The organism is Porphyromonas loveana, from assembly GCF_003096695.1.
Classification (GTDB): domain Bacteria; phylum Bacteroidota; class Bacteroidia; order Bacteroidales; family Porphyromonadaceae; genus Porphyromonas; species Porphyromonas loveana.
The window spans coordinates 1-57671 of sequence record NZ_QEKY01000011.1; the positions used below are offsets into that span (position 1 = coordinate 1).

41 protein-coding genes and 1 CRISPR repeat array (1 of these 42 running past the window's edge) are annotated in these 57671 nt (G+C 51.3%); of the genes, 18 read left to right on the forward strand and 23 right to left on the reverse strand.

Going from position 1 to position 57671, the window contains the following annotated elements:
- From C7382_RS07010 to C7382_RS07020, 3 genes are all read right to left on the reverse strand, one after another.
- Positions 1–2495, reverse strand: a 2495-nt coding sequence (locus C7382_RS07010; protein ID WP_243405675.1) for a C25 family cysteine peptidase, incomplete at its 3' end; no start/stop codon positions are given.
- Positions 2496–2743: 248 nt separating this feature from the next.
- Positions 2744–4003, reverse strand: a complete 1260-nt coding sequence (locus tag C7382_RS07015) for a type IX secretion system plug protein (protein ID WP_116679585.1) — start codon at positions 4001–4003, stop codon at positions 2744–2746.
- A 90-nt stretch (positions 4004–4093) separates the two neighbouring features.
- Entirely contained in the window at positions 4094–8596 is a 4503-nt protein-coding gene (locus C7382_RS07020; protein WP_116679586.1) for a translocation/assembly module TamB domain-containing protein, read from the reverse strand.
- A 530-nt stretch (positions 8597–9126) separates the two neighbouring features.
- Between C7382_RS07020 and C7382_RS07025 the strand changes: the two genes are divergently transcribed.
- From C7382_RS07025 to priA, 3 genes are read left to right on the forward strand one after another with little or no spacing between them, the layout of a single operon-like run.
- Positions 9127–9918: a sulfide/dihydroorotate dehydrogenase-like FAD/NAD-binding protein gene (locus C7382_RS07025; protein ID WP_116679587.1), complete on the forward strand. Its 792-nt coding sequence runs from the start codon at positions 9127–9129 to the stop codon at positions 9916–9918.
- A 25-nt stretch (positions 9919–9943) separates the two neighbouring features.
- Positions 9944–11416, forward strand: coding sequence for an NADPH-dependent glutamate synthase (gene gltA, locus C7382_RS07030; RefSeq protein ID WP_116679588.1), 1473 nt, complete (start codon positions 9944–9946; stop codon positions 11414–11416).
- 28 nt (positions 11417–11444) lie between these two features.
- A complete protein-coding gene (gene priA, locus C7382_RS07035; protein WP_116679589.1) occupies positions 11445–13964 on the forward strand; it encodes a replication restart helicase PriA in 2520 nt (839 codons plus the stop codon).
- Between the two features lie 25 nt (positions 13965–13989).
- On the opposite strand, the gene C7382_RS07040 is transcribed toward priA, so the two are convergent.
- From C7382_RS07040 to C7382_RS07075, 8 genes are all read right to left on the reverse strand, one after another.
- On the reverse strand, positions 13990–14385 hold the full coding sequence (locus C7382_RS07040; RefSeq protein WP_116679590.1) for an START-like domain-containing protein: 396 nt from the start codon (positions 14383–14385) through the stop codon (positions 13990–13992).
- A 67-nt stretch (positions 14386–14452) separates the two neighbouring features.
- Positions 14453–15085 carry a DUF4294 domain-containing protein gene (locus tag C7382_RS07045; protein WP_116679591.1) on the reverse strand — a complete coding sequence of 211 codons (633 nt, stop codon included), beginning with the start codon at positions 15083–15085 and terminating at the stop codon, positions 14453–14455.
- Between the two features lie 145 nt (positions 15086–15230).
- Complete coding sequence (locus C7382_RS07050) at positions 15231–16532, reverse strand: acetyl-CoA hydrolase/transferase family protein (protein WP_116679592.1); 1302 nt, start codon at positions 16530–16532, stop codon at positions 15231–15233.
- Between the two features lie 247 nt (positions 16533–16779).
- Positions 16780–16929: a DUF4295 domain-containing protein gene (locus tag C7382_RS07055; RefSeq protein WP_116679593.1), complete on the reverse strand. Its 150-nt coding sequence runs from the start codon at positions 16927–16929 to the stop codon at positions 16780–16782.
- A 17-nt stretch (positions 16930–16946) separates the two neighbouring features.
- Entirely contained in the window at positions 16947–17135 is a 189-nt protein-coding gene (rpmG, locus tag C7382_RS07060) for a 50S ribosomal protein L33 (RefSeq protein WP_116679594.1), read from the reverse strand.
- Positions 17136–17154: 19 nt separating this feature from the next.
- Entirely contained in the window at positions 17155–17394 is a 240-nt protein-coding gene (rpmB, locus tag C7382_RS07065) for a 50S ribosomal protein L28 (protein WP_116679595.1), read from the reverse strand.
- A 222-nt stretch (positions 17395–17616) separates the two neighbouring features.
- Complete coding sequence (locus tag C7382_RS07070; RefSeq protein ID WP_116679596.1) at positions 17617–19884, reverse strand: inorganic phosphate transporter; 2268 nt, start codon at positions 19882–19884, stop codon at positions 17617–17619.
- A gap of 203 nt (positions 19885–20087) precedes the next feature.
- Positions 20088–20711 carry an HU family DNA-binding protein gene (locus C7382_RS07075; RefSeq protein ID WP_116679597.1) on the reverse strand — a complete coding sequence of 208 codons (624 nt, stop codon included), beginning with the start codon at positions 20709–20711 and terminating at the stop codon, positions 20088–20090.
- 442 nt (positions 20712–21153) lie between these two features.
- On the opposite strand from C7382_RS07075, the gene C7382_RS07085 reads away from it, so the two are divergent.
- Genes C7382_RS07085 through C7382_RS07095 form a run of 3 tightly spaced genes read left to right on the forward strand, consistent with a single transcriptional unit; the run spans position 21154 to position 24934 of the window.
- On the forward strand, positions 21154–21735 hold the full coding sequence (locus tag C7382_RS07085; RefSeq protein ID WP_116679599.1) for an L-threonylcarbamoyladenylate synthase: 582 nt from the start codon (positions 21154–21156) through the stop codon (positions 21733–21735).
- Positions 21732–23138: a sugar transferase gene (locus C7382_RS07090; protein ID WP_116679600.1), complete on the forward strand. Its 1407-nt coding sequence runs from the start codon at positions 21732–21734 to the stop codon at positions 23136–23138. Before C7382_RS07085 ends, C7382_RS07090 begins: the two co-directional genes overlap by 4 nt.
- Positions 23135–24934 carry a chloride channel protein gene (locus tag C7382_RS07095; protein ID WP_116679601.1) on the forward strand — a complete coding sequence of 600 codons (1800 nt, stop codon included), beginning with the start codon at positions 23135–23137 and terminating at the stop codon, positions 24932–24934. The genes C7382_RS07090 and C7382_RS07095 overlap by 4 nt, the downstream gene beginning before the upstream one ends.
- On the opposite strand, the gene C7382_RS07100 is transcribed toward C7382_RS07095, so the two are convergent.
- A complete protein-coding gene (locus tag C7382_RS07100; RefSeq protein WP_116679602.1) occupies positions 24895–25887 on the reverse strand; it encodes a mechanosensitive ion channel family protein in 993 nt (330 codons plus the stop codon). The genes C7382_RS07095 and C7382_RS07100 overlap by 40 nt on opposite strands.
- 130 nt (positions 25888–26017) lie before the next feature.
- Between C7382_RS07100 and C7382_RS07105 the strand changes: the two genes are divergently transcribed.
- Complete coding sequence (locus C7382_RS07105; RefSeq protein ID WP_116679603.1) at positions 26018–26902, forward strand: tetratricopeptide repeat protein; 885 nt, start codon at positions 26018–26020, stop codon at positions 26900–26902.
- Positions 26903–26986: 84 nt separating this feature from the next.
- Here the strand turns inward: C7382_RS07105 and C7382_RS10005 are convergent, their stop codons facing one another.
- The gene (locus C7382_RS10005; RefSeq protein ID WP_133241541.1) at positions 26987–27367 is read right to left on the reverse strand and encodes a hypothetical protein; all 381 of its coding nucleotides are present in this window, start codon (positions 27365–27367) and stop codon (positions 26987–26989) included.
- A gap of 50 nt (positions 27368–27417) precedes the next feature.
- Between C7382_RS10005 and C7382_RS07110 the strand changes: the two genes are divergently transcribed.
- Both C7382_RS07110 and C7382_RS07115 read left to right on the forward strand, forming a co-directional pair.
- On the forward strand, positions 27418–28467 hold the full coding sequence (locus C7382_RS07110) for a DUF6261 family protein (RefSeq protein WP_116679604.1): 1050 nt from the start codon (positions 27418–27420) through the stop codon (positions 28465–28467).
- 287 nt (positions 28468–28754) lie between these two features.
- Positions 28755–29600: a hypothetical protein gene (locus tag C7382_RS07115; protein ID WP_243405676.1), complete on the forward strand. Its 846-nt coding sequence runs from the start codon at positions 28755–28757 to the stop codon at positions 29598–29600.
- 280 nt (positions 29601–29880) lie between these two features.
- Here the strand turns inward: C7382_RS07115 and C7382_RS07120 are convergent, their stop codons facing one another.
- On the reverse strand, positions 29881–31884 hold the full coding sequence (locus tag C7382_RS07120; RefSeq protein ID WP_116679605.1) for a hypothetical protein: 2004 nt from the start codon (positions 31882–31884) through the stop codon (positions 29881–29883).
- Positions 31885–32385: 501 nt separating this feature from the next.
- On the opposite strand from C7382_RS07120, the gene C7382_RS07130 reads away from it, so the two are divergent.
- Positions 32386–34350: a leucine-rich repeat domain-containing protein gene (locus C7382_RS07130; RefSeq protein ID WP_165815136.1), complete on the forward strand. Its 1965-nt coding sequence runs from the start codon at positions 32386–32388 to the stop codon at positions 34348–34350.
- A gap of 107 nt (positions 34351–34457) precedes the next feature.
- On the opposite strand, the gene hisS is transcribed toward C7382_RS07130, so the two are convergent.
- The 3 genes from hisS to C7382_RS07145 are packed head-to-tail and all read right to left on the reverse strand — an operon-like array spanning position 34458 to position 37211.
- On the reverse strand, positions 34458–35825 hold the full coding sequence (hisS, locus tag C7382_RS07135) for a histidine--tRNA ligase (RefSeq protein ID WP_116679608.1): 1368 nt from the start codon (positions 35823–35825) through the stop codon (positions 34458–34460).
- A 56-nt stretch (positions 35826–35881) separates the two neighbouring features.
- Positions 35882–36370: a dihydrofolate reductase gene (locus C7382_RS07140; protein WP_116679609.1), complete on the reverse strand. Its 489-nt coding sequence runs from the start codon at positions 36368–36370 to the stop codon at positions 35882–35884.
- A gap of 46 nt (positions 36371–36416) precedes the next feature.
- Positions 36417–37211 (reverse strand): thymidylate synthase, encoded by a 795-nt coding sequence (locus tag C7382_RS07145; protein WP_116679610.1) that lies wholly within the window; start codon positions 37209–37211, stop codon positions 36417–36419.
- 521 nt (positions 37212–37732) lie between these two features.
- On the opposite strand from C7382_RS07145, the gene recJ reads away from it, so the two are divergent.
- The 8 genes from recJ to C7382_RS07185 all read left to right on the forward strand — a co-directional run bounded on the left by recJ (position 37733) and on the right by C7382_RS07185 (position 48161).
- Positions 37733–39469, forward strand: coding sequence for a single-stranded-DNA-specific exonuclease RecJ (recJ, locus tag C7382_RS07150; RefSeq protein WP_116679611.1), 1737 nt, complete (start codon positions 37733–37735; stop codon positions 39467–39469).
- 13 nt (positions 39470–39482) lie between these two features.
- Positions 39483–40538 carry a PspC domain-containing protein gene (locus C7382_RS07155; RefSeq protein ID WP_116679612.1) on the forward strand — a complete coding sequence of 352 codons (1056 nt, stop codon included), beginning with the start codon at positions 39483–39485 and terminating at the stop codon, positions 40536–40538.
- Positions 40539–40661: 123 nt separating this feature from the next.
- Entirely contained in the window at positions 40662–42359 is a 1698-nt protein-coding gene (locus C7382_RS07160) for a hypothetical protein (protein WP_116679613.1), read from the forward strand.
- 32 nt (positions 42360–42391) lie between these two features.
- Positions 42392–43576, forward strand: coding sequence for a nicotinate phosphoribosyltransferase (gene pncB / locus C7382_RS07165; RefSeq protein ID WP_116679614.1), 1185 nt, complete (start codon positions 42392–42394; stop codon positions 43574–43576).
- Entirely contained in the window at positions 43576–44163 is a 588-nt protein-coding gene (gene nadD, locus C7382_RS07170; protein WP_116679615.1) for a nicotinate (nicotinamide) nucleotide adenylyltransferase, read from the forward strand. Before pncB ends, nadD begins: the two co-directional genes overlap by 1 nt.
- Positions 44164–44185: 22 nt before the next feature.
- The gene (locus C7382_RS07175) at positions 44186–44566 is read left to right on the forward strand and encodes a putative signal transducing protein (protein ID WP_116679616.1); all 381 of its coding nucleotides are present in this window, start codon (positions 44186–44188) and stop codon (positions 44564–44566) included.
- 18 nt (positions 44567–44584) lie between these two features.
- Positions 44585–46123, forward strand: coding sequence for a glycoside hydrolase family 10 protein (locus C7382_RS07180; RefSeq protein ID WP_116679617.1), 1539 nt, complete (start codon positions 44585–44587; stop codon positions 46121–46123).
- A gap of 7 nt (positions 46124–46130) precedes the next feature.
- Positions 46131–48161 carry an AAA family ATPase gene (locus C7382_RS07185; protein ID WP_116679618.1) on the forward strand — a complete coding sequence of 677 codons (2031 nt, stop codon included), beginning with the start codon at positions 46131–46133 and terminating at the stop codon, positions 48159–48161.
- Positions 48162–48261: 100 nt separating this feature from the next.
- Positions 48262–51116: direct repeats of the CRISPR family, unit length 30 nt; unit sequence GTTTTAATTCCTATATGGTGCAATTGGAAG.
- 244 nt (positions 51117–51360) lie between these two features.
- On the opposite strand, the gene cas2 is transcribed toward C7382_RS07185, so the two are convergent.
- The 6 genes from cas2 to cas3 all read right to left on the reverse strand — a co-directional run.
- Positions 51361–51624, reverse strand: a complete 264-nt coding sequence (cas2, locus tag C7382_RS07190) for a CRISPR-associated endonuclease Cas2 (protein WP_116679619.1) — start codon at positions 51622–51624, stop codon at positions 51361–51363.
- Positions 51624–52640: a type I-B CRISPR-associated endonuclease Cas1b gene (gene cas1b / locus C7382_RS07195; protein ID WP_116679620.1), complete on the reverse strand. Its 1017-nt coding sequence runs from the start codon at positions 52638–52640 to the stop codon at positions 51624–51626. The genes cas2 and cas1b overlap by 1 nt, the downstream gene beginning before the upstream one ends.
- Positions 52637–53146, reverse strand: coding sequence for a CRISPR-associated protein Cas4 (gene cas4, locus C7382_RS07200; RefSeq protein WP_165815138.1), 510 nt, complete (start codon positions 53144–53146; stop codon positions 52637–52639). Before cas4 ends, cas1b begins: the two co-directional genes overlap by 4 nt.
- A gap of 104 nt (positions 53147–53250) precedes the next feature.
- Positions 53251–54360 (reverse strand): CRISPR-associated protein Cas7, encoded by a 1110-nt coding sequence (locus tag C7382_RS07205; RefSeq protein ID WP_116679621.1) that lies wholly within the window; start codon positions 54358–54360, stop codon positions 53251–53253.
- A gap of 11 nt (positions 54361–54371) precedes the next feature.
- On the reverse strand, positions 54372–55661 hold the full coding sequence (locus C7382_RS07210; RefSeq protein ID WP_116679622.1) for a hypothetical protein: 1290 nt from the start codon (positions 55659–55661) through the stop codon (positions 54372–54374).
- A gap of 12 nt (positions 55662–55673) precedes the next feature.
- A protein-coding gene (cas3, locus tag C7382_RS07215) for a CRISPR-associated helicase Cas3' (protein WP_116679623.1) crosses the window boundary here: on the reverse strand, positions 55674–57671 show its 3' portion. The gene runs 126 nt beyond the window's last position; the window shows 1998 of its 2124 coding nt (coding positions 127–2124); its start codon lies beyond the right edge, outside the window; the stop codon is at positions 55674–55676.

The following is a 57671-nucleotide window of genomic DNA, read 5'->3' on the forward strand; positions in this document are numbered from 1 at the left end:
CCGGTGGGAAGTTCCAGCGTATAGTTCGCTCCGCCCATGTCTACATTATTGAATGTCTCAGCGAAGGCAGTCGTCGGATCAGGATCAGGATCAGGATCAGGGCCCGGACCTGAACCGTTGGGGGCGGTCCATTTCAGAACTACGTCGTCGCCGTTCTTTTCTGCTTTCAGATTCGTTACAGGGGCGAATTCGCCTCCGTTAGGAATGGTAGCATTTACGCAAACCTTATCGGAAACTGCTGAAGCTGAGTAAACAACTTCGGCACAGTACTCATAGCTGCCGGCTGCTACATTGGAATCTGTATAGGTACTACCGGTCACTCCCGTTGCGATAGAGGCTCCGTTACGATAAATCGTTACTGTTGCCTTCGTGGGATTGGTCCAGCTCAGCTTTACGTTGTTGCCTTCTACTGTCGCGTTCAGGTTAGAAACCGGTTGGTTAGGATTCGGCTCGCCTGCAGGAACTTGTTTGATGATGGGGAAGTAGTTAGAACGAGTGATTACTACGTCATAGTTGCCGTCAGTAGTAATCTGTTTAGTCATCTTTACATTGGCAACGCCATTGGCACCAGCTAATCCTACTCCATAAAGAACTCCATCCTTAGAGATAGCTACATAAGAACCGGCTGTCGTAGTTATATTATACGATGCTTGGCTCATTGCCAAAGAGGCGGGAAGAGTAGCCGTGTTGTCCTTGGGCATAGCGCGATTAGGCATAACAGAGCCGTCACCAAATACGTGGTAAGCCTCCCAATAGTATTGGGATCCTATAGCCGTTTGATTATTGTTCACTACGGCTTGTGAAACTGCAAGGTTACCTGCCCACAAGATGGAGTTGACAGTATTATAAGAATCTTCCAAGAAAGTAGCATCATAAGCTCCCATTGTGGTGCTTTCGAAAGTTGGTTGAACACCTACTTTCGCTCCGGCTCCGACTCCCCAGTAGTAGTCTTCATACCAATAAGTAACAGGAGAAGATCCTATATAAGCATAAGCGCCTTTCTCCTTTACGCGTGTGATCACTTCTCCAAAACAAGGTTGTCCATAATTAAATTTTCCGGTAAGACAGCAGTTACCGATCGCCAGGAAGTACTTGTCCTTATTGGTCAAGTTCTTTAATTGGGTAGTTGTTAATAAAGGATCTACCCATGAAGTTTCAGAACCATGAGCAGTATAGTTGACAAAACTTACACCGGTATTCAGGTGAGAATAGCAGTTGGTGTAAGGGGCCTTCAGGTAGTTGTGTACATTTTTATAGCCGTGAGCTTCGTTGAAGTAATACTGCATAGCATACTTAATGGTTGGCTGCCCAACTTTAGGATTCCAATTATAGTCAGCTCCGGCGATCAAGAGTACGTTTTCGAGATAGCTCTTGTCAGTCATCGAATACTTCTCTACCATGATTGCCTTATCGATGATGGCTGTCAGCTCATCGGCCGTAGAGGCAGACATGCGGAAAGAGAACATTTCGGGGTAGTAGTCGTTAGTGAATTCGCAATAATACAAGTCTGTCACCGCTTTTGTCTTCTTGCCTGTCTCACCACTGATTACGTCAGTATCACCGACCAACGCCAAGAAAACAGGAGCAGCATTGGCAGCAACACCTTCATCGTATTTCTGTTTGATGAAAGCCTTGATAGAATTGTTGGTCGTACCTACAGCTGGATCATCTGTGTAGAATACATCTACATAGAAACCTTTCTGAGCTTTCCATGTGAGCCAGGGCTTCAGAGCCTCTTTGAACTTAGCACCGGCAACAACGAGCATTCTTACAGGAGTGTTGTACAACTCTGGGTGATCTGCGTAAACATCTCTATTCATCAGCTGTGAATAGACAGATTGGAAGTAAGGGCTATAAGTAGCATCATACAGACGCTGAGTAGCTACCTCATCACCATCTTGGAAAGAGACTTCAATTTCGATATTGTTCTTTACTTTCAATACGTTGGCAGCAGCATCGTATTCTACCGGATTGATGTTGAGAGCAGCAACGCGAACACCACGCATCGTTCCCAGCACTTCTACCTGTGCGAGTTCTCTCTGCTCGAAGCCTTTGCGAGCATATGCTGCAGCATCATAAACGAAGGGAACCTTTTCAGGGTCTTCGCTCTTGCTCATTGAAGGCTGATTCGGAACTAACTTCTCAGAACCATATTGATCCAGAGAATAAATTTGTTCTGTGAAGCTTTTCACACGAACAATAGGAGTTGCACCGACTGGTACGGCAATCAGTCTTCTCACTGCAGGTACAGCGGGAGTACCGTAGCGTCCCGAGGGATAGCCTCCGGGGATTGATACAGAGGTGAAGGTTCCACCTTTGGTCTCCACCTTCGTGAGCTCGACCTCATCGAACGAAAAACTTGCATCGAACTGCTTAAAGCTGCTGTTCGTGCATGTTGTTCTAGTAGTCGGAGCATCAAGCGTAATCTTGGCACTTTGGGCAAAAAGACCAAATCCACTGAAGGATGCCGCGATCAACAATAATAATTTCTTCATACTAAGAAAACATTTATGGATGGGCTTAAAAAGCCACATCCGGGTTAAAAACAAAAAAAATTGCACTTTCTGTCAGGCCAAAAAGGAGAAGCATTAGCCCATAATATACGAAGAACCTACATCTACTACATTCACCTCACGCCTTGCATTACTACAGCTTTCCTTTTTTCTGGGGGCGCAATTTATACAAATTATTTTGATCCAAGCAATTTTTTCGGCCTATTCATCTCCAAAAGTTGGCTAACTTATCATTTTAACTCCAAAACACCGATTAAACGCTCATAGATGTCGGCAGGAGCATAGGTATATAAAAAGACGGTATAGAGATTGGGTGTTTCATAGTGATTGCCCTCTGTCCATGCGGTATAGGAGAGCATATCCCCATCTCCAGAACAGAGAAAATACAAATAATTGATGTAACCTTGTTTGAGCATAAGGCTGCGTGTGTAGATTTGCTCTGCTCTATCATAATGCAATTCGCGCTCGCTCATAGGCATGAAATCAAACGCTTGTCCCGCAAGATAGACTCTCCCAGGCAATTCTTCACTCTCGAGAGAGAAAATAACTTCGTAGTATTCGCCTTCGGTCGCACTCTCTGATGTGTCTGTGGAGCGAATGATACGTCGACCGAAGTTGTTCTGTTCATACTGATACGGGAGCTGCGCCCGATTCTTGTCTGCGTACAATTCCATCACATACCGCCCTCCGCGTGTATAAGAGCGGTACACCCCCATACCATTATAGCTATCGCTCAACATCTCCGCCTTGCGATATATGTTGGTCGCCGGAAAGAGTACTCCGGAATGTTGGTCGTAAGTAATAACACTTCCGGCTATGCCGGACGGCTTCGACAGCGACTGCATACAGGCCTCTCGTCCGTTTTGTCCGATGACCACCGTCAGCTCTTCCGACGGATAGAGGACACGAAGACCTTTCAAATCCACCGCCACATTGACCTGTTGGTAGCGTCCATGCACATCCGCATAGGTAACGGATGTAGATTCACCCGTGATCGACACCAATGGTTCGACCACTCGGAAAGCAACTGTCAGCAGCGTCTTCTCCGGCTCATATACATTATATATATGGAGCAGGTAGTTGCCCGAAATTTTGGGCGTGCAATCTGCATTGGGGAGAGAGAGCTCGTAGTGTACATAATTGACCAGAGTTGCACGACTCACTCTCGGCAGATCCATCTCATTTTCGAGGAATCCCGACACCGCCTCGGCCGGAGAAATTGGACTAAGCTGCCAGTTATGATCACAGTGACGCACCTTATATCCTAAAGTCATGCTCTCATCACCCATCATATCGAAACTGACTTGTACCCCTTCCCCACTATTGAGATAATAATATGGATACAATCTCAATTCGTTCGTACCCGTAGGAGTGACCATGAGCGACTGCACCCGCGAGTCATGAGCCTGCGTCTGCGCTACAGATTGCGTCGTGCTCATCAGAGAAAAGAGCACGCACAAGAAAGAGAATAGAGAGAATAGCTGTTTCATAATCTGTACAGTGTGAAGCCAACGGCTGTCACAAAGGTATTACTTTCTCAATTGGGTTTTCAACACGGTGCCTATGCTCTTTCTACACTACTATCGTTCCGCCGGAATCGGTCGAGGCTCTTTGAACAGCAATGGGGAAGATAGCGTATCAATAGGCACTCGCTTGTCTTCACGCTCCTTACGCTTTGGCAGGAGCCTATCGAAGTCATGCTTGAAGATAACTCCCAAGCCCTGCGTCGTAAGCGACTGACGCAAATATTGGTATAGGTTGTTGTAGTGATTATAGGCTTTGAGACGTATCGACCCCGACGAGTTGATTTTGTATTCTGCATCGAACTCTCCCACGTAAGTATTCTGCAGATTAGGATTGTCCCGATAACCCACATTGCCGTTGATGAGGAGTCGGTTGTTCAGCAAGCGGCTACTCAGGAGAAGCTCGATGTCTGTGTCTTGGAACGAGGTGTTAGTCGTCTTGATGCTCGTCCCTATCTGCACCTTGTCGCTCAGTGTGCCGAGGATATTGCTCAACTGTTGCGAAAGTGTCGTGGCAGCTACCGCCGTCCAGTTGTCCGTACCGCTACCTGTATTATATATGTGTTCGGGAGTATAGAACTTGCCCAGCACGAGCAGATACACCATTTGCTTCGTCATGGAATCATCACTGTGGATGAGGCTTTGCACCCTGCGCTCAAGTTCGCTATCGGAATTAGGTAGTTTGATGTCGAAACCGATAGTCGGGTGCAGCATTGCACCGTTGATCTGCAACTGACAATTCACCGGAATCGTTGTCCGTCGGATGTCGCTCACCAAAGACTCGTCCAAATCGTTGAGATTGGCCGTAAGGTTATACTCTGCCGTTATGTTGAGCATGGCATTCATCGGGTCTCCTGCAAAGTCCACCCTGCTGCCTTCTTTCAGATTGAATCGTTTCTGTACGATCTGGCGGAGGTTAAAGTCATAGGTACCGGACAGCAGTTCCAGCCCTCCATATACGTTAATCACATCCCCGAGCGTATGATAGTCCAGACGCAAATCACCCTGCGCATTGCCACGCAAGCCGTCCCCCGTCTGGCTATCGAGAATCAATCCCACAGCCGCATCGGGCGTCACATTCATATTCATGACGAGGTGGAAATCCGTTTCGCGCTCATCATCGACGATCACCATCGGTCGCAGTGGCATTTCGCCGAGATGCTCCGTTGCATCCGCCTCTCGCTTATTTCCGTCCACAAAGTGCAGGAAGCGATACTCCTCGGCTGTTGTCGGCTGCGAGAAGTTGAGGACAATGGAGGTTTGCCGCTCCGAAGTCAGACTCACATCGCACCGCATACCTCCGGGCACGTCACGCAGATAGGCAGCACCTGAGACATAGGCACGGCCGTATATATTCGGATTGTCACGTTCTGTCAGGTTGTAAGCCAATATCTTCTTGGCATCGCTCACACGCATATCCACCTTCACTTCTTCGAAAGCACGGTGCGTCACGCGTGCATTGAGACGAGCTGTATTCCCTTCAGGGTCGCTCGCCAACATATTCTCGAAGCGCATTTCCGTAGGGGTGAACGTAGCTTTCTGCCCATCGAATATATATTCCGTATTGAGGGCGCTCACTCCGAAGGTCACCTGCTCGGTTACCGCCTCGCCCTCGATCGTCAAATCGCTGAAGTCTCCGAAGAGACGCATCTGCCCCGAGGCACGTCCTTCGAGTTTGTTACAGAACTCAGACAAGAACGGTCCTATGAAAGCCACATTGGCATGGTGGGCATCGAAACTTAGGTCCAGCCCCGCATGCGGATTGAAGGGGCGGATGTAGCCTTTCCCCGTCGTATAGGTGCCGTCCGGATTGTGCACACGCGCATCCAGCATGATCCGCAGATTATCCTTATCCCACGAGCCGAAAGCTGACACCGGCCCCACATTGACGCCATTGACAAGGAAACGTTCACCCGTGATCCGAGCCTGCATAAACTGCCGATTGCTGATATCGCTCAGCACAGCCTTGCCGGTCATTTCCACATCGATGAGGTCGAAGTCCACACCCGCCAAATTGAGGATGTAGCGCAGTCCGATGTGATCCACGTCCACGTGTAGCGAGTCCTGTGGCGAGGCACTGAGTACGCCCTCGGCCTCCACCCCTTTGCCCGGACTTTTGATCGAGAGGTTGTGTACCACCACCCGCTTGGGTGCCACCATAGCCTCGGCCGAAGCGATCTGCCACTCTACCCCACCGATGCGCGCCGTAGAACTGTCGAGACGAAAGATGGTACTGAGTTGCGCATCGGCATCCCGACTAAAGCCCGTAAGTAGCGAAACAAATCCATTGTGTTGCCCTTCCCTGTCCTGTCCCATGTCCAGACGTGTGCGAATGGTATCGCCGGCAGCCGTGGCGGAGAGGTTGAGACCGCTGATCATCGCCCCGTCGTCCTGATAGAGATCCGTCCTGCACGAGAGCACGGCCTCGCGTGCAGAGGTATTCAAGCGCAGCTCCACATCCCGCAATTCTTTGTTCAGAGCGATGAGCTTATCCGTAAGGAGCAGAAAATCCAGATGGTGACTCGATCCTGCATAGTCGGCTTCGATCCTGACAGCTTCGGCCTCAGCCAATGGCAATGCAAAGAAGGAACATATCTCTTGGGGGAGCGAAGCATTGAGGCGGAGCCTCAAGTTTGTATCCTCGTCCGCATGGAAGTCGGCATGGCGCCGTTGCAAGAGCGCAGGGAAGTAGTCCGAAGCGAAGCGCACAAACGTAGCAGGCAGAGCCGAAGGACGGAAGTCGCCCTGCAGCTCACCACGGAGGTAGGGAGATTGTATCCTGATGGTGCGGCCTTGCTCCTGCTGTGCAGCCTCTACAGTCAGGTCGTGCAGGAGCAACGCCTTGTCTGCGGTCTGCCAACGGAGGGAGTCCACGGATATCGTACCCGAGAGATTGTCGAGCCGGCTGCCCACCAACTGTCCCGAGGACACCAGCGAGGTCTCTGCCTCGGGCAGTCCATAGCCGGGCAAAAGACGATCGGGACGCACATCACGGGCTGTCAGTTGCCATCCAATGACGGAAGAGGCAGAGGCAAAGGGCAACCCCTCACCCTCGGAATGCAGGAGTATGGATCCGTTGGGGTCGTTCATCGTCACGTCGCCGAACCACCTGCCTCGGAGCGCTTCGCCTTGTATGGTCAGATCCTCGTATGTATAGCCGCGATAGGTCAGTTGGGACACTCGTCCGTCCACATTCCCCGAAAAGAGCGTGCCCCCCTCGCGTCTGGCGGAGAGGCGCAGGTCGAATGCTGCATGCTCCGGCCAATCCTTGCTGACGGCGATGGGCTTCAAGTCCAAGCCGTTCGTCGTGGCCTGCCCGTCCACGTGGGAGAAACGCCATGCCGAGTCGAGTCCCATCTCTCCTTGCACGGTGATGGCTCCGGCATCGGTCTCGATACGAGTCTTCACGTGTAGGTCGCTCAGTCGGCCGGTGACGGCAGCCATCACGTCCACGGCTCCCAGATAGCTCAACTCATCGGGGCGCTTCCCCGGAAAGAGATCCCCTGCCAAGGCATAGATACCCTCGCCAAGTTTGAGAGCGTCCAGACGGAAGCGCACCTGCATGTCCTCCCTCTGATCTATATCGGCCAAGCCCAAACCAAAATCCAATGAGAGTTCCTCACCGTATCGTATGCTCATCTCAGGCATGAAAGCCTCTCGCGCCGCGACTAAAACCTCCGGAGCAGAGAGTTCTAAGTCCTCTTCCAACGTGGCAAGTATGGGCAGCAAGCCGCTCAAATCGGAGGGACGCATCTTCCCTTCCAACGCAGTGAGTATGAGGGTAGGCAGCGATGTGCCTGCAGGCGAGAATACACAGCGAGCCGAAGTCAGGTCCAGACGACTATGAGGGAGCTGCAGGCGGAGCTGCTCCACGGAGAGTGTGTCGCCCTGCAAGCGGACATCACCCCGCAACTCTCGAACGACAAGCCCCGTATGCTTCTCCACAAACGCCATGTGACGCAGTTGTGCCTGCAAGCCGGTACTATCGACTTCAAAGAGGCGTACGGTCGTATTCAGGCCTTGCAACTCGATGGGCTGAGACTGTGCGGGAAGGAGTCCCACAGCCGACAGTCGGCAGTTGCGCAGCAGGATGGTATTGATATTCAATCGAAGGCTCTCGGATTTATCCTCGGGATCCTTCTTCTTGAGAGCATCCAGAGCAAACTGTATGTTCAGGGCCGTATCGGGACGGGAGCGATAGACATGGAGTTCGCCGCTGAAAAGGCGGGCAGAGGATATGCTCACGCAACCTTTGAAGAGGGGCATCAGTTCCACTCCGCCGGTCAGTCGCTTGGCTGCCACCATGCGCATGTCTGCTCGGTCGTATATGACTACGTCGTTCAGCTCGATCTGTTGCAGCCAATCTATGCCGATGCGGCCTATGCTCACACGCGTATCCAGCGCCTGCGACAGTTCGGTCTGGACACGACGGGCGACGGCACGCTCCACAGAGGGGATTTTCAGCAGCAGATTGGGGAGTACCACCAGCACGAAAGCGACAACAAGCAGAGCCACGACCACGCGCTTGGAGTGGCGCACGGCCTTCCGATACCGGCGCATAAACCGGATAAGCTCGGCGGATAGTCTTCTCTTTTGGCTCACGTGACAAGGGTGATGGCGAGCAAAGATACTTACATTCCTTCGCTTAACTGCTGATGATCAGCCTCATCAACCGACAAAAGCTGTCCGCAGCCTCTACTTTGTGGTACGGGAAAGACGGAGAGAAGCTCAATACTTATTGACATCGCAAGGGGCAAAAGCTGCTCTCGCGACGCTCTTCATCGGATCAGTTACGCGCGATAAACCGTCGGAAACACGCGCCAAAATTCGTGAAAATTGGCGCGAAAAAATTTTCGTTTTGGCGCATAATTCTTTTTGAAATGGCGCGTAAACCAAAAAATTTATGCGCCATGTTTTTCTGGCACGTAGGACAGCTTTTTTCTCACGCCAGACCTCTTCGGCGGGGAAATCTCGGCTTGTTGTCGCTTTTTAGGCATAGAAGCATCCCTTTTTTCCTACTGCCCCTCTACATTATTCTTACCTTTGCGACCGAACTCTTGATTTGCTGCGAGCAAATGTCACTATTACCTATGAATAAAATCATATCTAAAGAGTACTTTTCGGCCCATGTAATCAAGCTGGAAGTAGAGGCTCCACGTATCGCCCGATCACGAAGAGCCGGACATTTCGTCATTATCCGCGTAGGCGAGAAAGGCGAGCGCATCCCGCTCACCATTGCTCAGGCCGACTCAGAGCGCGGTACCATCACCTTAGTAGTGCAGACTGTGGGCAAATCGTCCAAGAAGCTGGCCGAGCTTGAAGAAGGCGACTACATCACCGACGTCGTGGGGCCATTGGGTCAGAGTACCCATATAGAACGCGTGGGCACAGTGGTCTGTGCCGGGGGCGGCGTAGGCGTGGCTCCTCTGTTACCGATCGTGGAGGCTTTTCACAAAGCCGGCAACAGGGTGATCGTGGTCTTGGCCGCACGCACCAAGGATCTGGTGATCCTGGAGGAGCAGATGCGCGCCCATAGCGATGAGGTCATCATCATGACGGACGACGGATCATACGGCACCAAGGGATTGGTAACGGACGGAGTGGAGAGCGTGATCAAACGCGAAGAGGTGAACCTATGCGTCACCATCGGCCCCGCCGTGATGATGAAGTTCGTATCCCTGCTGACCAAGCAATACAACGTCCCCACCATAGCCTCGCTCAACACCATCATGGTGGACGGCACGGGTATGTGTGGTGCCTGCCGCATCACGGTGGGAGGACAGACGAAGTTTGTCTGTGTGGATGGCCCCGAATTCGATGCCCATCAGGTGGACTTCGACGAGATGATCATGCGCCTCGGTGCCTACCGCGAAATGGAATAACCCCCTCTCGATACCATTACTCGACATGACTACAGAAGAACTGATCGGTCTGCGCCGCTCCCAACCGTGGAGAGAAGAGTTGCGCAGCACACTCAAGAATAAAGAGCGTATGATGCGCCCGCGGGCTGTCATGCCCGAACTCGATCCCGTGTACCGAAGCACGACGATCAACGAGGAAGTGAATCAGGGACTATCCCTCGAAGCGGCTCGTGCCGAAGCTACCCGATGCCTCGACTGCCCGCAGCCGACCTGCATGGGGGGCTGCCCCGTGGGCATCCACATCCCCACCTTCATTAAGCAGATCGAGGTGGGAGAGATCCTCGATGCTGCCACCACTCTGCGCGAGACCAGCTCGCTGCCTGCCGTATGCGGTCGCGTGTGTCCGCAGGAGAAGCAGTGCGAGAGTCGTTGTATCTATACGAAGATGAACAAGCCGGCTGTGGCCATCGGCTTCTTGGAACGCTTTGCCGCCGACTACGAGCGTGAGCAGGGTGCACTCAAGGTGCCCGAAATGCTGCCGCATAACGGTGTGAAGGTGGCTGTGATCGGTAGCGGACCTGCAGGACTTTCCTTCGCGGGCGACATGGCAAAGCTGGGCTACGACGTGACGGTCTTCGAGGCGCTGCACGAAATCGGCGGTGTGCTCAAGTACGGGATACCGGAGTTTCGTCTGCCGAATAGAATCGTGGACTCGGAGATCAACCTCCTCGAAGAGATGGGCGTGAAGTTCGAGACCAACACGATCGTTGGGCGCACGATCACCTATGACGACCTCCATGCCGCAGGATATCGCGGCCTTTTCGTGGGTAGCGGTGCGGGGTTGCCCAACTTTATGAACATACCGGGCGAAAACCTCGTGGGCATAATGTCCTCCAACGAGTATCTGACCCGCGTGAATCTGATGCATGCCAGCCAGAGCGACAGCGACACCCCCGTCTTCAAAGGCAAGCACGTGGCGGTCGTTGGCGGTGGCAATACGGCCATGGACTCGGTGCGCACGGCCAAGCGTCTCGGTGCCGAACGGGCGATGATCGTCTATCGCCGCAGCGAAGAAGAGATGCCCGCCCGACTCGAAGAGGTGAAGCATGCCAAGGAGGAAGGCGTGGAATTCCTGACACTACACAACCCCATCGAATACATGGGTAACGATCGTGGCAGGGTAACTGCCATGCGTCTGCAAAAAATGGAGCTGGGCGAACCGGATGCCGGCGGGCGTCGCCGACCGGTGGCTATCACAGGTGCCATAGAGGAGATACCGGTGGACGAGGTGATCGTGAGCATCGGCGTGTCGCCCAATCCACTCATCCCGCGCACCATTGCGGGGCTGGAAGTAACGAGCAAGGGCACCATCGTCGTGAACGAGGTGAACCAGACGGCTCTGCCCGATGTCTTTGCCGGTGGCGATATCGTCCGTGGCGGCGCCACGGTGATCCTGGCGATGGGCGACGGACGCAAGGCGGCAGCGGCCATGCACGAGTACTTGAGTCCTACCTCCTAAGGGAAGACTACTCGACGAAAAGGAGACTATGCGCTATGCCGAGGTCCTCATACCATTAGCCCTCGAAGGCAGCTTCCACTATCGACTGCCCGAGGAGATGGCCGACAAGGCCGTCGTGGGGATGCGCTGTGTGGTGCCATTCGGAGCCAAGCGATACTATACGGGGATCATCATCGGTCTGACGGACACTCGGCCTCATCTACAAGTTTCTTTCAAGGAGGTCATGCTCCTACCTGACGATAAGCCGTCAGTCACTGCATCACAACTGAGTCTGTGGCAGTGGCTGTCGGCTTATTATATATGTATGCCGGGAGAAGTGCTGCGAACCGCCGTTCCTTCGGCCTTGCTTCCGGAGAGCCGGACAGTCATTCACTACGATACGGATTTCGTAGCCGACAGCAAACTCAGCACAGAGGAGCAGGAACTGTTAGACATCTTAGAAGCAGGGAAAGGGAAGACCTATACGCTGGATGCCCTCCAGCGGGCTATTGGCAAACGAGCCATCAAGGCTTTTACCTCGCTGGTAGAGCGCGGAGCCATACGATTGGAGGAGGAGGTGAAGAGCCGATACAAGCCGAAGACGGAAGTATTCGTCCGCTTGGATGCCACTTATCAGTCAGAAGAAACCTTCGGGACGCTCCTCGACAGCCTCCGTCGAGCACCGAAACAATCGGCTCTGCTACTACATTGGGCAGAACTTGTATCCGAACGGGATCTGCCCTACTCCTCACCCATGCCACTGCGACTGCTCATAAATGCAGACGATCATGACCGAACAACGTTCGCTGCCCTCCGAAAAAAGGAGATCTTCCGGACGGAAGCGATCTCCCTTTCGGAGCTGCACGCCGGCACAATCGGGCAAGAATTTCGACTGTGGGGTGCGGAAGAGAACGAAGAGAGCGACCGAAGGGAAGAAGATGAGGGACAAGCGACCGAAAAAGTCTCCTCACCATTGCCCGAAGCGCCAATCTCACTCTTATACACGCACGACTTCCGTCGCAAGGAGGAACAGCTCTTGGCATGGACGGAAGAGGTTATACGCGAGGGTGGAGAAGTCCTATTCCTTTCTCCGGAAGCCAACAAGCGCGGAGGCTGTAACAGCCTGACTTCGCGCATGGCAGCACGGCTGGGCAGTCGTCTACTCACCTACCATGCCTTCGAGACTGATGCCAAACGGGTCGAGGTATGGAACCGACTGGCGCTATCGGATGAACCATGTGCAGTGCTGGGTATGCGATCGGCTCTCTTCCTACCGTTCCATAATCTGCACCTCATCATTGTGGACGAAGAGCAAGAATACCTCTACAAACAGCAAGATCCCGCACCACGTTTTCACGCTCGACAAGTGGCCGTCCGTATGGGGAAGCTTCACAACTGTCCTGTAGTATTGGCATCGGTCACGCCTTCCGGCGAGATACTCCAACAGGTGCGAGACGGCAACTGCCAATTAATCACTTGGCCGGATGATGAGGTGCGCCCTGTGTTCGATTTGGAAATAATCGACATGGGGAAGATGCGCAAGCAAAGACAAGTGGGATTCGACGAACTGCTCACTTTTCCACTGACGGCTGCCATCGAAGATACTATCCGCAGAAAGAAAATGGCGGTGGTACTCCAAAACAGAAGAGGCTTTGCCCCCTATATCATTTGCAACGCTTGTGGCGAAAAGTTGCGCTGCATCCACTGCGACGTGAGCCTCACCTACCACAAGCGAACGGGGATGCTCGTCTGTCATTATTGCGGCTACAGCCGTCCCTATCCGAGCATATGCCCGTCCTGCAAACAGCAGTCGCAAGCAGGAGCACGAAGCACATTGCAGCCGAATGGGTTCGGAGCGGAACGAATGGAAGAGGAGCTGAAAGCACACTTCCCACACGCTTCTATTCTCCGGATGGACAGTGATATGGCGATGAGCCGAACGAAGATGGAAGAGGCTTTGGGTAGATTGGGAAATAACGAGGTGGATATTCTCGTGGGCACGCAGCTCATCAAAGGTCAACCCTACAACGACAACGTGGGCATGGTGGCAGTAACGCAATTGGATAGTATCCTGGGATTTCCCGATTTCAGGGCATACGAACGTGCTTTCCAGCTGCTATATCAGCTCATGCTCAGGAGTAGAGCGCCCAAACTCTACGTACAAACCAACAATCCGGACAACCCCTTCTTGGAGATCTTACGGCGAGGAGACTATCGGGCTTTCGTCAGAAAACAATTGGAGGAGCGACAAATGTTTTTCTTCCCGCCGTACTGTCGCATGATAAGGATTGAGTTTCGCGCATCAGAAGAGCAGCTCGCTGAGCGCATAGCACACGACTTCGCGTCGTCTCTCAAGCCCCACCTGCCGCAAGAAAGTCTGTCACAAGTTTTGATTCCGGCCGTAAGCCGCATTCGCAATGCGTTCATTCGCGCACTTTTGCTTCGCCTGCCGCTTTCATTTTCAGTGTCGGCTATCAGAAATCTTCTCAGCTCTGTACGCACAGCACTACCCGCCCGCACACCAGAGTACAAACGTGTGCGCGTCGTCTTCGACGTAGATCCGCTTTAACGATCAGACGTTACCAAAGAGGTCTTCACTCAGGCACCCCCAACGAAAGGCGCAGCCGACCGATCAGATTGTTCCAGAAATGCTCTGTGTCCTCCGCCTCATCCGGCGTAATGTAGTCGATGATTTCCAAGGATTTCCCACCGGTCAGCTCCGAATGATGAATGACAAATTCGAAACAAGCGTGCTGATCGCGATCACGGTGCCACTGAAAACGAATCAATTCACCCTCTCGTTGTTCAAGAATTGAGGCCTTTTCACCATTATGCTTGTCCCACTGAAAATAAAAATCACCGTTGTCGTCCAATTTTACGTCGTGGGCAAACCATTCTGACAAGCCATCGGGTGTGCTCAAATGGCGCCACAAGCTACGCGTCGATACCCGATCGAAGACATACTCCAGTTGTAACTTATTCTTTTCCATAAACGAGCTGTTTCTAATAAACACAGGCCAATATAGTATTTTTCACCGAAACAACAAGGGGGTTCTGTTAAATTCTTTTCTCCTCGACAAGCAAAACTATACGTTCTGTCAGGGCATCTTCGGCGTTTTTCTCAGGATTGTATCGCGTCCTGAGGCTTGCCCCATAAAGATTCGCGAAGAGATTCCACCATCCGGCTTTCCATCTGCCAAAAAAAGCTTTGAGCAGTTGGTAACTGCTCTGGGCACATTGTCGATCGATTAGTTTGATGACTAATTTTCCCTGGCGGAGTGTCAGTTTTTTCATTTCCGGCATATACTGCCCTTTAAGCTCCTTCTCCATTCGTTTCAAGTGGAGCTGTCGGCTCTTATCATCGGGGAGCGTCTCCATATATTCATAGGTCTCGATGAGCGTGGCAGCAATCATCTTGGCATAAGGCAAGGCGCGCTTTACATCACGAATCAGTCGCCACAGCTCCTGACGCTCCGCCGGAGTCAATTGCCGCGACTTGTATTTTTTCTTGCTCACCCACACCTGCGGCAGATCAATGTCGTAGAGCGTATCTCCCTTCTCGACCGTAACGACAGAATAACGCATCATCGAGTCCGGCAAAGCCAAACGAGGCTCCTGCGCATACAGTCCTCCAAAGAGCGAAAGATGTGCCACGAACAGAAAAAGCAAGACTAATATTCTCCTAAACATATTCCAAACATATAAAAAACATTCAGAGCCCTAATGTGTTCAGTCACACCGATTAAACGTTGCAGTGACACAAAGACTGATAAAAAGCATCGGAGCTACACGCAAAAAGCGTACAGCTCCGATAAAGATTTCTGACCGAAAAGTCTTATTGTTTGTCGAATCGGCGACGAACTTCCGCTTCCAAAGCCGGACGGAAATCGGGATGCGCGATGGCAGTTAGGGCCTCAGCACGCTTACGAAGCGTCGCACCACGGAGACGAGCCACTCCGTACTCTGTCACCACATAGTCTACCTCGTTTCGCCCCGTGGTCACACAAGTACCTTCTTTCAAGAGAGGAACGATACGGCTTTCGGTCCCTTTCTTGGCCGTACTGGGGATAGCCATGATGGAAATACCACCCTTGGAACGTTTGGCACCACGGAAGAAATCCACTTGACCGCCACTACCGCTGAACTGTTCGTAGCCGATGGACTCGGAAGCGGCCTGCCCCATGAGATCCATCTCCAGACAAGAATTGATGGAAACCATATTATCATTCTTACCGATTATGTCTGCACTATTGGTATAGTCCACGGGATAACATTCGATCATCGGATTGTTATTGACGAAGTCGTATAGTTCCTTGGATCCAAAGATAAGCGATGTAACAACCTTACCCGGGTGAAGCGTCTTTTTAGACCCGTTAATAACGCCCTTGCGGATCATACGCATCACACCATCTGTGAACATCTCCGTATGAATACCCAAGTCCTTATGACCTTCCAAGGCTCGCAATACAGCATCGGGGATACCGCCGATACCAAGCTGCAAGGTGTCACCGTCTTTGATAAGAGAGGCACAGTTCTGTCCGATCTTGAGCTCAACATCACTGATCGCAGGAGGGAGAACCTCAGCGATAGGCTCATCCACTTCTATAATATGGTGCAGTTTGGATACGTGAATCAAGTTCTCACCTCCGATAAAAGGCATCTGCTTGTTTACTTCAGCAACTACCACCGGAGCACATTCGGCTGCAGCCTTCGTATAGTCACAGGCCACACCGAAAGAGCAATAGCCCTCTGCGTTGGGAGCAGACACCTGTACTACGGCAACATCCAGCGGGAAAAATCCTTGACGGAAGAGTTCGGGCACTTCATGGAAGTGACAGGGGATGAAATCGACACGGCGGTCACAATACGCGGGACGGGAGTTCCCTTCAAGAAAGTTGAGCGTAGGATGTACATGCGGTCTCATTTCGGGGAGGAGATGCGGCGCATCGCCGAAATAAAGCATGTGAAAAACTGTGATATCCTCCAGTTTCTCGCGCTGACGATGCATCGCTTGAGAAAAACGGGCAGGAGCTCCGGCAGCATGTCCGAATACTACTTTAGTTCCGAGCTTCAGAGTCTTCAAGACAGCCTCGTCTGCCGAGCAAACACGCTGTTGGTAAAGTTCTTGCCATTCCATAATGATCTGAGAAATATGATTTGAGAGTTAGATGAAAGATGCGTGCGGCCATACGCACAGCGGGGACAAAAATAACATTTTTCGGCAGTTACCGTGCAGAAAACAATCTTGATTACCCCTTAAATTGCAAAGCAGCACGAGGTCGCAACAGAAAGGGTAAGAAAAAATGACAAAGCCCCATCATCTAAACTGAAGGGGCTTTGTCAGAATGCCTATGCACTCTCCGTTATGTCGAAGAGAGGAGATCTTACTTGAAGAAATCTTGTACAGCTTCGTTAGGTACCATTTCTTCTTGAAAAACGTAGGCACCTGTCTTAGGAGACTTGACCATCTTAATTACCTTAGAATAGGTACGGCCATCACCTTTTTTAAATGTTGCAACCGATTTTTTTGCCATTGTCTATATCTCCTATATTACTTGATTTCCTTATGAACGGTCATACGTCTCAAGATCGGATTGTACTTCTTCAGCTCCATACGTTGAGTCGTATTCTTTCTGTTCTTCGTAGTGATGTAGCGAGAAATACCCGGCATACCACTTTCTTTGTGCTCAGTGCACTCAAGGATGACCTGCACCCTGTTACCTTTTGCTTTCTTTGCCATGACAGAATATCTCCCTTAATTATGCGTTTAAGAAACCCTTTTCAGCCGCACGCTTGATGGCAGCATCAAGGCCGATCTTGTTGATGAGGCGCAGCCCGGCAGCCGAAATCCTCAAGACAACCCAGCAGTCCTGCTCTACCCAATAGAACTTCTTTCTGAAAAGATTGACATCAAACGTACGCTTCGTTCTTCTCTTGGAGTGAGAAACGTTGTTGCCAACCATTGCCTTTTTGCCGGTAATCTGACAAATCTTTGACATTGCTATTTCGTTATTTAGTTATTATCTTTCTTGTTTCTTAGGGCAGCCTGTAGCATCATTAAGCGCCATAATTGGGTTGCAAAGTAAGGCATATTTTTTCTCACACACAAGCTTTTACCCATTTTTTCGCGCCGATCTCCTTTTTTGCCTATTGATTAATCGTTTTTTCGCCTCCTGTTTGAGGCGTCAGTTTTTGCTCAGAAGCATTAGTCCGAGTAACTATTAGCCGTAGATTTCTTCGTCCGGACCGATCTGCACGGCAGGGTCGAACAGTTTTTCTGTGGCGTGAATGAGGTCATCCAGTATGTTCACCAATTGTTGCGACTCTTGGAGAAGATTGAGATACACGAGCGAAATCTTCAGACTGCTCGTGCCGGCTTGAATGCGAGCCAACTGTGTCTTGCGGAGCTGCTTGAGTTCTTTCTTAATATCCTTGCCACGATAAGTCATCGGCTCCGGTGCTTTTTCCGATTCATTTGCAACGATCAGCTTGGCCTCGTTGATGTACAGAATCAATTTCTCACGGGCAGCGAGGAATTCGGCCACACACTCTTTGGGTAGCGGATTGAAGTTGTTATCCACATGCTCCTTGCAAGGTTCGGCGATTCGCTTGAGACAGAATACGATCTGCTCGCAGCTATTGCTGCCGAGGTGGAACCATGTATTTTTCACGGCCGACCGCGCTTCGTCCACACGACGGATGCCGAGTGTTTCCTTACGGCGGTTCACCTTGAGCATCTGTCGGGCTGCATTCTGGTCAATGATTGAGCGACGGAGTTTTTTGATATCCTCGTTGATGAATCCCTCCGTCATCTGCATATAATTCTCTTCTGCGAAGTCAAGCAGATCCAATTCTTTTGTACGGATGTGTCTCGTGAGCAGATGCCACACTTCTTCCTTATCGTGCGACGACATCATCTCGATGAAGATGGCATCCTTCTTCTCGCTCTTTTTCTTTTTATTATAATGGATATTACTACGGATCAGCAGGAATACAGCCAGAGCCACCATACCGGCCATGGCAACAATCCCGCCGAAGTAATTTACCATCGCTACCACGAATCCGAGGATGAAGGCTGCTCCGGCGGTGATAAACCACCCACCGATAACGCTGAAGACCCCAGTAATTCTGAAAACGGCACTCTCGCGGCTCCATGCCCTGTCGGCCAACGAGCTACCCATAGCTACCATGAAAGCCACATATGTGGTAGAGAGGGGCAACTTCAGAGAGGTGCCGAGCGCAATAAGCAATCCGGCCAATACCACGTTGACGGAAGCCCGTACGAGGTCGAAGGCTGCTCCATTTGCCAAGATGAGTTCGTCCTTATTGAAACGGCTGTCCACCCAGCGGCTCACCGACCGAGGCACTACACCTGAAATGACATTGGCCGTAGTCGTACTGAAGCGCACGATGCTGCGGGCAATAGCAGACGATCCAAATAGCTCCTCACCCTCTTCCTGACGAGAAAGGTCCACAGAGGTTTTGATCACATTGTGCGCCTTCTTGGAGGTGACAAGTGCATAGACCATGACAGCACCGGCGGCCACGAGGAAGATGGTCGGGGTCGTTGCAGGCTCATTGAGCGCTCCCATCAGATATGTGTCGTAGGCCCCGTTGCCGTTCGCCATATAGTCTTGATAAGAGGCCAGGCCGGCCAGCGGCACGCCGATAAAGTTCACCAAGTCATTGCCGGCGAATGCCAGTGCCAAGGCAAAAGTGCCGAGCAGAATCACAACTTTGAAGACATTGACCCGCATCCAGTGCAACAACTGCATGAGCACAGTGAAACCCGCCAAACAGCAGAGCACGATCTTAGAGGCATTGGCATGCACCCAGTCCTTGGTCTCTCCTGTCATGAAAGCTGCGTCCTTTACTCCCTTGATGAGCATGAAATAGATAATAGAGGTCACGGCCAGGCCTCCGAAGATGCCGGCAAACCACTTGAGATTCTTCTTATAGTTAAAGGTGAAAAGCAGACGACTCAGATACTGCACCAAAGAGCCAAAGAAGAAAGCAATGGCCACTGACAGGAAGATAGCGAGTATTACCTGCAGCGCTTTTTCCGTATTAAGAAGGTCCTGGAACCCCAGCGTGCTGCTGACCTTGGACATAGCCATAAAAAAGGAGGCTCCCAGCAGCTCAAAGACGAGCGATACTGTGGTAGAGGTGGGCATTCCGAGGGAGTTGAACATATCCAAAAGGACGACGTCCGTGATCATCACCGAGAAGAAAATGATCATCAACTCATTGAAGGAATAGTATTCGGGCCGGAAAATGCCATGACGGGCAATCTCCATCATCCCGTTACTCATGGCCGCTCCACAGAACACGCCCAATGCCGCCACAGCGATGATCACTTTGAAAGGAGCCGACTTGGCTCCGATGGCAGAGTTAAGGAAATTCACTGCATCATTGCTTACACCTACAATGAGATCGAAAATAGCAAGGAGAAAAAGGAATACGATAATAACGGTAAAGATGATCGTCATAAACTTCGCTTATTAGTTGTTCTTTTACGAGGAAAGCACAAGCCATCACATGCTCTCGATGCGGCAGATCTGCCTATCAGACCCATCAGAAGCCGAGAGATCGGGACACATCTGCCTTTCGATGGCAAAAATAAAAGAATTTCAGAACATACAGCCGCACGCCAAAGCGTACGCACAGCATCTTCGGGGGCAACTCCGCCGCACTACTCGGCAGACCTCTTCTTCACATATACCTTATGTGATCCGCTGCCCGATGAAGCGATGCACCCTTCGTTACAGAACTCGCGCAATTCGGCTGCTGCCGCCGTGTGTCCGAGTCCCGTCAGGTGCTGATAGTCCGGTACCCTGAGCACTCCGTTCTTTTCCAGATGTGCAAGAGCCAACTCCAGCCTGTCGCTGCGCAGGGCTACCCGCAATCGAACGCGACGCACATGGGTACGCTCCAGAATGGCACGGTTATTGGTTGTCTCCACGAGCGTACGATCCGCACGGAAGTTTACGCCCCCGACTTTTACGCTGGCCGCATTGCGTCGTGAGGCACCATCCACTTCCTCCGGCTCCACTCCTTTGCGAAGGGCGAGTGCCGGGCTGAAGGTGCCTATTTCCTCGATTTTGACGTTGCAGCCGGACGCCATACCATGAGCGAGGGCACCCGCCAGAGCGCACACCACGCCCTTGACATCGCCGACCGAAAAGGTCGATTGGGCAGAAATTAATTCGGCTATGTCGTCCAACGTCATCGTTCTCCGGACGACCATCTTGGGATAAGTCTTTCGTTTGCCCGTCCCCTGTAGGTCAGGCATTTCTTGCATTGTGTATTGAATCATAATGTATGAATAAATGAAGGGTTACACCGAAATAATATCCGATGTGCCCGACAAAAGTACAAAATCCCCACAGGAAAAATCCGTACACAAGCATCGCCTCTTCATACGAAGCCTTTGTACGGAGAAACACAAGCCTTGTACGGTCAGACAGAGCTTGCGGACAAAGAATTTATGCACAGGATAGAAACTATTCCTGCCTTGCTGAAAGAGAATTTTCGGGCCGATTGTAAGTTTGTTTTACGGATTCTGTTCTCCTCTTTTCTGCCGTTATTGACAAGTTATGCAGCGGATAAAGCGTTAGTAAGGCAGTTATTCATATTTTTGCCTCAAGTAAATAGATGAAAAGACCAGTCCAAAAGCCCGTCAACATGGTAATCACCCATACACTTATCCACTCCGAAAGGGTTTCGTCTTCATCCCTCTCATCAAAAGGAGGTCTCCGATGAAGAATCTTGACGACACGTTCAGAAGCGAAGCCAAGAAGGCAGCAGAGATCATGCGCAAGGGAGGCATCATCCTCTACCCCACCGATACGATCTGGGGCATCGGGTGCGATGCCACCAACGAGGAAGCCGTGCAGCGCATCTTCCGGCTCAAAGAAAGAGCCGACAGCAAGAGCATGCTCGTGCTCACCGACTCGGAAGCCAAGCTGCAAGGGCTCATGGACGAAGTGCCGGAGATGGCGTGGGATCTCATCGAACTGACCAATAAGCCTCTCACCATCATCTACCCTGCAGCTAAAGGAGTGGCGCCCTCGCTCATCGCTGAGGACGGGACGCTCGGCATACGGGTGACGCGAGAGCCATTCTCCACCGAACTCTGCAGACTGATGCGTGTGCCGGTGGTCTCCACCTCAGCCAACAAAAGCGGTCAGCCGGCCGCACAAACCTATGCCCAGATAGCCCCCGAGATCATCGAGGGAGTGGACTACGTAGTAGAATGTCGTCGCCAAGAAAAGGGGGGACAGCCTTCGGCCATCATTCGTCTCGGCACCAAAGGAGAAGTGGAGGTGCTCCGACAATGACAAGAGAACAGCTGCACCGTCTGCGCTATCTGGCGGTAGATGTCTGTAGCATCACGGCCTCGTACTTCAGCTACAACACGCTGCGCTTCCTCACCGAGAAGCAGGGGCGACTGTACTCTACCCTGTCGGGTTATCTCTTCGACACGAAGAGCTTGTGGGTGGGGCTCCTCTATCTACTGTTTTGGCTGTCGCTCTTCGCGCTTTCGGGTTACTACAACAAACCCGTTTCTAAGAGTCGCATATCCGAACTCATCACCACGACGACCTCCGTTCTCGTCGGGGTGGTCATCGTCTTCCTGCTGCTCGTGGTGGACGACATCGTGCACGACACCGCACTCTACCTTCGCCTCTTCATGCTGATGGTGGCAGTGGTGTGGCCACTGACCTATCTGCCGCGCCTATGGGTGACTAACTACGGCATCCGCGAGAGACAAAAAACCAAAAACTACCACAGTGTCTTGCTGATCGGCAGCGGGACCGTCGCTGAGGAAACAGCCACATGGCTGCACTCGATAAGCAGCACGACGACCAACCGAATTGACTTCGTGCCTCCGATGGATAAGAACGAGACCGAGAGTTCGCTCGTCCGATTCAGCGCACTGATCGACCGAGCCGTCCGCGAGCATACGCCCCACCAGATTATCCTGGCCGTGGACAGTCCCGATGCAAGCTTCATCAGTCTGCTCTTGTACAAGCTCTACCCCTACCACCTCCCTGTAAGTGTGCCGATGCGCAGCATGCTCTTCGCAGGAGCCAAGGTAAACGTGAGGGGGATGAGTGGAGAGCCTATGGTGGATATGACTGCCACGCACATGAGCGAATCGGGCAAGAGTATCAAGTGGTTTTGCGACCGCTTGTTCGCACTCATCCTGCTCATCCTCTTCATGCCGGTCTATGCCGTCCTCGCCATTCTGGTCAAGCGTTCGTCGAAAGGTCCCATCTTCTTCGGGCAAGAACGCATCGGGCTACACGGCCGTCCGTTCACGATCTATAAGTTCCGCACCATGCATCTCGATGCAGAGAAGGACGGTCCCAGTCTCAGCTTCGATGGGGATGCGCGCGTCACCTCTGTAGGACATTTCCTGCGCAAGTACCGTCTCGACGAGCTGCCACAGTTCTGGAATGTACTGCGTGGCGACATGAGCTTCGTGGGCCCGCGCCCCGAGCGTGCGTACTACATCCGCCAGCTCGTAGAGAAGGCGCCTTACTACTATCTCTTGCACAACGTGCGCCCGGGCATCACGTCCTGGGGCATGGTGCGTTATGGCTACGCTTCCAATCTCGATGAGATGCTGGAGCGACTCCAATACGACTTCCTATACTACGAGAACATGAGTCTGCGACTCGATCTCGAAGTACTTCTCTATACATGCCGTACCATCGTAAAAGGATTGGGTAAATGAAAAAGAACGAGACAGCGAACCACTACGGCTGGTTCATGCAGTTCCTGCTCTGGCGGGAGCGACACATAAGCGAAAGGCTCTTCCTCATCATCCTGAGTCTTTTCATCGGTATTACGGCAGCTCTTGCGGCAGTAATACTCAAGAATACGATCCATACGATCCAGCACTTCGCCTTTGAGCGAATCCGCGAAACGAGCTACCTCTATCTGATTTTCCCCGTCGTGGGCATTTTCTCCACATGGCTTTTCGTGCGCTATGTCGTACGCGACGACATCAGTCACGGGGTAACGAAGATCCTACACGCCATCTCCCAACGCAAAAGCCGCATCAAGCCACACAATACGTGGAGCTCTCTTGCGGCCAGTTCCATTACGATCGGTTTCGGGGGGTCGGTCGGGGCCGAATCGCCCATCGTGCTCACGGGCGCTGCCATTGGCTCAAATCTCGGCCGACTCTTCCGCGTGGAGCAGAAAACACTGATGCTACTCATCGGTTGTGGTGCGGCAGGAGCCGTCTCGGGCATCTTCAAAGCGCCCATCACGGGGCTTGTATTCGTCATCGAAGTGCTCCTGCTGGACTTGACCATGTCGTCCGTGCTGCCGCTGCTCATCAGCTCGGTGAGTGCAGCAGCCGTGTCCTACATCATCACGGGGCAGGGAGCCATGTTCAGCTTTACGCTCACCGATCCGTTCTCGATGGATCGTATTCCTTTCGTGGTCTTGTTGGGAATATTCTGCGGGCTGGTCTCTTTCTACTTCTCGAAAGTCATGTTCGTATTCGAAAGCCGGCTCAAAGGCTTCTCCCGCTATCGCCAACGTTTCCTCATCTCGGCCTTCATCCTCTGCGGACTCATCTTCCTTTTTCCGCCTTTGTACGGGGAGGGATACGACACCATCAACGCTTTGCTCAGCGGCCAGTACGGAGCGCTGATGGAAGGCAGCCTGTTCGAACCGTATGCCGACTCCTATTGGGTACTGTTTGTCTTCCTCGGCCTGATCATCGTGACCAAGGTATTCGCTTCCGTTGCCACCAATTCGGGCGGAGGATGCGGCGGTCTCTTTGCGCCCAGTCTCTTTATGGGCGCACTCAGCGGCTTCGTCTTTGCCTATGCGCTGAACTTCTTCCCTTTCATCGACGTCTATCTGCCACAGAAGAACTTCGCCCTCATGGGCATGGCGGGGGTCATGGCGGCTGTCATGCATGCTCCGCTGACGGGGATTTTTCTCATAGCCGAGCTGACGGGCGGGTACAATCTCTTCCTGCCGCTCATGCTCGTGAGCACCACGTCCTACGCCACCATCCGCATCTTCATGCCTCACAGCATCTACTCGCTGCGCTTGGCACAGAAAGGAGAGCTGCTGACGCACCAGAAAGACAAGGCCGTCCTCACGCTGATGACGCTCGAGTCCGTGATCGAAAAGGACTTCGAACCGGTTACGCCTAATATGTCTTTGGGAGATGTCGTGCGCGTATTTGGGATAAGCCATCGCAATGTTTTCCCCGTGCTCGACGAGAAGAATGTACTGATGGGACTGGTCATGCTCGACAACATACGCAACATCATGTTCCGTCCCGAACTATACGAACGATTCCGCGTGAGCAGATTCATGATATCTGCACCCGCCAAGATCGTGAATACGATGTCGATGGAGATGATCATGCGGGTGTTCGACGACACCAAAGCATGGAACCTGCCCGTCGTGGACGAGCAGGGATGTTATCTCGGATTCGTATCCAAATCCAAGATTTTCAACGCCTATCGGGAAGTATTGGTCGATACGCTCTCGAGCGATTGACCTGCGGCTTTTGACGCTCTGTCCACAGACGCGATGGAGCCATGCAGCGTGAGCTGTGGGAAGGGGAACGAGATACCCGCTTGGTTGAAGCCTTGGAGAATCCGTTCGTTCAAGTCCCAATAGACATTCCACATCACATCCGTATTGCTCCACGCCCGCACCATCACTTTTACGGAGCTATCCGCAAGTTCTTTGAGGACTACGATGGGAGCGGGCTCCTTGTGGATACGCGGCTCTTCTTCAATCAGACGCATCACCAATTCTCGCACTCGATCAAAGTCCTCAGAGTATTCTATCCCGATTATCCACTCGTTGCGGCGCATGGACTGACGGCTGTAGTTGGTAATCAGATTGCTGCTGAGGAGTCCATTGGGGATGAATACATATTTATTATCTATCGTCACCACCGTTGTGTGGAACATCATCACGGCATCCACCGTCCCTTCGGCTCCGTTGCCCGCGGCGATGTAGTCGCCCACTTTGAACGGACGCGTGAGCAAAATGATCAGTCCGCCGGCCAGATTCTGGAGCTGTCCGCTCAAGCCCATGCCGACAGCCAAGCCCACCGAGGCCAACAGTGCTGCCAACGACACCGGTTGGAAGCCCAAAGTCGTGACAATGGTCAAGAGCAATAGGACCAAACCCGCGATATGTGCCAGCGAACGCAGGAAAGTTCGTGCCGCCGGTTCCACAGAGCGACGCTCCATCAGCCTGTCCATCCACTTGATCAGCAGATTGAGCAAGAGCTTGCCGAGATAGAAGACCACGATGGCCAAGACCACCTTGATCCCGAAGCTCAGAGCCTTGCCGCCCCACTCCGTGAGCAGCGTGCTCCATTGCGAGGGCTTGATGTCCTTGAGTTGCTGCAATGTCTCGGGCGAAACAACCTCGACTATCTTGTTCACTTTATTCGTGTCGGCAGGGAGAACCTGCAAAAAGAAATCCCATTTCATATCCTTATTCTTCTACGCTATACTATACGTTGGCACTATTCCGTTTATACCCACAGCGACAAGAACCGACGGCGCCTCATCGCGCCGTTCTTCCCGCCCCGTGTGTGACTCCTGACAAAAATATGCAATTATGACGGATCTCTTCCTGCGCCGGCTCCGCTCCGCCCTCCTGCTCCTGCTCTCGGCCGCCGCTCTGCCTGCCCTCCATGCCCAATCGACCACCACCCCGACGGACAGCCTACCCGCCGACTATACCCGCCTGATCGACAACTCGTTCGATGCGCTCGGCCGCGGTGACTTCCCGACTGCCGAGTCGGCACTGCGCCAAGCCATCAAAGCCTATCCCGACCTGCCCTCCAGCTATGCCCTGATGAACAATCTCGGTGCCATCCAGCAACGACAAGGCAAGCTGGAAGAAGCCCTGCTCACCTACAGCGCAGCCCTCCAAAAGCTGCCTCAGGACAAACTCCTGCGCACCAATCGCGCCATGCTCCTGACCGAAATGGGCAGGACCGACGAAGCCCTCTTCGACTACAACGAACTCATCCTCGCCGAGCCGACCAACGAAGTCTATCACTACGGCAGAGCCATGCTCTATCTGGCCAAAGGATTATACGGCGATGCCGAACTGGATCTGGAAGAAATCCTGCGCATCAACGACTCCTCTCTCAAGGCCCGACTCGGCATAGCCCTCCTCTCCACCATGCGCGGCGACTACGACAAAGCCGAGCGGCTGTACAACTACGTCATCGACAAGCTCCCCAAGAATGCCGACGCCTACGAAGGGCGCGCACGCCTCTTCCTCCGCAAAGGAATGAAAGGCTACGCCCTCCGCGACATCAACAAAGCCTTCGAATATGCCACCTCGCCCGCAGCATCGGCCTATGCCCTACGAGGCGAGATCAATGCCGCCATCGGAGACAAGAAAGCCGCGGCCGAAGATTACTCCGCAGCCGAGAGCCGCGGCTTCAACAAAACGAGCATCGAACAACTCCGTGCAGCCCTCCGTAAATAGCTAAAGAATTGCAATACTGAAAAACGCATTTTTTTTCACCGATAAATTTCAGGAATACACAGATAGCTTAATGTCCCATTGTTTTTAGATTGTCGTAGGATCTGTATCTTCGTGCTCGGCTGTGGCGACAGCCCATGCAGAGATATAAAAAAAATGATCGTAGGCCGTTTCTTGCTTCCTGCACAATGCAGGAGACCGGCATAGGCATACGATACCTTCCTGCACGATGCAGGAGACCGGCGTAGGCGTACGATACCTTCCTGCACGATGCAGGAGACCGGCGTAGGCGTACGATGCTTTCCTGCACGATGCAGGAGACCGGCGTAGGCGTACGATGCTTTCCTGCACGATGCAGGAGACCGGCGTAGGCGTACGATGCCTTCCTGCACGATGCAGGAGACCAGCGTAGGCGTACGATGCTTTCCTGCACGATGCAGGAGACCAGCGTAGGCATACGGTGCTCATTATAACACACTAATTATCAACATATTATAAACAATTAAAGTAAAAAGAGAATGATCTTAGAAGTTTTCCCGATTTCCCGGCTCCAAAATTTGGAGCACTACCGTTTTGCCAAGAATGTGCTGACGCTCTGTCGCACGGCAAACATCGCTAAACTGAATCCCAAACTACCCGAGCTGGAAAAGGCTATCGAAATGGAGGATTTGGCTCTGAATCCGCCCGTCGCGAACGAGCTGACGCCTCAGGTCGTAGCCCTCGACGAGGAACGCGACAGAGCCTATCAGGCGCTGATGTCGCGCGTGCGGTCGTATGCCTTCGACGAAGACAACGAGCTGCGCAACGCGGGAGCCAGAATCGAAGACGTGGCCGCTCGCTACGGCAACGTGATCCGAATGAACTATGACAAGGAGACGGCAGCGATAGAGAATTTCCTCACCGATCTCAAGAGTGAGAACATTCGCCCCCTCGTGACGAAACTCGGCGTGACGGCACTCGTTGACAGACTGGAAAAGAACAATAAGGCCTTCGCCGACTTCTTCATCCGCCGTCTGAGCACAGACCAACGCGGCAAGTACGACGTCAAGGCGCTGCGTGCCGAGACCGATCGTGCCTTGGCAGCCGTAGTGCGCCGCATGGACTCCATCGACGACATGGAGCCGAGTCGGGAGATCGCAACGCTCATCGAGCTGTACAATCGTCTCGTGGCCAATCGCCGTACACTCTTGGCTCGTCGCGCCTCTTACGGAGAGGCAGCCGTCGAGAAGCGTCGTGCCGAAATCGCCGAGATGCTCCGCCCCCTGCTCGCCCTGCTCGAGGAAGCCGAGAAGAAGACACCCGTCTTTGCCGGTCGCACCCTCGGCACGGGCAAGAGCCGCCACTATCTCATCACATTCGTAGCCGAGAACGGCGACGAGGAGGATCGCTGGTACCGCATCGACGGGGAGCAACTCGTCTATGTGCCCGATGACGAACTCCCCAAGCCGAAGAAAAAGAAGAAGCCCGCGACGAACGCAGCCGCGCCCACTCAGCCCGCAACGCCCACACCGCCGCAGGGTGGTGATCACGACGGTGGCGGACAAGGATCGATCGGCGGCGGGCTCTAATCCCCCCACGTGCCCCCTATCGTCTGCTACTCGAACAGAGCAAGCAGCCGAATCTAAAAGACAAAACCAAGTAGCTCCGGCTACTTGGTTTTTCCTTTATTATTGTCCCAATCTGTGCAGACTTACTCTTACTATCATTTTTCTTATCTGTAGAAATCAATTGATTTGCATTGATTTACGACAAAAAAACATATACATTTGCCATGATTAACATTACTAACCCGAAAAGATTCAAAGAAAAAATGAAGAAGAAGATCGTGAAAGGGAGAAAATAAAACGATGCCTATATGAAAAAGAATATTTACAGCCGAAGTTTACTGTTGCTGAGCTTTTTTATCTTTAATGGATGTCTCCTTTTGGGGCAAAAAGTCAGCGACAAGCAAGAGGATTCAGTTACCCCTTATCCGCTCGGCACCACTTGGTATTATCATTCGAGCGAAAAGACCGGTATGGACTCTCCCATGCACTATGGATATATCCGCCATCGTGTCGAAAAGGATGTCCAAATAGGAGAATACAAAGCACAAGAAGTGCAGACGATTCATGTCGATCGATTAGGTGTCGAGACAGCCTTAGAACCCTATTATCTCTATCGAAAAGGTGGCAAGGCTTATGTGGTAGAGGCTGATACCTTGCGTCTGCTTTATGACCTGACGGCAGAAGTCGGCGACACAATCCCGCTTCCCACCCATCCGGATATAAATTATCCCAATTTTTCTCATATCGTTGTAAAAGTGATTGAGAAAAGCACGATCAATATTGATGGCCGCGACTTAATTCGACAAGTCTATCTCCTCTCTAATTATTTCGAGGAAGGCCCGTGGCCTGATTTTGGTAAGCAGATCGAAGTAATCGAAGATTTAGGTGTTTTAGAACTCGATGCACTTTATCAAGTCCCCGGCCCGTATGGAATTATAATCGATCATATCAATCCACGGCCTGTCCTCCGCTGCTTCCTTAGCGATGACTTTGAGTATAAAGCCCAGTTTTGGACGGGACGCCCTTGCGATGCTTTTCAGACCATCACGGATTTGGCGACTGTGACCATAACGCAACGCATTTCAGCCTCTATTCGGGTTTCATCCGCTTCCATCAAGCGCATGCCGACCTTACGTATCAAATCCTCAATGTAAACGGGCTTCAGATACTGAAAGGGTCTCTGAAAGGAGGAGATGACAGAATCAACATCTCTGCCCTGCAACAAGGCTTATACATCTTGCAGTGGCAAGAGTCGCAGACAGGTCTAAGACACAGTGCAATCTTTTATAATCAATTATGATCCCCCCACCCCCCTATCGTCTGCTACTCGAACAGAGCAAGCAGCCGAATCTAAAAGACAAAACCAAGTAGCTCCGGCTACTTGGTTTTGTCTTTATAAATGCTCAGAGCGAATCGAACTCGCCCGTCGGCCGGCTAACGATAGCGTACGGTTACGAATAGTTGAGTGCGAGCCTGTCCACGGATCAATTCGCCGTCCGTCCCGATCGTTTCCGCATCGCGACGCAGCAGATGATGCAGGCGGCTCTCCACTTCGATGTGTACTATGGGTGCCAAGCGCACGAACACCCCCAAGCGCACACCCCGACCGTAGAAGTAGGCCGAGGCGTAGGCATAGCGCGGATTGTACACCGCTTCGTACAGTCTGTCGGCGAAAGCATCGGTGTCGAATGCCGCCGCATCCACACTCCACACACGCAGCAGTTTCGCCCCGCGATAGTCGGCACGCAACGCCAGGCTCTTACCACCCGTAGCCACCTGCCATGCATCCGCGGAGCTGTCATAAGATTGGTTGCGAGCGATCTGTGCCGAAGCCGTCAGCCCCCATCCGTTGTCGAAGGCATAGCGTCCTCTCAGTCTGAGCGCCATGCAGCGCCGGTAGTCTCTGTCGGCCAGTCCGCGCAGGCGGCACGACCACGAGAACGGAGCCGTCGCTTTCTCTCCCTCGACAGTCCAAGACACGGCCTCGGTGTTTTCTCTTCTGTTATATCGCGGCACGAAGCTGCCATAGTAGTCGGCAAAGGCGCGGAGCATCCATCTGCCCCGCAGCGTCCATTGCGCTTTGCCCATCAGTCCCCACTCATTGCCCGGACGGCTGTAATGGGCATAGGCCCCTGTGTAATGCGACCAATAATCCTCTTGCAAATAGCGCCCGACGAGCATATAATTCCCAGCCAACCGGTGCGAATAGCGCACCCCCTGGATCAGCCCCACGGCACCGTTTGAGGCACGGGCAAGTTCGCCGAAAGCCTCCGCCTCTCCGCCTCCGAACAGATAGGAATAGTCTGCCGAGAGATGGGAAATGCGTTCCAGATCGGTGAGCGAAGCGATCCCCTTCGTTCCCGTGGCACGCAGCAGGCGGCGACCGCCCCAATGTACGTGCAGGATGTTCAGCCCGAGGCGCAGGCGTTCGCCCCGATAGCCGGCGGAAGCGCCCGAAGTCGTGGTCACGGCAGCATGTCGGCGGGCCAGCTCGGCATCGGTACGGTGCAGCCCCGTCTGGTAGAACGACCGAATGGCGCCATCATCCGTAACCGTGGCATCCACGCCTTTGCGCGAGAAAAAAGCCGTCAGCGACCATCGCCCCTCGTTCAACGAGGCAGCAGCTCCGCGCAAGAAGTTGTCTTCGGCATAGGTGAAAGCGCGTCGCAGCTTGGCGCCACCCCGTGGATCGGCATAGGCCATGCCCATGAAAGCCGACTGATTGATCAGCAGGCCGTAGCCCATTCCCACGCGATAATCCCCCAGAGCCACAGCACGCAGAGCACCCCGCCCCTCGACGAAGAGATGCGCCGAGTAGCTGTCGAAGCCTTTATTAAAGGAATTGAATGCGGGTTCCCCCCGATCCTTGGCAGCCGTGAGGCCGAGCGAGAAACGATGCGCCGTGGCATAGCTCCATCGCAAGCCGCCACCCCATGGCGCACCACGATAGGGATGGCGTGCATCGGGGCGATAACCGTCCTGCCGTTGCAGTACGGCGTCCGCCACGGCCGAAACCTCGTGACGAGCTTGGGACAAAGCAGAGCGCAGAGAGGCCGCGAGTGGCACCGGCTTCTGCCGCACCGTCACCATCGGCCACAGGAGCGAACAGACGTAAGGGTCCCATCCGTTGATTTCCTTGAGTACCCAAATGCTCTCGAATCCATCGGGATGAGCATGACGATAGAGAAAGAAATGGTGTATTTGGTACTCGTTGAGGAAGGGAAACTCTTCCAAGTCCGCCGCCGTGAGGCTGTTCAGATCCAGAGGATCGGCGCTCAGAGCCGTCCACCGCTCTCGGAGTTCGGCTCCTTCCTCCTCGCTCATGCCGTTCGACTCCACCTGAGCTCCGATATACTCTTCCCATGCAGGCACGACGCTCTGTCCTCTCACAGGCAGAAAGAGGAGGAGAAGGACGAAAAACAAAATTGCCGTTTTCATACAAAGGATCGTTCGGTTTGCATCACCCCAAAACAGCCGCGAAAATACAGAGAATTGCCCTTGGAGACAAGCTCTGGCAAGCTTTCACTCTCAATAGGCTGTTCTATCAAATTCAAAAAGTCGGCCGAGAAATCTTTTTTTCTCGGCCAAGAAAAATCGACCGGACAAGCAAGAAAAGTTTGTACAAAGGCTTTGTATATTCATACGAAGATTTTGTACAAACAGACAAAGCCTTTGTATATATAGACGAAAGCTCCGAACAAAGAATTTATAAGCAACGAGAAAACTTTTTTTGCTGATCCGCTCAACTTTTCTTCCCTGAAAACCGAAGAATATTCCCACATCTATGCCGCCCAAGAGCAGAGAGATAAAATAAAAGGTCCTATATTTGGCGGCGGAATGGCTCTCGATAGAGCTTTCTGCGCACAGTTGTATTATCCCGAAGAGTCTTGCCAGTACAGAAATAAAGACACCCTTCGGAACAAAAAAACACGAAAAACAATGAAACAAATTCTATTGACGCTGAGAGTCGTCCTCCTCTTTGTGGCGACTCTCATGGCAGGTAGCCACATGCTTGCAGGACAGACCTACCCGACAAATAGCTATGTCCTCTCCGAAGACAAGACCACTCTGCTGGAATGGAAAGGGACCGAGAGTGAAATCGACCTCGAAAGCGATGCCGCATTTGCGGATTTGAAAACTATCGGAACGCGAGCTTTTGCCTTTTCTGACGACCTGAAAAAATTGCGCTTATCAGCCGGAGTAATCCGAATTGAAAAGGAAGCATTCCTCTTGTGCACGGCATTGGAAGAAATCCTCCTGAACGAAGGGTTGCAATCGGTGGGAGAGCGAGCCTTCGCCGAATGTGATACGTTGACGTCCATACATCTCCCGAGGGGCACGAATTCCATCGAAAAAATGGCTTTCTCCTTATGCGATAATCTGGAGGCTATAACCGTGGCCGAAGACAACCAACATTACAAAAGTCACGAAGGCGTACTATACGACATAGCCGGCACCAGTCTGATAGCTTGTGGCGCCGGCAAAAAGGGTGCATACACGATACCTGACGGAGTGAAAACGATCGAAGGAGGAGCCTTCGCCTACTGCAAAAAACTCACTTCGATCACGTTGTGCGACGGAATAGAGACCATTGGAAGTCGAGTTTTTTTGGGGTGTAGCGCACTGACCTCCGTGACACTACCACATACGGTTGTAACCTTAGGAGGCCAAGCCTTCGAGCTGTGCGAGGCTCTGCAAGAGGTTCGCTTAAGCAATGCACTCACCTCCATCGGTCCTGCTTGTTTCAAAGATTGTGGCAAGCTAACGTCGATCGTGATTCCCCCTGCAGTGAAAACGATTGACGACGAAGCCTTTATGAACTGCAAAAGCCTAACCCAAATAGACATCCCCGCATCGGTAACGGACATTCGGGCTTTTGTATTCTACGAATGCAGCAATATTAAAGCCTTCAATGTAGCACCGGACAATCCTGTCTACAGCAGCCATGACGGCATCTTATACGACAAGGAAAAAACGATAGTTCTACAATGCGGTATGGCGTGGACAGGCGACTATGAAGCTCCGGAAGGCGTGGAGACCATCGGGGGCGCTGCTTTCAATGGCTGTAGCCGAATCACAAGCGTCAAACTGCCCAACACAGTAACGCTAATCGACGGCAGTGCTTTTAGGGAATGTACCAATATGGTCTCTCTCTCTTTGGGAGAGAATGTGGAACGAATAAGTGGGTCTGCTTTTTCTCGGTGCAGGGCTCTGAAGAAAGTCGTTGTACCCGATGCCACCATCACTCTGGGCACGGACGCATTCGCTGAATGCAGCAGTCTGGAGACCGCACATCTGGGGAAAAACCTCCAGTGGATCAACAACTGCGCTTTTATGGGATGTACTAGCTTGAAAAGCATAGAGCTGCCACACTCTGTCCGTTCGTTAGAGGCACGGACTTTCATGGATTGTTCCAGCTTGGAGTCGGTGAGTATCGGACGAGGAATAACGACAATGGGCATCCAAACCTTCAACGGATGCTCCTCTCTCATGAGCATAACAGCCCATCGTGAAACGCCTCCGACTCTAATGAACGAGTCGCTCGACGGCGTACCACAAGAGGTGACGCTATACGTCCCCGAGGGAAGCATCCCCCTCTATGCGCAAGCCGACGAATGGAACCGAATCACTAACATTCTGGCTATCAACTATACGAGCACTCAGGAGACAACTGAGGTAAAGATACGTCTCTACCCCAATCCTGCGACAGACTACTTGTGGATGGAAATACCATCAACGATGATCGGTATTCATGCCGGACTAATCGATGTAAACGGACGACTGATTCGAGACCTTCTGCTCACAAACGAAAGAATGAGCATCGACCTGAAAGCTCTGCCTGCAGGTCTCTATTTCCTGCGACTGGGAGCTACGACTGAGAAGATCATCGTGGAGAGAAAGTAACTCGGCGACCTCGTCTTACGACAAAATTAAAGAGGGAGAACTCGGCATGACGTCCGAGTTCTCCCTCTTTTTTGCGTTCTACTATTATCGGAAATAGCGCTTGTCGATCAACGGTGCAGAGCAGCAGCGATGGCGGCTGCGTCGGCGGGGAGAGATTCTTGCTCTCCGGTGATCATATTCTTGAGCTGGACAAGGCCGGCAGCACGTTCATCTTCGCCCACCAAAGCAACGAAAGGAATGGCAGCAGCATTGGCATAACTCATTTGTTTCTTCACCTTGGCAGCTTCGGGATACAGCTCCGTGCGGATACCTTCGGCGCGTAACCCTTGGATAAGCGGCAGGAGCGCATCGGCATCCTCCTCTGAGAAGTGAACGAAAAGCAGCTGAGTGCCGACAAGGCTCTCCTCGGGGAAGAGTTCGAGCTGCGTCATCACGTCATAGATACGGTCTGCACCAAACGAAATACCCACGCCGGACATCCCTTCGAGACCGAAGATTCCGGTAAGATTATCGTAGCGCCCGCCACCCGTTATGCTGCCTATGGCTACATCCATAGCCTTCACTTCCAGAATCGCTCCGGTGTAGTAAGAGAGACCGCGGGCGAGAGAAATATCTATCGTCAGCTCAGAGAAGAGTTGAACGCGATCCGTCTTATCCAAGATGAAGGCGAGTTCCTCAATTCCTTTCAGCCCCGTCTCGGAAGAAGCAAGGGCAGTGCGCAGATGCTCGAGTTGGGTACGATTGTCCCCCTTCAGTTCAATAAAAGGACGCAGACGAGCGATGGAGTCGTCATCGAAGCCCTTGGAAAGCAGCTCCTCTTCCACGCGTCCGATCCCGATCTTATCCAGCTTGTCGATGGCTACGGTTATGTCCGTGAGTCGATCGGCATGCCCTACAACTTCGGCTATACCGGAGAGAATCTTACGATTGTTCAGCAAAATCCGCGTGCGCACACCCAATCGACGGAAAACCTCGCTGATGATCTGGATGAGTTCGACCTCACACAGGAGCGAATCCGTGCCGATCACATCACCATCGCACTGATAAAACTCGCGGTAGCGCCCCTTCTGAGGACGGTCGGCGCGCCATACGGGCTGGATTTGGTAGCGTTTGAATGGAAAGTTTATCTCGTTGCGGTGCATGACTACATACCGCGCAAAGGGCACCGTGAGGTCATAGCGCAATCCCTTCTCGCAGGCTTTGGCCGCAAAGCGGAGCGAGTTCCGCTCGGCCAACTCCTCAGTCGTGAAATCGGCCAGCACGTCGCCGGAATTGAGCACCTTGAAAAGAAGGCGATCGCCCTCCTCTCCATATTTGCCCATGAGTGTGGAGAGCATCTCCATGGAGGGAGTCTCAATCTGTCTGAAGCCGTAAAGCTCATACACCTCACGTATGGTCTGAAAAATATAGTTCCGACGGCTCATTTCCACCGGACTGAAGTCGCGCATCCCTTTGGGTATAGATGGCTTTTGCATTGCGTAGATATTGTATTGTTACTGATTAGCTTTTGGATAAAAGGCCGGCCGACGCACTAATAGTCGCGCACCAGTTCGTGGAGCGTCGTGGCGTAGGCGTTTTTCTCATCGGCCGGATATTCAGTGCGGCTGAGTTCGAGCCATTCGCTCATGTCGAGCTTCGGGAAGAAAGTATCGGCGTGAGGAAACTTGGCGTGCACGCGTGTTAGATAGATCTTATCGGCGTACGGGAGCATAGCGGCATAGATCTGTGCACCACCGATCACGAAGGCCTCTTCTTCGTCTCCCACCATCTCGAGCGCCACCTCAGGCGTAGCAGCCCATTCGGCTCCGGGGAATTCTTGCCGTGTACGGCTCAGAACGATATTGCGTCTGTTGGGCAATGCACCCTTGGGTAGGGAGCGAAAGGTGTGGCTACCCATGATGATGCTGTGCCCCGTGGTCGTTTCTTTGAAACGTTTGAGATCAGCAGGTAAATGCCACAGGAGGTCATTTTTGTATCCGATAGCTCCATTCTCGGCTATGGCAACGACTATTGAAATCATATCTGATAAGAGAAAAATGCTATGAGTCGGGCAGGCAGGACGGAGATTAGACGGCCACCTTGCCTGCAATATGCGGCATGGGATCGTATCCTTCGAGACGGAAGTCATCGAGACTGAAGCCGAAGAGATCCTTCACCTCGGGATTGAGTATCATCTGCGGGAGCGTGCGCGGCTCGCGACTGAGCTGCAGGCGCACCTGTTCGAGGTGATTGCTGTAGATATGTGCATCGCCGAGCGTGTGGACGAAGCGCCCGGGTTGCAGCCCCGACACCTGTGCCACCATCTGCAAGAGAAGTGCATAGGAAGCGATATTGAACGGCACGCCGAGGAAAGAGTCGGCACTACGCTGATAGAGTTGGAGGCTGAGCTTGCCGTCCTGCACATAGAACTGCATGAAGCAGTGGCAGGGAGGCAGACGCATCTCGTCGATCTGCCCCACATTCCACGAGCAGACGATAATGCGACGGCTGTCAGGCTCCTCTCGCAATTGGCGCAAGACGTTCTGCATCTGATCTATATGTCCACCCTGATAGTCGGGCCAGCTGCGCCATTGATAGCCATAGATGGGACCCAAGTCGCCATTGCTGTCCGCCCACTCGTCCCATATACTCACGCCATACTCGTGCAGGAAGCGCACATTGGTGTCGCCCCGCAAGAACCACAGCAGCTCGCAGATGATGGATTTGAGGTGTAACTTCTTCGTCGTCAGCAACGGAAAACCCTCCGACAAGTCGAAGCTCATCTGGTGACCAAACACGCTTATCGTGCCCGTTCCCGTGCGATCTTCTTTGTACGCCCCCTCGTTGAGGATGCGGTGCAGCAAGTCCAAATACTGTTTCATGTCACGCAAATATACATACTTTATTATAGGCGTCTCGTATGCAGGTAGTGGAGCGATCGACATATATGCGTTTATGCGCCGAAAAAAGGTCACCTGCCGTGCCAAAAATCGTGGCGCATAATTGTTTCCGAAATGGCGCCATTTCCAAAAAAATTATGCGCCAAATCAAAAAACTTTTGGCGCGACTTTGTGTTGAGATCAGGCGCATGTTTTCGGTGTTTTTCGGTGTAAGAAATCTGCCGATCGGCTTGGGTCACCGGGGAAAGACAGACTGTTCTATAGTTTCTCCGGCTATTCGCCTTCCGACAAAGGGCGGAAAACGGTATGAGAATCGGGGGTAATCCGGCACCGACTCACAACTATTTACTATATTTACGGGGCGTAAACAGAGGAAAGGGCAGCCTTTATCCTCAGCGAGGCACAGGCTACTGCGTCCCGCAATCCGACAGGAAAAGGCCTGATGTCCCTACCGAAACGCTACTCACATACTCACCACATAGCAAATAAAAAAATGACATACAATGACTTACAACTGGAATTTGGAGCCCTTCTCCGAGGCGGAACGCGCACACGGAGCGGTTCTCGCCAAAGAGCTCAGGCTCGCGCCCGTAGTGGGGTGCCTATTGGTGCGCCGTGGGATTACTTCCATAGAAGAAGCTAAGCACTTCTTCCGCCCGAAACTGGAGGATCTGCACGATCCTTTCCTGATGAAGGACATGGACAAAGCAGTAGCCCGACTCAACAGGGCTGTGGGGCGGAAGGAAAAAATAATGATATACGGCGACTACGATGTGGACGGCACCACAGCTGTGACACTCGTATATAAGTATCTGCGCGCCACAGGCTGCTCAGAGCATCAGCTGGACTATTACATACCGGACCGATACGACGAGGGCTACGGCATCTCTTACAGAGGGATAGACCTCGCACATTCACGCGGGACCAAACTCATCATCGTGCTCGACTGCGGCATCAAAGCCGTGGAAAAGGTGGCCTATGCCAAATCTCTGGGCATAGACTTCATCATCTGTGACCACCACAATCCGGACGACATGCTGCCCGATGCCGTCGCCGTACTGGACGCCAAGCGGACGGACAACACCTACCCCTACGAACATCTTTCGGGTTGCGGGGTGGGCTTTAAGTTCATGCAGGCCTATGCCCGCAGCAACAATCTGCCCGAGTCCAAGCTCCTGCCACTACTCGATCTGGTGGCCGTGAGTATCGCTTCTGACATCGTCCCCATCATGGGAGAGAACCGCATTTTGGCCTACTACGGTCTGCGTCAGCTCAACAAGCGCCCGTCCCTCGGGCTGCAGGCGATCATCAATGTCTGCGGACTGAGGAACAAGAAGATCGACATCAGCGATATCGTCTTCAAGATAGGGCCGCGCATCAATGCCTCAGGACGTATGATGAACGGTCGCAAAGCGGTGGAGCTGCTCCTCTCACAGGACGCCATCGAGGCTCAAAGTCGCACGGCGGACATTGACGAGTGCAACGAACAGAGGCGCGAACTGGACAAGGACGTCACGGAACAGGCCATCGACATCCTCGGAGAACTGTCCGACGTGAACAAGAAGATACTGGTCATCTACCACCCCAAATGGCACAAAGGAGTGATCGGCATCGTGGCAAGCAGAATGACGGAACGCTACTCCCGCCCCACGATCGTGATGACCAAGAGTGGCGACTTCATCTCCGGCTCGGCACGATCTGTCGGTGGATTCGACATATACAAGGCCATCGAGCACTGCAAGGACTTGTTGGTCAATTTCGGTGGGCACCCCTTCGCTTCGGGACTGACGCTCAAGGAAGAAAATCTGGAAGTCTTCCGCAAGATGATTACGGACTATGCAGAAGAGACTGTTGTCCCCGAAACACTCGTACCGCAGATAGACGTGGATGCAGAGATAGACATCAGAGAGGTGAACTACAAACTACTGGACAACCTCAAACGCATGGGGCCGTTCGGGCCGGACAATGCAAAGCCGGTATTTGTCTCTCGCAACCTGACCGATTCGGGCGGCAGCCGTGTGGTAGGCAAGGCTTCCGAGCACCTCAAAGTGGACGTGGCCGTGCCGGCTAATGATCGACAAGTGATCAACGGCATCGCCTTCAATCAGGCGGAGCAGTGCGATAAGGTAAAAAATGGCTACTTCTGTCTATGCTATACGATAGAAGAAAACGAATTCAACGGGAACAAATCGCTCCAGCTCCTGGTACGCGACATAAAAGAGGGACAAGAGCCAAACTAATAAGAGCAAGAGAATGAAAAAAACACTTACGATGAATCTGGGTGGCAGGGTCTTCCATATTGACGAGGATGCTTACCACCTATTGGACGACTATCTGCACAGCCTGGCCGCACACTTCGACCGCGACAATCGCACCGACTGCAAAACAATAGAAGAGTTCGAGGTTTACTTTGCCGATGCCGTGACCGCCCGATTGCAAAACGAGCAGTCAGTCATCGACATCAGTATGGTTCGAGAGGTGATCAAGAGCAGCAACTCGGCCGCATATTTCTCGGACGAAGGTTATCAATCGACGAGCGACTATTCTCACCACAACGGGGGAGAAGAAAGCCGATACAGCGGCACACCGGACTTTGACGAGGCTGCAGACGGGAGCGCAAAGCGCAAATTTTTCCGAGATATGGACAATGCTGCTCTCTGCGGAGTGTGTAGCGGTCTTGCAGCTTACACCGGTTGGAATGTCGCCGTGGTGCGAATCATCGTAGTACTTCTCGCCCTTCCTGTCTATTCCATATCTTGGCTTGTTATCGTCGGCTACTTGGCTGTCTGGATGATCGTCCCACCTGCCATTACAGCCTCACAAAAGTTGCAGATGCACGGCGAACCCATAACGGTAGAGAACATAGGCCGCCGTGTAGCGGCAGATGCCGATGCTGCACTCAGACATAGAGAGAACGGCGTAGTCAATGCCCTGGGCTGTCTGCTCAAAGGGGTGTTTGTCTTGGCCGGAGTCGGCCTCATTCTGGCTGTGGTCTTTGGACTCTTCGGTCTGCTCATGGAGCTTGTAGCCGGCAGTTATGTGTCCAATACTCCGCTGGCTTCCGAGTGGGTATCCATCCCGTCTTGGATGGTGCTCTGCGCAATCGCATCAGTCTTTGTGATCGTCGTGGTGCCGGTGATGGCCATTATCTTCACGAACCACAGCCGCGACAAGAGAGGCTCCTTCCCTTCGGGACTCCGCTGGAGTGCGCTCGGCCTCTGGATTTCGGCCGTGATTCTACTGATAGTGGTCTTCGTCTTGATGACACGAGAGCTGGGGCTGACCATATTCTTGCGTCACGCGGCCTAATAACTCACAGGCTTGCGCCGTAAGACACAAATACCTCTCTGAGAGCGAATAAAGGTTTTTGTCCGTATCTTCGCACAGATAAGGTAAAATCGCAAACAAAAGAACAACGACAACTATATTATTATGGTAGAAAATCATCAAGCAACGAATCGGTCGATGCGCGGCATCACTCCTGCCAAGGACTCGGTTCTGGCCGTATTTTTGCAACTCTGCCTCAAGAACTGGTATTGGATCCTACTCTCGGTCTGTGTCTTCGGCGTATGGGGTGTAATCAGTAGCAAGAGAGCGGGCGTTCCCTCCAGTGTCTATTTCACGGCTGTGATGGCGCGCTATCCAGAGAATATTCACCGTTCCACAACGGGAGGATTGAACCCCAAGTACAGCTTGCATGACAACTATACTCCTCGCTGGGAAGGCGTATCGGTTCTGGATAGAGACCCGACTTTCAACGGACTCTGCGCCACCAGTCTGGTAGAAGAGGTGGGAGCTGAAATACAGTTCGATGTCAATTACTATCTCCCGGGTCGATTTGCCAATCGCGACATATACGACACTACCCCCATCCATCTCATCTTCCCCAAAGAAACAGCCATGGAAGCTTTTTCCGTGAAGATGAAATTGGAACAAGACAAGGCTACAATACTCTCCTTGAAAGGCAAGCACATGGGCAAACCCATCAATCTTTCCGATATCGTCCTCCGATATGGAGAGCCACAACAAACACCCATCGGCGACCTCATCGTGGAGAAAACCGAATATTTCGCAGACGGGACTTGGGAAGAAAAGGCATGGCCGATAAACCTCCTGATCGCCAAAGAATCCCAAGAGGCGGCACGTGTGCGCTACGACACAAACCTCAAGACGGAAGAATTGAAAGGCCGAATCGAAATGCGTGTAACGATGAATCGTACCATCGGCTTTGCCAGAGATTTTCTGGACGGGCTCATTCGGAAATACGACGAACTGGCTCGCAGTCGCCACAAGGCTCAAGTGGAAGAGAAAATAGCCCTCACCAAACAAGGATTGAGAGACTTGCAAGCAAACAATACGGCTGCCAACGACTCTACGTTTAAGGCTCTCGGAATAACCGATGCAGAGAAAACTACCAGCCGCGAAGCTATGCGTCTCAGACTCACGGCCATGCTCGACGAGTACAAGGTAGATGCCTTAGCTGCAGAGTCATCCTCAAGTTTGATTGTTTTAGACAAGACGAAATCTGTACCAGGAGCTAACAAAGAAGTACTCTCGATCATTCTCAGCGTACTAATCGGCTTCATTCTACCCCTGGTGGTGATCTTTGCTTCTATCATCCTGCGCAATCTGATGCTGGTTCCTTCCGATCTGGGCGAGGACGTGCTCAAGCATCTGCTCAGTCGCCTGACCGGCAACAAGAAGAAAAAAGCTACAAGACGTAAGGACATCGACCTCCTACGTCTGAACCTAACCGAGTATCTCGCGGACAAAAGTGCTCCTTGTATCGTACTCTCAAGCCTGAGCGGAGACGAACGGATCAAGAAGATGTCGAATGATCTGCTGGAGTCTTTCGAGCAAAAGGGCATGGCCATGCAAATCGTTAAGACTGAGAATTCGAATGCTGCAACGAAAGAGATTGCTGCGCTGCAACAGAAAGGAATTGCAGTCTTGGTCGTGGCTCCTGCCATTGCAAGGAGCGCTTCGGCCATCGAGACCAGCCTCGTAGCAGATGTCTCCCTCTTATTGGTAGAAAGCTTGTGTTCCAAAAAGAGAAACAAGGAAGATGCCGAGAACTTTATCCTACAAAGTCGGTGTCCGGCCTTCGTTATCTGGATGGATCGTTTCTAATGCATCTGTAACCTTTATTACAACGTTGGGTCATGGGTATTATCCGGAGTATTTTAGACACTGATCTATACAAGTTCACCACCGGCTATGCCTATGCCAAGTTATTCCCGCGGGCATACGGTGAATTTCGCTTTATAGATCGCAATAAACAACGTTTCTCAGCAGAGTTTGCGGATCAAGTGCGAGAAGAGATTCGCGCCATGTCCGCACTCACTCTGACTCGAGAGGAGAAGGATTTCCTCCAGCGGGAGCTACCCTATCTCCCCCCGATCTACTTAGACTTCCTCCAAGGCTATCACTTCGATCCTGACGAAGTGAGTGTCTCCATAGACGCCGATGGACACTTGGACATCCGTGCGCAAGGCCTCCTCTACCGTGTGACGCTTTGGGAGACACCCATTCTGGCTATCGTAAGCGAACTATATTACCGCCACATTGGAGCCACGCCTGACTGGACACACGTTGAGCGAGTGACTCGTTCCAAGGGAGAACTGATGCGCAACCACAAAGCCACCTTTTCAATTTTCGGCATGAGGCGCCGCTTCTCGTTCGAAGTAGAAGACCGGGTGACGAGCCTCTTGAAGGAATCCGCCGGCAACTGCCTCTTCGGGACGAGCAACGTCCATCTGGCACATAAGCACGGTTTGCGCGTGTCCGGCACCCATCCGCACGAATGGATACAGTTCCACGGAGCCATATTCGGCTACAAGATGGCCAATTATGTCGCCATGGAGGATTGGATCAACGTCTATGACGGAGACCTCGGCACCGTCCTCACCGACACCTATACGACCGATGTCTTCATGCGCAACTTCAGCAAAAAACACGCCATGCTCTATACCAGCCTGCGTCACGACAGCGGCGACCCCGCCGTATTCATTGACAAGGCTGTGCGGCGGTACGAAGAGTTACGCGTCGATCCCAAGATTAAATATATTATCTTCTCGGACGGTCTCTCGCCGGAGAAGGCTGTGGACATACAACAGCTCTGTGGCGACAGGATAAAAGCGAGCTTCGGCATCGGGACCAACTTCACCAACGATGTGGGAGGAGGCGTAGTGCCGCTGAACATCGTGATGAAGCTCTGGAAATGTAAGATGACCGCCAAAGACGACTGGCACCACTGCGTCAAGTTGAGCGACGTAGGTGGCAAGCACACCGGTGACCCGCAAGAGATAGCCTTGGCGATGACGACATTAGGAATCAAGCAGGAATAATGCAGACGGGACTCTACTTCGGCTCTTTCAACCCGATGCACATCGGGCACTTGGCTCTGGCAAATTATCTGACTGAGCACACATCCATCCGCCAACTGTGGTTTATCCCGAGTCCCATAAACCCGCTCAAAAACTCCCGAGAGTTGCTTCCCTACGAATTGCGTTGCCGGCTCATTGAACAAGCCGTCCGAGGAGACCATCGTTTCCGTGTGCTCCGCATTGAGTCCACCCTCCCTGCTCCTCATTATACGGTGCGCACACTCCGCGCCCTCAGTATGCTACATCCCGATCAGCTGTTTACATTGCTCATCGGTGCAGACAATTGGCTTTCGTTCGACCGTTGGCAAGACCACCAAAGACTTTTGGACCATTATCCGCTGACCATCTACCCCCGATTGGGTTACAAGATAGACGAGGCCTCGCTCCCGAGCAGCTGCCACTACGTACAGGAAGCTCCGCGGATCGAGATCTCATCCACGGCCATCCGATCCGGCATACTGCAAGGTCGAGATCTACGCTATTGGCTTCCCCAACCCGATACATACAACGTGATTGCAGCAGCCCTCCGCGACTGTGCGAAGAGGTAAGAATCCCGCAAAACAAGCATCTATGGAAGAGAAAATGGTGACACTCGTATGCCTGCAGAGCAATGCTCTGGCAGAAGAAATCCAACAACTCCTGGCCGAATCCGGTATCACCTCGTACCTGCGGAATGAATATACCAACCGTATCGTAGGCCCCATGTGCGACATCGGCGGTGTGAGAATTGAATTGGCCGAGAGCGATCTGGAAGCAGCTACCGAGCTATTGCAAGAATCTGGTTTGTCGCTTGCCGAACCCGAGGCTACTCAGGTAGGACGCATCAGCCACTGGGGAGACAATCTGCCCTTCCTACGTCATCGTCCTTTGGAGCAGCGCCTATGGATGATCACCATCCTCTTGATCCTCGGTCTTGGCCTCCTTTCTGTTATTCTATATCTACTCAGCTAACGAGACTACAACTCCCCTATGCATCATCACTACACGAAGCCGCTCTTGCCGGCGGCTCTGCTATTACTGCTCGTCTTTGTCATTAACAGCTGCGGCACGCGCCAACAAGCGCCCCGCCCCTCTCAGGCCTATTATCCCAAACGTGAGTTCCGCGCCGCTTGGATCCAAACCGTATATCAGGGCGAATATGCCCGCCTGCGCCCCGAAGATGTACGTCGACTGCTGAGCGACCGATTGGACAAGCTCAAGGAGGTAGGCTGCAACGCTGTTATCTTCCAGGTACGCCCCGAGAGCGACGCTTGGTATGTGTCCTCCATTGAGCCGTGGAGTCGTTTCCTCACCGGCAAGCAGGGACAAGCTCCTTCCACTCCTTGGGACCCTCTGGCTTTTATGATCGACGAATGCCACCGCCGCGGCATGGAACTGCACGCGTGGATCAATCCCTATCGCGCATCCACTTCCGGGACGGCAGGGCTTGCCCCCAATCATCCTTACAACCGCCATCCCGAGTGGTTCGTCACCTATAATAGTCAGCTCTACTACGATCCGGGCATCCCCGATTGCAGAGCTTATATCTGTCGCATCGTCCACGACATCACGATGCGGTACGACATCGACGCCATCCACATGGACGATTATTTCTACCCCTATCCCGTAGCCGGTACAGCCTTCCCCGACAGCGAAAGTTTCCGTCGCTATGGCGCGGGATACACCTCGCAGACTAAAGGCGACTGGCGACGCGAGAATGTGAACAAGCTCGTGCGTGAAATCAAGCAGACTATCCTCCAATCCAAACCTTGGGTGCGCTTCGGCATCAGTCCCTTCGGCATCTATCGGAACAAGCGCTCCTCTGCCTTGGGCAGCGAGACCACGGGATTGCAGAACTACGATGACCTCTATGCCGACGTTCTCTTATGGGAGCGAAATGGCTGGATCGACTACGTCATCCCACAAATCTACTGGGAGATTGGACACAAAGCCGCAGACTACGGCACTCTGATCGACTGGTGGGGCAAGAATACGGACCATAAGGTTCATCTGTACATCGGGCAGGATGTCAAGCGTACGATGGACGCCCGCCAGCTCTACCCCAAGATGCAAATGCAGCGCGCCACCGCAGTTGGTCAGGCTCTCTGGCCGGCAGGAGAAGTCGTGAACAATACAGGAGGAGTAGCAGACAGCCTACGCCGCCACTACCATCGTTATCCCGCCCTCATCCCCGCCTATACGACCATGCATAAGGACGCTCCCCGCAAGGTCAAGGGACTGCATGCCGCTTGGTTGCCTTCCGGCTACCACCTCATTTGGCTGGCGGACAAGGATTGCACCGATCCCGTCAAGGCATCCTACTTTGTAGTCTATGCCTTCCCCCGCGGAGAGAAACCATCTGTCGATCGTGCCGAGAGCATCTGGACAACAACCCCCGAAAGCAGCATCAAGCTGCCCGACGCTCATGCCGATAAGGACTATACCTATTGGGTAACGGCCGTCGATCGCTTCCACAACGAGAGCAAACCGGCCAAAATCAAAGTAAAGGCGTGGCGTAAACACCCCTAATCCTCCGATGACTCGGCGCACACCGAAGAAAGAAAAGCAGGCTGCACACACGATCGATCCCGCCAACGAAGAGATGGGTCATGTGCTCAACCTCATCGAACGTACCGGTCAGAGCGTCTTCCTGACGGGCAAGGCCGGCACGGGTAAGTCCACCCTCTTGCGCCACATCCGCGACACCACACGTAAGAAGCACGTCGTTCTGGCTCCAACAGGACTGGCGGCACTCAACGTCGGCGGGCAGACCATCCACTCCTTTTTCAAGCTGCCACTGCGCCCCATTCCGCCCGACGATCCGGACTTGAACACCCGCGACAAGCGCGTGTACGACGTATTCCGCTACACTCACGAGCATCGCAAGCTGATCCGCAGCCTCGACCTCATCATCATCGACGAGGTATCCATGGTGCGAGCCGATATGATTGATGCCATGGACAAGCTCCTGCGCGTCTATACGGGACACCCGGCCATGCCTTTCGGTGGCGTACAAATGCTCTTCGTGGGCGACCTTTACCAGCTCGAACCCGTAGTAACGACCGACGATGCCGACATCCTCAAGCGCTTCTACCCCAATCCCTTCTTTTTCTCTTCCGAAGCCTTCCAAAACACCCCGCTCGTCACCATCGAACTGACCAAAGTCTATCGACAGACGGAGCAGGCCTTCGTTCAAGTGCTGGATCGAATCCGTTCGGGCACACTCACCGACAAAGACCTCCGACACATCAACAGCCGCGTCGAACGCGACTACCACGCCCCCAAAGACGAACTGGTCATTACCCTTGCGACCAAGCGCCGCCACGTCAGCTACATCAACGAACAACGACTGGCGCAGCTGCCCGCCGCTCCCATCAGCTTCTTCGGCGAGATCGACGGCGACTTCCCCTCCTCCTCCCTCCCCACAGAGGAAGAACTTATCCTCAAGGAGGAAGCGCAGGTCATATTCGTCTCCAACGACAAAGACCGCCGCTGGGTCAATGGCACCCTCGGCATTGTTGCCGGATTCAGCGAGGACGGAGAGACCATCGACATCTGCCTCAGCAGTGGCGAAGTCGTAAGTGTAGAGCGATGCATCTGGGACAATAAGCGCTTCTCCTACGACGAGAAGACCAAGAAAGTAGAGGAAGAAGTCCTGGGGCGTTTCATCCAGTTTCCTCTCAAACTCGCTTGGGCCATCACCGTCCATAAGAGTCAGGGGCTCACTTTCGACCGCGTCATCATCGACTTTTCCAAAGGCGTTTTCGCCAGTGGCCAAGCCTACGTAGCCTTGAGCCGCTGCCGTTCGCTGGAGGGGATGGTGCTACGTGCCCCGCTCCACAAGCGCGACGTCATCGTCCGTCGCGAGATAGTCGATTTCTATTCGCACGCCAACGATCGCCGACTCATTGACGATTCGTTCCGGAAGGCCGAGGCCGAGCAGGCATACATTCAAGCCCTTCGGCTGTGGAATGCACATCGATATACCGAGGCGGTGGGCACCTTCTCCCAGGCGCTCACACAGAAAAACGAATTGGGCAATCCACTCTTTCGCCGAATCCTCATGAGCAAGCTGCTCGAGGTAGAGCAGCTGCGCCAACGCGAAGAGAATCTGCGCAGAGAGAAGGCGGAGCAACGGGAGATTATGCGCCGACTGGCGAAAGAGTATGTGCTCATGGGCAACGACTGTATAACAGAAGCCGGCGATGCTCACGCCGCCATACGCTCCTACGATAAAGCCTTGACGCTCTACCCCGACTATGTTGAAGTCTTGGTGATGAAGGGGCAGGCCTATGCCCGCCTCAACGAGATCACGAATGCACTCACCGCCCTCAACCAAGCCACGACCTTAGCCCCCATGGACTTTAATGCCCACCTCACCCACGGCGAAGTGCTGGAGAAGTTTGGCTATCAGACCGAAGCCCTCGAAGCCTATCGCAGAGCCGACGACATTAACCCGAAGAATCGCACCCTCCTGAAGCGTCTCATTTCCCTATGCGAAGAGCTGGAGGACGAAGACAGAGCTGCATGGTACCGTGCCCGACTCCGTAACCTCCGAAAGTCATAACTCTTATGCAAGTAGCTTAACAATGCAGCACCTCTACTATGGAAATTCAAGGTGCAATTGGAAGCCTTGCATTCACTTGTCTTTCCTGTCTTGTTACGCAGTTTAATTCCTAGTATGGTGCAATTGGAAGTTCCCCTTGAGGAACACGAAGGGTACCCGCAATATCGTTTTAATTCCTATATGGTGCAATTGGAAGTTTCCTCGCTCACGATGTGCAGCTGCTGCAACATCGTTTTAATTCCTATATGGTGCAATTGGAAGGGATAAAGGCAGAGTATATAGCGTCTATGCCTGCTGGTTTTAATTCCTATATGGTGCAATTGGAAGCGTTGGGCTGCAAGAGTTCGTTGATAGTCCTCTTACGTTTTAATTCCTATATGGTGCAATTGGAAGAGCGGGGGCAAACACTGCCCAGTCTGTGCCCTTCAGTTTTAATTCCTATATGGTGCAATTGGAAGACCGATACAAAATTTCAAAGAACGCCAATACTCGTGTTTTAATTCCTATATGGTGCAATTGGAAGCTACTGAATTAAGTATAGTTGAGTTCAGTCCAGCCTGTTTTAATTCCTATATGGTGCAATTGGAAGGCCCGCATTTCGCTATTCTCTTTTTGCACCTTCACAGTTTTAATTCCTATATGGTGCAATTGGAAGGCTCCTGTATCAGATTAGCCTCCATCATGTAGCGGAGTTTTAATTCCTATATGGTGCAATTGGAAGCAAAGAGCGTAATAAAAAACCTCGGAATGCAACCGGTTTTAATTCCTATATGGTGCAATTGGAAGTAAATACGGTGTTGAGATACAGCTGCTCGATAGTGGGTTTTAATTCCTATATGGTGCAATTGGAAGGCCTTTCCCCATCCGCTTGTATTATCATCTGTGTTGTTTTAATTCCTATATGGTGCAATTGGAAGTCGATCTTGTGCGCGCTGACGGATCTTCACCGGAAGGTTTTAATTCCTATATGGTGCAATTGGAAGAAGATAACGGTAGTCGCCAAACATAATTACATCATCGTTTTAATTCCTATATGGTGCAATTGGAAGTGCCGCGGCAATGGCGTCGCGGGCCTGCAGGATGGTTTTAATTCCTATATGGTGCAATTGGAAGCTTTTCGACCGCAAGCGCCTCTTCAGCCTTGGCCTGTTTTAATTCCTATATGGTGCAATTGGAAGAGTTTGCGCCGACGCCGATCGGCAGCGACAGATTGGTTTTAATTCCTATATGGTGCAATTGGAAGAGGCGGTGGCAGACTTTATCGGCCTATCCGGGCAAAGTTTTAATTCCTATATGGTGCAATTGGAAGAGTCAACGACCTCTCTGATCAGACCGATGACCTCAAGTTTTAATTCCTATATGGTGCAATTGGAAGAGAATACGATGAGCAGTTAGCAGAAGAGAATGCGCAGTTTTAATTCCTATATGGTGCAATTGGAAGCGTACGCGTACACGCTGTATATGCAGCAAGTACCACGTTTTAATTCCTATATGGTGCAATTGGAAGCGCGATCGACGATGTTATCGAGGTGCTGAGCCGCTTGTTTTAATTCCTATATGGTGCAATTGGAAGTTCCCTGAAGCTCAGTATGAGCTTGTAGGATTCACCGTTTTAATTCCTATATGGTGCAATTGGAAGCGGTATCATGCAATACAAACCGCATCCGGTCACTACGTTTTAATTCCTATATGGTGCAATTGGAAGAAGTGTTTTACGACAGAATTAGACCCAGACACCACAGTTTTAATTCCTATATGGTGCAATTGGAAGTGCTTGATGGCGTGTTGTCGTTGTCAGCTTGTATTTGTTTTAATTCCTATATGGTGCAATTGGAAGTCGACATCGTAGTAAGCGATATGTGCGCCCTCCTGTTTTAATTCCTATATGGTGCAATTGGAAGTTCCTCACTGATTGATTGAAGGGTTGGTTGTTGTATGTTTTAATTCCTATATGGTGCAATTGGAAGTTCTTCATATTTGACTCTGACAGCAGGAAGGAACGTTTTAATTCCTATATGGTGCAATTGGAAGTCTTCAGCTCCTCAATCAAGGCTTCTGCATACTCTAGTTTTAATTCCTATATGGTGCAATTGGAAGGACAAAGCAAGTCAGCACAGCTCCTGACCCTTATAGAGTTTTAATTCCTATATGGTGCAATTGGAAGCTTAGCATATCCCTTTACCGATTCCGATTCGATAAAGTTTTAATTCCTATATGGTGCAATTGGAAGATATCACAGAATTCAGCGGAGAATTTTAATTTTCATGTTTTAATTCCTATATGGTGCAATTGGAAGGCTCCATCCCGACATCGTAGAATCGTTCCTCATCACGTTTTAATTCCTATATGGTGCAATTGGAAGGCTTGCGTTGCTTGGCGCGCTCGTCATCGCTCAGTTGTTTTAATTCCTATATGGTGCAATTGGAAGCCGTGCCAACGACAACCAACCAATCAGTAAAAAATAGTTTTAATTCCTATATGGTGCAATTGGAAGGATCCAGGAACTGATGATAGAGGAGTTCAAGAAGGTGTTTTAATTCCTATATGGTGCAATTGGAAGTACAAACGCTACTACAACGGTAAAGAGCTTTCTACCGTTTTAATTCCTATATGGTGCAATTGGAAGCGAGCATGAAGCCACAACACCGAAGCGATACGTCTAGTTTTAATTCCTATATGGTGCAATTGGAAGGTCTGAGACTGTTCCGTCCGCATTCTTCCACTTGCGTTTTAATTCCTATATGGTGCAATTGGAAGCAAGAGGCGCAAGAAATGCTGAAGGAGGAGTAATGAGTTTTAATTCCTATATGGTGCAATTGGAAGCAGAGTGCGAGACGAAGCGTTCGCATTCAGCAAATTGTTTTAATTCCTATATGGTGCAATTGGAAGTGTCCATAGTGATGCGCCCACCTACGATAATCGGCTGTTTTAATTCCTATATGGTGCAATTGGAAGTGGTCAAATGTACATGTTATTTTGCTGATGTACAAAGGGATTGGCGATAGGATAGACATCGTTTGAGGACACAAAAAGTCGTCGATGTACAATCCTAAGAAAAACCGTGAAGCACGACAACTGGCCTATAAAGCTGATTATCAATCATTTCAAAGAACGATTTGCCTTCGAGTCTCAGGAAATGAAATATAAAACAGAGGCTTCGACGAACAGAGATTGGCAAAAAGAATCTTACAGCACTGATTCAGAGAAAGATATCCGTTGAGGCTCGCTCTTTGCCAAGGATTTCTTTTTCCAACCATCGTTCCTGACGAGAAACAAAGATGATGAGGCTATCCACCTCTTTATCCATGAGTTTGGTAGCCTTGCTCTTCAACTCTAAAAGTTTGACATCCGACAGTTCGCCCTCGAAGACCGAATTCTGTATCCAGTTCAGATACTTCCTACAGAGTTTCAGCATTTTACCGACACGTTTCTCTCCCATGTCATACACTAAGATAATATACATCACCAATACATCTTAAAGGGTTGATACTCCTCCATCCCGAGTATATCTTTTGCGATCTTATAACACTCAAGCTTGATGAGGTGCCTGTAACTAACAACACGACTCAGTTTACGATGTTGAATGGTCTCGCTGAGTTTCTCTTCAAACGCCTGCACGAATAGTTTCTTTCCTGCAGGGTTGAGGACGCACCGATTCAGCTGCTTATCGAAGTGCTTTGCTTGGATGATTCGTTTATTCATCACTTTGAAAATCGTACGATCGACAAGTATCGGTTTGAAGATTTCCGATATATCCAGACAAAGAGAGTAACGTCTCTCCCCAGGTGTGTGCAAAAAACTGATCGTAGGATTCAACTGACTCTGATGGATCGCTTTCAGGCAGAGTGTATAGCACATCATGTTTCCGAACGAAATGAGAGCATTCACTTCGTTCTGAGGTGGCTGTTTACTCCGTGCGCCCATTTCGAAAGGATCAATAATGAGATTAAATGCATCGTAATACGCCTGACGGATATTACCCTCAATCCCCATTAAGCTTTCCACCGTTGTCGTCTCTTCAATACGGGAAGAATATTTCTCTATCTGCTCCATCATGGGATACATATCCTTTCCTCGATTATTATAGTAGGCCAAGTTCTTTTGCATATTAAACGCAGCTCCGGCAATGAACTTCCGAGCCAAATGCATCCGTTTCTTCTTATCCTTATGAGCAGACGCTTGAGCTAAGAGCATCTTACCGGAAAGCAAGAAGTCACGCGGCATGAAAGAACCTGTGTAATTCTCATAATAATCAAAGAAATGAACAGCAATGTCATTACTGCCGAGGAAGTTATACAAGCTACTATTAGCCCTAAGAGAGCCAAAGACATAGAAGTCGCTGATCCCTTCGACAGGAATGTAACGAGCCTGTCCCGGATGTTCGACACCATTCTCTCCTTCTTCTATCGGAAGGAACCGAAGCGTGTTGTCCTTTCGCGACAACTCCCCGGGATTGAACAGATAATAGGTCTTTTTCATATCTCTTCTCCAGAAAAGCAAAATTCATAATAGCTACAATTCTTACAGATACGCGATTCAAGTACGGGCGGACATGTTTCTTGATTCATTATTCGGCGTATCTCCTCCTCAACATCCCTTATTCGCTCACGATCAATTTCAGAAAGCACCACCTCCTCTCGTTTTCTTAATGTCGGATATTCCAAGACTCCGGTCGCCCCATACACGCCATTACGTTCCAAGACATAGAGATAGTAGAGGAGCTGCATCCTATGAGCCGAAGAAATCTTATTTGATTTTTTGACCTCATGAACAACCTTATTCCTGGCATCGTAGAAATCTATCTTGATTCCGTCCAGCTCTAACTCCTCATACCTCTCCGACCGTTGAGGATAAGTTGTTTCGTGAATCAACTTTCCTTCATACACTAAGTCCGACGTATGCTCCATAGTAACTCCGGAAGAAAACAACCACAACTTTCTATGGCACACCTGATAATAGTTGAAGTGCGTGCCTGTAACCATCATAATAAAGGGAATGGAATAGTACGACAAAATGGCACACATTACCCCGAGAGATGGTGTATCAGAAAACGGATCTATTTCTGACACACCGCCCAAGGGGTTGTTTTTCACAACTGCTTCTCATAGTCAAAAGCCTGCATCTTCTTAATCAGGCTCTCCACCGCCGCATCAAGCGCATCCGCGCTTTCATTTTCGACGATTACATGTGCTGCACAAGGGAGAGTGACGAAGACCTCTGCTCCGGCTTTTTCGTCCACTATCGGCTTGGCCTTCGGCCTCTCAGTACCATCATCTATGAGTTTGGCTCGAATTGCTCCAGCCTGTGCATTTGCGTTGTCACTAATCGCCACAGCCAATGTTTCCATCAAACTAAAGGTACGGGCTTGGTTAGAGGTGATACGCCAATTGATGAGAGCGTGAGCCAAGGCCGGAATTATCTTTTCGCGCTCCTCTTTGCAAAGGGTCCAACAGTCTCCAAATATATTTTTGCTTCTTACCCACTTTTTCGAATCTAATTTGATTGTTTGTGGTAAATCATGAATAGAAACAGAGAAGAGAGTACGCAAATCAATTGCAACATCATAGACGAATAGGCCAGAAGCTCTGCCTTTATTTTGTATCCATTTTCGGTATAGATCTCGATGAGTGTTGTCCAAAATACTTTGTACTTCTTCTTCACTCAGGAGATCTCCATTTGCATCCCTGATTTTTACTTGATGTAAATCTTTATTGTCAGATCTGTCGAATGATATATTTTCTTCATGGTAACCGACCAAAAGAGGGTGTAATGGCACCATTGCAGAGATAGAGAGAGGGCTTCTCCGCTTTCTAACACTGCTATCCTTTGCGTCCGCATCATCCGTATTTTTTTTCTTCTTTTTCTTATCATCATTATCCTTAGCAAACATCCAACCTCCAATAAGTTGATCTGGATAATTGGGGTCGCATTGAGATAAAACTTCTGCCTCACTGAGTTTAGGCTGCTTAAAAACAAAGGTTACACTGCTCCGCTGAACATTAAGGGCAGATAACAACTCTTCCATGATACTACGCTTCACCTGTTGTCCACTTGAATAAGGGAGTTTTCTACTGCCCGAGGTGTAGTTGCTGTATATTGGATCGTAGAAAAACTTCTGCTCCTTTTCCACGCAAAATACAGAAAGAGGAATACTCTTTAATCCTCTGAGATAGAGGATCGGCTGTCCATTTTTATCCATACCTATTTTTATTAAATCATTATGTAGTGAATTTTTGTTAGTCCGATGAAATAAGGAACATTCTCTGCAGGCATATCATGAATTATTTTGCTGATATCCATAATAATCTTCCTTTCTTTTATCTCTGCGTCTTTGAGGATTGGGATCAGCCTCCAGACAAAAGCACGCTTTGAAGGATGAGACAATAGTTCTTCAATGGCATTGTCTCGATTTGTTCGATCTTCCCCATGTCCCTGTTCAAAGGAACGTAGAGCTTGGGCAAATTCCTTTGCCTTGCTCCATAATTCTTCGTTGCTAAGCATAGCTAATAACCAGATTTGATATGTTTGAACCTTTATTCTTTTCTCATTATCAGTTTTATATGACGGGATTCTCCCATTGTCCATGATTGCTTTTAGGCCTTTGGGTTCCAATGCCTTTATCCCGATCTCTCCTCCTCTACAAGCAAGAGAAAAACCATGAGCTGTCCCCAACAGGCGCATCGCCTCATCACTCTTATCTGCGCCGAAGTAGCGCACATACAGCTGATGAGCGTTGCGGATGGGAGACAAAGCAAAGGGAATAAAGCCGACTGTCGTATTAGTCTGACCAATATTATATACGTACCCCATCATCTTGGGATCTGAGAAATGACGGCTGATAGCGACCAATAGCTCCCCCCAGGGCAAGGTATCGATGCCCATCAAGCCATCTTTCTCCAGAATGGCAACATTAATGATCTCGGAAGTGTCAATGGGGTTATATTTCTTATTTAACCATTGAGCATTCCACGTATTGATCTGATTCCCTTTCATTTTCGGAGTCGTATTCAGGAATCCACGATAGACTTTCCAACCTTCGAAAATATCCAATAACAATTCCGGTTTATCAAAGAGGATAGTCAGCCCCCCTTCCACTCCTACGCCTAATCCGGCTCCTATCCAAGAGAGATAGCTTTCCGCCGGATCGATCTGCTCTTGTGGGATGGATATTTGTCCTGAAGTAGTGGACAAAGTATCGATAGAAGGATAGCCGACGGCTATACTCGCATCGGCAAGTCCTGTGTCTATTTTATCTATGAATTTTCTGAGTCGCTCCTCTCGTCTTTCGGCTGTTTCAAAAGGTTTCTTCCCTAAAATCATGTCCTTCCAAGAGAGCTTGGGATTTTCAAAGGGAGAATTGCCGGCCGTCATCAGATACTTCTCTTCTTTGAAAAAAAGAGGATAGTAAATCTCCATAAAGAAGTCCTTGGGAGCGTAGGCGGTTCCGTTTTTTTCGTTGTACGCTTGTAAGAATATCTTACCGATAACAGATGTCACCATATATGTTTGCGTTTATATCATTTCGAAACTTTTATAGTGTTGGGGAGCAGCATATTCTTCGACGTAGCCCAAAGCAGGGTCATACGCCTTGTCTGGAATGAGATAGGGATGCATCCCCTCTTCAATAAGAGCAAGTCCTTTAAATCGGATAGCTGTCGGGACAGGAATCTCAAGCATAGTCCGGGAAATATAGTTGCCCTGAATATAAGCCAACCTGTCACTCTCAACAACACAGCAGGCAGAGCTAATATCTAACAAATCCAAGAGAGCTGATTTTGGATAATGCATCAACTCCTTGATAGCCCATTCTCCTTTTTGAAAAGCCGTATGCCACTCTATATCCACACGAGGTATCTCCGGATAGACCGTGTCCAATAATCGCTGCACATCCTTTTCTCGGAGAATTGCGTCGTCTTCGAGAACGGCATAGCTCCTCCGCAAAACCTCCGTATCGTATGGCATCGCCTCCTTTTCCTCCTCGGGTGGAGCTATTACGTATATAGGCTTCATCGTGCCGATAGACTCCGCAGTGCGTCGTCTATTGATGCGACCGAATCGCTGGATAAGAGCATCGATGGGAGCGCACTCCGTTACCATCAAGTCAAAGCTGATGTCCAAACTTACTTCTACCACCTGAGTGGACACGACGAAGCAAGCTTGCTCACTTTGGTTATATTCCTCCTTGAGCTTCTTCTCCAGCCGAGCGCGGTCTTCGCGTTTGAAACGACTGTGGATGAGCATCATGGGAATTTGCGGATATACTTCGCCTAATTCTTGGAAGAGTTGCTGAGCCCTCTTCACTTGGTTGCATACGAAGAGTATCTTCTGCTTCTGTTCAATAGCCTTTGTGATAAAGGGCTTAGTCTCGTCTCGTGCTTCGACTTTGTGGACTACATGGCGGTCGAATGTCGTGAGGATCTCGTCAGATAGTTTTACTTCATAGACCTCGTCTTTGCCTCCCAATAGAGCCAAGAGTTGGTCGTACAAAACACTCGGCATGGTAGCCGTACCTACATGCACATGACATCCGAGCATTATGAGTATCTCTACGATCTTGAGCACCATAGCCTGGGTAGTACTGGTGTAGGTATGGATTTCATCCAGAATGACATCACAGCCTTTCAAATCCAGTGCTATGGCCTCATAGCCCTTTAGTCCGAAGGCCACAGCTGCAATCTGATGTGGCGTGAGGACTTTGATCGAAGCTCCAATGTGTCGAGGGAGAATCCGTTCGTATCTGTTGTCACTCATCTTCAAAATAGATGCGGCATGTAAGGGGTAGATCTGGGCATCGGTATCTTTGAGGTCAGCTTTCAATCGATCGTACATGGCATTGATCGAAGCCTGAAAGGGCAACGTATAGAAGACCCTGCCGCGACAACGTCTCAATAGGAAATCCGTCTTACCCGCACCCGTAGGAGCTGTTACCAACGTATGCGAACGCTTATCATCTGCAGCAATGAGAGACAACGGGTAGAGATCGCATTTTCTATTTTCATAGTAAGCAAGATCGGGCACAACAAAGAGCTTGCGCAAAGCCTCTTCCGTATATTGCTCCATGCCGGACGCCAAGTGATCCGCAGCCATCAGCAATCCTTTCCAGCGAGAACAATTAGGGTTGAGCCGGCTACAATAGTCCACAGCTTCCTCATAGCTACGTCTTGCATCTTCAAGTGAAATCGGGTGTGTCTTCCAGCCGCATAGGGATAATATGCCCAAAGCATCTGCACTCCACTCTTCAAAGCCCTTGCTATGCCGCTCGAAACACCGGAAATCATTATCATCCAAATCCAGTAAACCCTTGTCTCCCACATCCTTGTAGATTGACTTATGATGTGCAGCGATCATGCGTATGACCACCTGCCGATCCTCCTCTGAAGGAAGAAGAGAGAGGAAGAAAAGAGAAGCGATCTCGTGTCGGAACGGTTTCGACGGCATAGTACTGCCCTCTTTCAGTCTGATCTGAAAGAGGGGGCTTGTTTTCCCAATATCATGCAAGAGAGCCCCCTT

What these genes read in the sequence shown, in the direction of transcription:
- cas4 (WP_165815138.1), bottom strand. Translation starts at nt 53,146, where the DNA reads ATGATGGTTACAGGCACGCACTTCAACTATTATCAGGTGTGCCATAGA.
- C7382_RS07130 (WP_165815136.1), top strand. Translation starts at nt 32,386, where the DNA reads ATGAAACAAATTCTATTGACGCTGAGAGTCGTCCTCCTCTTTGTGGCG.
- C7382_RS07145 (WP_116679610.1), bottom strand. Translation starts at nt 37,211, where the DNA reads ATGAAACAGTATTTGGACTTGCTGCACCGCATCCTCAACGAGGGGGCG.
- C7382_RS07180 (WP_116679617.1), top strand. Translation starts at nt 44,585, where the DNA reads ATGCATCATCACTACACGAAGCCGCTCTTGCCGGCGGCTCTGCTATTA.
- C7382_RS07155 (WP_116679612.1), top strand. Translation starts at nt 39,483, where the DNA reads ATGAAAAAAACACTTACGATGAATCTGGGTGGCAGGGTCTTCCATATT.
- rpmG (WP_116679594.1), bottom strand. Translation starts at nt 17,135, where the DNA reads ATGGCAAAGAAAGCAAAAGGTAACAGGGTGCAGGTCATCCTTGAGTGC.
- cas1b (WP_116679620.1), bottom strand. Translation starts at nt 52,640, where the DNA reads ATGAAAAAGACCTATTATCTGTTCAATCCCGGGGAGTTGTCGCGAAAG.
- C7382_RS07090 (WP_116679600.1), top strand. Translation starts at nt 21,732, where the DNA reads ATGACAAGAGAACAGCTGCACCGTCTGCGCTATCTGGCGGTAGATGTC.
- gltA (WP_116679588.1), top strand. Translation starts at nt 9,944, where the DNA reads ATGACTACAGAAGAACTGATCGGTCTGCGCCGCTCCCAACCGTGGAGA.
- C7382_RS07045 (WP_116679591.1), bottom strand. Translation starts at nt 15,085, where the DNA reads ATGTTTAGGAGAATATTAGTCTTGCTTTTTCTGTTCGTGGCACATCTT.
- C7382_RS07205 (WP_116679621.1), bottom strand. Translation starts at nt 54,360, where the DNA reads ATGGATAAAAATGGACAGCCGATCCTCTATCTCAGAGGATTAAAGAGT.
- C7382_RS07140 (WP_116679609.1), bottom strand. Translation starts at nt 36,370, where the DNA reads ATGATTTCAATAGTCGTTGCCATAGCCGAGAATGGAGCTATCGGATAC.
- C7382_RS07115 (WP_243405676.1), top strand. Translation starts at nt 28,755, where the DNA reads ATGAAAAAGAATATTTACAGCCGAAGTTTACTGTTGCTGAGCTTTTTT.
- C7382_RS07100 (WP_116679602.1), bottom strand. Translation starts at nt 25,887, where the DNA reads ATGAAATGGGATTTCTTTTTGCAGGTTCTCCCTGCCGACACGAATAAA.
- C7382_RS07210 (WP_116679622.1), bottom strand. Translation starts at nt 55,661, where the DNA reads ATGGTGACATCTGTTATCGGTAAGATATTCTTACAAGCGTACAACGAA.
- nadD (WP_116679615.1), top strand. Translation starts at nt 43,576, where the DNA reads ATGCAGACGGGACTCTACTTCGGCTCTTTCAACCCGATGCACATCGGG.
- C7382_RS07110 (WP_116679604.1), top strand. Translation starts at nt 27,418, where the DNA reads ATGATCTTAGAAGTTTTCCCGATTTCCCGGCTCCAAAATTTGGAGCAC.
- C7382_RS07085 (WP_116679599.1), top strand. Translation starts at nt 21,154, where the DNA reads ATGAAGAATCTTGACGACACGTTCAGAAGCGAAGCCAAGAAGGCAGCA.
- C7382_RS07105 (WP_116679603.1), top strand. Translation starts at nt 26,018, where the DNA reads ATGACGGATCTCTTCCTGCGCCGGCTCCGCTCCGCCCTCCTGCTCCTG.
- hisS (WP_116679608.1), bottom strand. Translation starts at nt 35,825, where the DNA reads ATGCAAAAGCCATCTATACCCAAAGGGATGCGCGACTTCAGTCCGGTG.
- C7382_RS07120 (WP_116679605.1), bottom strand. Translation starts at nt 31,884, where the DNA reads ATGAAAACGGCAATTTTGTTTTTCGTCCTTCTCCTCCTCTTTCTGCCT.
- C7382_RS07185 (WP_116679618.1), top strand. Translation starts at nt 46,131, where the DNA reads ATGACTCGGCGCACACCGAAGAAAGAAAAGCAGGCTGCACACACGATC.
- recJ (WP_116679611.1), top strand. Translation starts at nt 37,733, where the DNA reads ATGACTTACAACTGGAATTTGGAGCCCTTCTCCGAGGCGGAACGCGCA.
- pncB (WP_116679614.1), top strand. Translation starts at nt 42,392, where the DNA reads ATGGGTATTATCCGGAGTATTTTAGACACTGATCTATACAAGTTCACC.
- C7382_RS07025 (WP_116679587.1), top strand. Translation starts at nt 9,127, where the DNA reads ATGAATAAAATCATATCTAAAGAGTACTTTTCGGCCCATGTAATCAAG.
- C7382_RS10005 (WP_133241541.1), bottom strand. Translation starts at nt 27,367, where the DNA reads ATGAGCACCGTATGCCTACGCTGGTCTCCTGCATCGTGCAGGAAAGCA.
- cas2 (WP_116679619.1), bottom strand. Translation starts at nt 51,624, where the DNA reads ATGTATATTATCTTAGTGTATGACATGGGAGAGAAACGTGTCGGTAAA.
- C7382_RS07075 (WP_116679597.1), bottom strand. Translation starts at nt 20,711, where the DNA reads ATGATTCAATACACAATGCAAGAAATGCCTGACCTACAGGGGACGGGC.
- priA (WP_116679589.1), top strand. Translation starts at nt 11,445, where the DNA reads ATGCGCTATGCCGAGGTCCTCATACCATTAGCCCTCGAAGGCAGCTTC.
- C7382_RS07095 (WP_116679601.1), top strand. Translation starts at nt 23,135, where the DNA reads ATGAAAAAGAACGAGACAGCGAACCACTACGGCTGGTTCATGCAGTTC.
- C7382_RS07040 (WP_116679590.1), bottom strand. Translation starts at nt 14,385, where the DNA reads ATGGAAAAGAATAAGTTACAACTGGAGTATGTCTTCGATCGGGTATCG.
- C7382_RS07055 (WP_116679593.1), bottom strand. Translation starts at nt 16,929, where the DNA reads ATGGCAAAAAAATCGGTTGCAACATTTAAAAAAGGTGATGGCCGTACC.
- C7382_RS07020 (WP_116679586.1), bottom strand. Translation starts at nt 8,596, where the DNA reads ATGCGCCGGTATCGGAAGGCCGTGCGCCACTCCAAGCGCGTGGTCGTG.
- C7382_RS07015 (WP_116679585.1), bottom strand. Translation starts at nt 4,003, where the DNA reads ATGAAACAGCTATTCTCTCTATTCTCTTTCTTGTGCGTGCTCTTTTCT.
- C7382_RS07160 (WP_116679613.1), top strand. Translation starts at nt 40,662, where the DNA reads ATGGTAGAAAATCATCAAGCAACGAATCGGTCGATGCGCGGCATCACT.
- C7382_RS07070 (WP_116679596.1), bottom strand. Translation starts at nt 19,884, where the DNA reads ATGACGATCATCTTTACCGTTATTATCGTATTCCTTTTTCTCCTTGCT.
- C7382_RS07050 (WP_116679592.1), bottom strand. Translation starts at nt 16,532, where the DNA reads ATGGAATGGCAAGAACTTTACCAACAGCGTGTTTGCTCGGCAGACGAG.
- rpmB (WP_116679595.1), bottom strand. Translation starts at nt 17,394, where the DNA reads ATGTCAAAGATTTGTCAGATTACCGGCAAAAAGGCAATGGTTGGCAAC.
- C7382_RS07175 (WP_116679616.1), top strand. Translation starts at nt 44,186, where the DNA reads ATGGAAGAGAAAATGGTGACACTCGTATGCCTGCAGAGCAATGCTCTG.